The organism is Parvibaculum sp. MBR-TMA-1.3b-4.2 (assembly GCF_053628815.1).
On sequence record NZ_JBRJHC010000001.1, the window covers coordinates 2,078,837 to 2,134,834 of the forward strand.

Here is a 55,998-nt window from a genome sequence, read left to right on the forward strand (position 1 = left end):
ACAAAGAGATCAAGGCCGGGGACAAGGTCGTGATGTGGTACTGCTCCGCCAATCGCGACGAGACGAAGTGGAAGGATCCCTACACGTTCGACGTCGCGCGCTATGCGAGGGGCGATGCGCCAACCCAGCTCGGCTTCGGGGCGGGGCAGCATTTCTGCCTCGGCTCGCGGCTTGCGGAATTGCAGCTCAAGGTGCTGTTCGAGGAGCTGCTGACGCGTTTCCCCGATATCGAGGTCGACGGGCCGGTACGGCGGCTGCGGTCCAACTTCATTTCCGGGATCAAGGAAATGCCGGTGCGCTTCACGCCTGCCGCCTGACCGCCGGGAGGCCATCCAGGTACAAAGAAAAGGGCGCGGAAAGATTTCTCTCCGCGCCCTTTTTGATTGCCGTATCCCTTGCCTTAGTGGCCAAGCCTCGCGGCGGCGCGTTCCTTGGCAGAGGCGCATTCGCTCGCGCTCAACCCCACTTCCTTGGCAAGCGTCTCGATCATCACGGTTTCCATCCGGTGCAGCGTGCCGTCGGACAATGCGACTTCCCAGAGCATCTCGACGACCTGGCCGCGCTCTTCCGGATTGAAGCCTTCCTGAACCGCCTTGGTGAAGATGTATTCGCCCATACCGACCTTGGCGCGCTCCTCGGCGACCTTCAGGAGATCGGCGGCCTCATCGGCATTGAGCGTGAAATGTTCGGTAATGGCCCGCTTGACCGCCTCGCGTTCGCCGTCCGTGAACTCGCGGTCCCGGTTCCCGGCCTCGACGAGCAGGGCTGCCGCCGCCAGTTGCTTGGCTTCCGGGCTCATGGGCACGTTCCCGGTTGTCGTCAGACCCTTTTGAAGAGCATTGCGGATTTTCTCGAACATCTATGTCTTCCCCTGCTGGCGTGACCGCCTTGAGGCGCGGCCTTCCTAGATTTTGCGGGGCAATCTAGCGCGGCTCGCGCCGTTTCACAAAAGAAAAGGCCGCCACCGAAAATCCGGCAGCGGCCCAAATTGACGCATGGTCGTGGTTAGTGAGCCATAATGTTCTTCTTTTTTTGAACGGCCCGGCCACGCGGCAATATCAGATCCAGCACCACAGCCAGCGAAGGCAGGAGTGCAATCGCCATCACCATGTTGATCATGAACATGAAGGCGAGAAGCAGGCCCATATCCGCCTGGAACTTGAGGTCCGAGAACGCCCAGGTGGACACACCGATCGCCAGGGTAAGCGCGGTGAAGAAGACGGCCATGCCGGTCTCCTCCAGCGCACGCTGGAAGCTATCGGTCATGTTCAGCCCCTCGGCCAGATGGAACTGGATGCGGTTGTAGATGTAGAAGGCGTAGTCCACGCCGATACCCACCGCCAGCACCATCACCGGCAGGGTCGCCACGGTCAGGCCGATCTCCAGGACCTGCATGAACCAGTAGCCGAAGAACGTCGCAAAGGTGAGCGGCACGCAGCATGCGATGACGGCTCGCCAATCACGATAGGTCAGCGTGACGAGTGCGATAATGGCGGCATAGACCCACATCATCATCGGAAGCTCGGTCTCCTCCACTTCCTCGTTCACAGCCGCCTGGACGCCCATATTGCCGGAAGCCAGACGCAGTTCGACGCCGTCCATATGATGTTTGGCGCGCCAGTCCTTCACAGCGGCCACGACCCTGTGAATGGTCGTCGCCTTGCTATCCTTCAGATAGATCATGTGGGGCATAACCGTGCACTCCTGATTGAAGAGCGCACTGGCATTCGGAACGGTGTTGGCCGCCTGGGCAAGGGCCGCGCGGTCACGCGGAATGTCCTTCCATTTCAGGTTGCCTTCGTTCCAGCCCGCGGCCGACCCCTTGATCGCGAAGGGGAGCGAGCCGACCGCCGTTACGCCCGGCACGTTCTGCATGGCCCAGGAGAAACGGTTCAGGAACTCCATCACCGGGTAACTCACACACCCGTCGGGGGGCGTTTCGACCACCACGGTAAGCACGTTGAGCCCCAGCGCGTACTGATCTGCGATAGCCCGGCTGTCCACATTATAACGCGCATCCGCCCGAAGTTCGGGGGCGCCGGCATGCAGCGCGCCGATATGGCGCTGACTGCCCTTGTAAACCGCATAGCCCAGAAGCACCGACGAGGAACACAGAATAATGATCGAGACTTTGGGCTGCGCCACCTTGCCGATCACACGCATGAGTTTGAGCCTGGTTTCACGCGCCTTCTGAATGCGGTGCGTGAAATTGTCAGGGAAGCGGAAATAGCTGACCAAGAGGGGCAGCATGACAAGGTTGGTGATGATCTTGAGCGCCACACCGATAGAGGCGGTGATGGCGAGTTCGCGGATCATCGGAACGGGGATCAGATAGAGCGTCCCGAAGCCCACAAGGTCGGTGATCAGCGCCATGGATCCCGGGATCAAAAGACCCGAAAAGCTCGACCGCGCAGCTTCTTCCGCCGTTGCGCCTCCTGCGAGTTCCGCCGTGATCAGATTGATCTGCTGAATGCCGTGACTGACGCCGATGGCAAAAACCAGGAATGGAACCAGCACAGCCAATGGGTCGAGCCCGTATCCGAGCACTTCCAGCAAGCCGAATTGCCATACCACCGATGTGAGCGAGGCAAAGAGCGTGACTGTCGTGAGCTGGATCGACTGCGAATAGAGATAGACCGACAGGGCGGTGAGAAGGAACGCGATGACGAAGAACTTAACGACCGATTCCGCGCCGTCGGCGATATCGCCGATCATCTTCGCAAAGCCGATGATCCTGACTTTGAAGTCGTCGTTCTCGTATTTCTGCCGGATTTGCTTTTCGAGCTTCGCAGCCAGATCGAAATAGTCGAGCTTCTTGCCGGTCGAAGGGTCGTAGTCCTGCAGCTCTGCGACCACCATACCCGACCTGAAATCGTCGGAGACGAGCTTGCCGACGAAGCCGCCGCGAATGACGTTGCTCCGCACCTTTTTGAGGGCATCCTGCGTCATCGTATCCGCCGTCACCTTGCCGGAGATGACGTCGTCCGCGCTGATGCCGTATTCGGTGATTTCGATGTAGCGGGTGTTGGGCGTCCAGAGCGAGGTCACTGTCTGACGCGCGACGCCGGGCAGGAAGAAGATATCGTCGGTCAGGTCCTTGTAGACCTTGAAAAACTTCTTCGTCCAGATGGTGCCTTCAGTCGGCTCGAGCGTCACGATGATGCGGTTCGACCCGAAGAGCTGATCGCGATATTGCTCAAAGGTCTGGATGTATTCGTGACCGAGCGGCAATTGCTTGTCGAAGCCCGCGGTCATGCGCAGGTTCATCGCGTAATACCCCGCGACTGCCGTGGCGACGAGCAACGCAAGCAAGATTACGGCACGAAGGCGAAAGACAAGATTCTCAAGAAACTTAATCATTAGACTCTACCCGTTCCCCAAGCCCGGCCCTCATTCTTCGGGGCGCGGCGCTTCATCTGCGTACTGCCGGTCGCCGCGGAATGGATCCGGTTTCCTCAATCAGAGAAAACCGTCATCCCTGGTACGGCTCGACGGCCACTTCAACTTGTCGGGGATATGCCGTCTCGCGGACGGATCATGAAAGCCCCCCTCCCGAACGGTCACACACGTCCCCGGACCGGATCGGTGCCGGTGCGGCAACGTCATAACCGTCGATCTCAGGGGATTTCCCCTCCCTTGGATGCCCGCTCTCTTTTCCTCCATGACCGCCTCCCGGTCATTTTGCGGAGCGTTTGCACGCATTCTTATTAGCACAGCTAAAGCATTTTTGTAAAAGCCAAGCTTTCGACTCCAGAATTTCATCCCGTCGGCCCGAATAAACATGACGGGTGCGTCATTTTGACCTTGACCCGGCCGCTTTCGCACTTATTCTTACTAGCAACAAAGTTGTAAGTCCGGCGCCGGAAAGGCGGCGGATTCGTTTTTATGCGGATGCGGCCTCCCTGGTGCCGCGCCGACCATTGGAGGGATCCATGACCGAAATCCGGCAGATTACGAAAGACGACGCCTACGATGCCGTAGCGCCCGAAGATTTCCCCGCGATGATGGAAGTCGATCGCTATGGCGCCCGTTCCACGGCGTTCGACAAGATCATTTCCGCCACGCACGACCATTTCTGGGATCCCCTCGACGTGAAGTACATCGACTTCACGGAAGGCTTCGACCTCGACACGCAGATGGTGATGCCGGAAGAGCTTATGCCGGAACTCAAGCTGCCCTGCTTCGAAGCCCTCTCCGAGGCGCAGCGCGTGAAGTTCGCCAATCAGAGCGCGCGCTGGATGCTCTCCTCCATCCTGCATGGCGAAGCCGGCGCGCTCGCGCTGTCCGCCAGCCTCTGCCACATCCTGAAGGATCCGGGCGCGCAGGAATATGCCGCCAACCAGACGCGCGAAGAAGCGCGCCATGTGACGGCCTTCGCGAAATACATCCAGGCCCGCTGGGGCAAGCCGCTTCCGGTCGGCTCCACGCTGGGCGGCCTGCTGACCGACATCGTGAATGCGCCGGAGGTCTACAAGAAGATTGTCGGCATGCAGATGCTGGTCGAAGGCCTCGCCATGGGCGCCTTCGCGACGCTCTATGCCAATTCCAACGATCCGCTTCTGGTGAAGCTCACCCAGCTCGTCATGACCGACGAAGCGTTCCACCACAAGTTCGGCAAGATCTGGGCCGACCGCACCATTCCGAACCTCAGCGAAGATGAGCAGAACATCATCGAAGACTGGGCGGCGGAATGCTTCCAGACCCTGCTGTTCAACCTGGTGAACCCGGAACAGAAGCAGGTGATCTATGCCGAGTTCGGCCTCGACTGGCAGCAGGTCCAGGCGGAGATGCTGGAAGCCTTCACCGATGACGACCGCCGCGAGCACATGAAGGAAGGCACGAATATTTTCCGCGTGCTGATCAAGACGCTACTCAAGGCCGGAATTATCACCGACCGCACCAAGGCCTTCTATGCCACCTATGTGGACATGGACGAGCTCAAGGACGAAGGCGAGCGCATGGTCGGCGACGACATCGCCGAAGAAGGCATTCGCTTCCTGCAGACGATCAATTTCGGCGCCAATTCCGATGCGCTGAAAGACGTGACGATTTCCGCAGCCGAGTAAGATTCGTCTGCTTGTTGCGTAGGCGGGACGGCTACTCCCTCCAGCCGACCGTCAGTTCGATCCTTAAACGGCCCGCTTCGGCGGGCCGTTTTTTGTTTGCTCGAGAAAGAGCCGCCCGCTCCGGCGCGTGCTGTTTTGTCAGTCGAGAAAACGCTGCCGTGCCGCCAGTGCGAGACCGGTGGCAACCGAGGTAAGTTCGCCGCTGCTTGCCAGCTTCCCCCCTCCGAAGCGGTCCGCAAAGAGCTGGCGGACGGCCGGGATGAAGGAGGAGCCGCCGGTCAGGAAGACACGGTCCACGCGGGAAGGCGCCGTCCCCGTTTCCTCGAGCAGCCCGTCGACGCATTCGGCAATGGCGCCGAGCTCCGGCGCAATCCATGCCTCGAAATCGGATCGCGTCACTTCCGCATCGATGCGGATCGGGGCAGCATCGAAGTGGAAATTCGCCCGGTCTCCCGCCGAAAGGTCGATCTTGGTCGCCTCCACGGCCCGGCTCAATGCAAAGCCCTGCTCTTCCTCGATGAGGTTGGCGAGGGCCGCCACCTGGTCGGCGGCCTCCGCCGTACGGCCGATTTCCGCGAGCATGCGACGTGTCTTGCCGGTGTTGATGAGGCTCAGCTCGTGCCAGCGCTTCATCGTGTCATAGGGCCATGACGGGACCGGCAGCGTCTTGCCGCCGCTTTCATAAGAAGTGCCTTTGCCAAGACGCGGGGCGACGCAATGCTCGATCAAGCGTGCATCGAAAGCGTCGCCGGCAAGCCCGACGCCGGAAACACCGATAATCGTCTCGCCGCGCTGCCTGAGCCCGCGCGTGCCGGGGCCGACATGCAGCAGGCAGAAATCGCTGGTGCCACCACCGAAATCGCCGATGAGGACCAGTTCGTCGCGATCCAGCGAGGCCTCATAGGCATGGGCAGCGGCCACCGGCTCGAATTCGAAATGCACGTCGGGAATCCCGATGCCCCGCAACGCCTCGCCCAGCCGCTTCACAGCGAGCCGGTCGTGACCCTCGTCGGGTACGCCAAGGCTGTTGCGGACGAAGCGCGCGGGCCGTCCGACCACGACCGGACCCGACCGCATGGCCTCGTTCAGCGTATCGGTTTCTGCGGTCGCCTCGATCAGCCGCGTGACAATGAAGCCAATGAGATTTTCAAGCGTGTAGCGCGTGCCGAAAATATTGGTCGCGGTGAAATTCGGATTGGCGAGATAGGATTTCACCGACTGAATGAGGCGGCCGTCGCCTCCCCGATCCAGATAGGCATCCATCGCGGCTGGCCCGGCAAAGGCGTGAAGCCGACCGCTCTCCTCGCGTTCTTCATTGTCGAAATAGAGGATCGAGCGAAAGGTATCGAACTCAGCCCCCTCATGTTGAACCGGGACGAGCCGCGCAGGGCCTTGCGGAGACGCAACCGCCAGCGCGCTGTTGGTCGTCCCGAAGTCGAGACCAATGAACATGAAATCACCTCGTATCCGTCTGACCGGACGGGGGCATCCCCTCGGTCACAGCAATACATTCCAAGGATTTCCGGGGGTTCCGGAGGCTAAAGGGCCGCGACAGATACAGAAGTTACCCCTTTTTGTCGAGGGGCACCTGCCCGCGGTCCGGTCCAGCGCCTCATCCTGCGCAAAATGACGCACCCGTCATTTTTGTGTTGTGTGTGCGGCGCACAAATACCCACACTCCGATTGTGAGATTTAGCCGGCGAGGGAATGCGGAACCGGCCGAACAACGCCTTACTACTTGGATGCACAGGAGTGACAACGCAATGACCGACGTCCGCCAGATCACCAAAGACAATGCCTATGACGCCGTCTCGCCCGACGACTTCCAGGCCATGATGGACACGGAGCGCTACAATCGTCGCTCCAGCGCTTTCGACAAGATCATCTCCGCGACCCACGACCATTTCTGGGATCCGGTGGATCCGCGCTATATCGACTTCACCGAGCCCTTCGATCAGGAAAACGAGATGATGATCGATCCGGAGCTGGTGCCGGAGCTGAAGCTCCCCTGCTTCGAAGCGCTGTCGGAAAAGGAGAAGGTGCGTTTCGTCAACGAGACGGCGCGCTGGATGATGTCCGCGATCCTGCATGGCGAGCAGGGGGCGATGAACCTCTCCGCCTCGCTCTGCCACATCCTGCTCGATCCCGGCGCACAGGAATATGCCGCCAATCAGGCCCGTGAAGAGGCCCGCCATGTGACGGCGTTCGCGAAATATGTGCAGGCGCGCTTCGGCAAGCCGCTTCCCTGCGGCGAGACGCTGGCGAACCTCCTCTCCGAGATGGTCAACGCCAAGGAAGTCTACAAAAAGATCGTCGGCATGCAGCTTCTCGTCGAAGGCCTTGCCATGGGCACCTTCGCGACGTTCTTCAACACGGCACGCGACCCGCTGCTGGTGAAGCTCTGCCAGCTCGCCATGACGGACGAAGCGTTCCACCACAAGTTCGGCAAGATCTGGGCAGACCGCACCATCCCGAAGCTTTCGCAGGACGAGCGCGACATCATCGAGGACTGGGCCGCGAACGTCTTCCAGACGCTGCTCTTCAATCTGGTGAACCCGGAACAGAAGAAGCTCATCTATGCCGATTTCGGTCTCGACTGGCAGCAGGTTCAGGCCGAGATGCTGGAAGCCGTTACGGACGAAGACCGCCGCGAAGGCATGAAGGACGCGGCCAACGTCTTCCGCGTTCTGGTGAAGACGCTGCTCAAGGCGGGCATCATCACCGACCGCACCAAGGCCTTCTATGCCACCTATGTGGACATGGACGAGCTGAAAGACGAGGACGACCGCATGGTCGGCGACGACATCGCCGAGGCGGGTATCTCTTTCCTCCGCACCGTGAATTTCGGGAAGAAGAACCCGACGGCGAGTGTCGCGGCCGAATAGGCCCCGGTTCTGCCGGCACCCGTCCGACCAAGAAGGCGGGGTCATCAGGGAACACTATGGGCGGCCGCCAGAGATGGCGTGCCGCCTCTTCTTTTGCCGTGGCGGGCGGGGCTCACTAGACTGACGCCCATGGACATCGATTCAAGACTGACAGGCCTTCCCGACATACCGGACCTCCCGCCGGGCGAGGCCCGGCTGCTGGCCGAGGGCTTGTGGAGCAGCGTCTACCGGCTCGGCGACGGGAGCCTTCTGAAACTTGTGCGCCGGACGGGCGGGGGTCTCGGATCGGGGGAAGCGATCTTCCGCCGCGAGGCGATCGCCTATGAAGCGCTTTCCGACCTGCAGGGAACGCATTTCTCATTGCCCCGCCTTCTTGGCCATTGCGATCTGGAAAGCGGCGGCAGTCTCCATGCCGGATGGCTTCACATAAGCGCGCATGAAGGCGCGCCGCTTGCCGCAGAGCGGCTCGTCTTTGCTCCCGTCCAGACGCGCGATGCAATCGGCGAGCGGATCGGGGCCGCCATCGCGGAGTTTCACGAGATGACGACCCGGCTGGCGAAGGAAGCCGGCCTCAAGCTCGGCGATACGGTCGCCCGTTCCATCGGCCTGGCCGCGCACCGGATGGGCCAGCCCGACGAGCGCCTCATGGCGGAACGGCTGGCCGAGGCATGGGCGGCAGAGCTTGAGACGGGTCCGCTTGTTTTCGCGCATGGTGACCTGAACCTGTCGAACATCCTTGGCGAGACGGGCACGCACAAGACATTCGGAACAGGGCGAGCGCGGCCGGGGGCGCTTGGCCTTGTCGACCTGGCGGAAAGCGGCTGGTCGCTGCCCGAAACGGATTTCCGGCATCTGGAAAACTTCGGACCGATGGGCGAGGCGGTGCTGCGTGGGTATGAAGCCCGGGCAGACCGGGACGTGTCGATGAAGCGCATCCGCATGGCGATGGCCGCCAATGCGCTTTGCACACTTGCCATCGAGGGACATTCCGGCCATCCGCGAGAGGGCATGCGCCGGCGCGCCGCGCTGGTTCATGCGATGGAAGCGGCCGGGATCGCATAAGATATCGCCATGGCGAAAGACGAAGACATTCCGGAAAACGAAGACGATCCCTTCATGCTGTTCGACGGGCGGCAATCGCCGACCGCGGCAGCGGTGCAGCGCGGGTGCAGCCGCCTCATTGCGCAGATGGGGTTCGTCGCGGCGACGGAAATCCCGCTCGCGACGGGACGGCGCGTCGACATCATGGCGCTCGGCCCAAAGAACGAGATTCATGTCTTCGAGATCAAGTCGAGCCTTGCCGACTTCCGGGCGGATTCGAAATGGGAAGACTATCTGGAATTCTGCGACCGCTTCTATTTCGCCGTCCCGCCGGAGTTTCCACAAGAGGTGCTACCGGAGGAAGTGGGCCTCGTCGTCGCCGACCGCTACGGCGCGGAGATATTGCGGGAGTCACCGCATGATCCGCTACCCGCAGCACGACGCAGGAAGCTGACCCTGCACTTCGCGCGCATCACTGCGCGGCGGGTGCACCGCTTTCTCGATCCGGAAGAATTGTAAAATCCAGCCCGTGAATTTACTTCGGCGCGCGCTTGGCGAGAATGCGCTGCAGCGTGCGGCGATGCATGTTGAGGCGGCGCGCCGTCTCCGAGACGTTTCGGTCGCAAAGCTCATACACACGCTGGATATGTTCCCAACGCACACGGTCGGCCGACATGGGATTTTCGGGCGGATCGGCATGATCGGCCCCTTTGGCGAGAAGGGCGGCTTCGATCATGTCGGCATCGGCCGGCTTGGACAGATAGTCCGCCGCGCCGAGCTTCACCGCGGTGACGGCGGTGGCGATATTCCCGTAGCCCGTCAGCACCACGATACGAGCTTCGGGACGGGCCTCTTCCAGCGCTTCCACGACATCGAGGCCATTGCCGTCTTCCAGGCGCATATCCACCACGGCATATCCGGGCTTCATCGTCCGGGCGAGGCCTTTGCCTTCTTTCACCGTATTAGCCGTACTGACCTGAAAACCGCGGGTTTCCATGGCACGGGCCAGACGGTTCAGAAACGGTACGTCGTCGTCGACAAGCAGAAGCGTCTTGTCTTCGGGCAGAAACGGCATCTCGCCGGGTGCATTGTCTTCAGTCTCTGGCACGTCTTCGGATCTCCAATTCAGATGGTCTGACTGTAGGCTTTCAGCTTCGCCAAGCCAAGTTGGGGCTTTCCCTTACTCACCGCCTGCTGCGCGCTCGGGAAAGGCGGGGTCCGCCTCGATGAGGTGGCGGGGCCAGACCACATGGACGCGCGCGCCTCTTGGGCCGTCCTCTCGATTGCCGATATCGACGGTGGCGCCCGTCCGCTCCAGCAGGGTCTTGCCGATGAAGAAACCGAGCCCCATCCCCTGATGCGAATGCTCCGGATCGGCAGGTGCGCCCTTGCGCCGGGGCCGTGTCGTGACATAGGGCTCGCCCAGCCGCTCCAGCACGTCCGGACCGAAACCGGGGCCGTCATCCACAATTTCCACCGCGATTTCTTCCCGCGAGTAGCGCGCGGTCACGGCAACCTCGTTCTCGGCGAAATCGGCTGCGTTCTCGACGAAATTGCCCAATCCGTACAGGACCTCCGGCCGTCGCCAGAGGTCGGGCTCCTCGCCATCGGCCTCGTCGCTTTCCACATCGAGCCGGAAGCCCACATCCATGTCGCTATGCGGCCGCACGACTTCCTCCAGCAGGGCATGAAGCGGCAGGCGCGAATAGATCATGTCGTCCGCACTGGGCTGGCGTGAAAGGCGCGACAGGATTTCCCGGCAGCGTTCGGCCTGGCTGGCTATGAGGCGAAGGTCTTCCTTCATTTCCGTGTCGCTCTGCCCGCCACGCTCCAGCTCGTGCGAGACGAGCGAGATGGTCCCGAGCGGCGTGCCGAGTTCATGCGCCGCCGCCGCGGCAAGTCCATCCAGCGCGGAAAGGCGCTGCGCGCGGGACAGCACCGCCTGCGTTGCCGCCAGCGCGGCGGACATATGCCGGGATTCCTGCGCGACCCGCCAGGCATAGGCCGCCATGAAGGCCAGCCCGATGGTGAGCGATGTCCATATGCCGATGATGTAGAGGCGGGGAAGCTCGAGTGTTTCGCCGTTTACCCAGGGCAGCGGCATATGCACCGTGGCCAGTGCCGTCACATAGACAAGCGCCAGCAGGAGGAGCGCTATCGTGGACCGTAGTGACAGCGTGGTCGCCGAAATGGTGACCGGTGCCATGAAAAGAAGCACGAAGGGGTTCTGCAATCCGCCGGTAAGGAAAAGCAGCACGGCAAGCTGCATCAGATCGATGGCGAAATAGACCGCCGCCTGCCAGTCCGGCAGACGCATCACGCTACGATAGCGCAGGGTGAGGAAGACGTTCAGCCATGCCGAAGCGGCGATCACCGCCAGACAAAGGCCGAGCGGCAGCGGGAAACCCAGCACCAGATTGACGGTCAGCACGGCGACAAGCTGCCCGGCAACCGCCATCCAGCGCAACACAACCAGCGTTTGCAGGCGGATCCGCGCGCTGTCGCCGGCATCGGGCAAGCCGCCGGAAAGAAAGGTCCGGCGAAGCCAGTTCATGCTGCTGCGGTCCGCCATAAAGTCCTCCATAGGGGCCCGGACAAGCTGTCATCCGGGCCTTCAAATCGTTCCGTTGACGATCTTTCTGCCGCAGGGAAGGCGGCAGGTCCAGAGGGTCGCTTGTCCAGGACGGGAGGATCAGCGGTTGGAGGGCCAGTCGCCGGCCAGAAGGCGTGTTTCCCCGATGCGCATGATCCAGAGATCGTCGCGCTCATAGCCGCCATTGGTGCCGGCCAGCATGAAGCGGGCCGGGGGCTCGAAGGGGGGCTCGATGGTGAGAAGCACCGTACCCCAATGCATGCCGACAAGGCGGGAGGCTTTCAGTTCCCGACCCATGCGTACGGCTTCTTCCGGCGTGGCGTGGGAGGCATGCATCATTTCCCGCGGGGCATAGGCGCCGATCCCGAGCAGCGCCGTGTCGAAGGGCCCGTATTTTTCGCCCAGCTCCTCGAAAATCGGGCCATAGGCGCTGTCGCCGCCGAAAAACAGGTGATGGCCTGCTGTCTTGAAAGCAAATCCCGCCCAGAGCGTGCGGTTGGTATCCCAGCCGCTGCGGCGCGACCAATGCACCACGGGCAGCGCGGTCACGGCCAGACCATCGAGTTCGTGACACTCATGCCAGTCCAGCTCCACGACATTGGCGAAACCGCGCTCGCGGAAGAAATCGCCGAGACGCAGCGGCACCAGCACGGTCATTCGGTCCTTGCCCGGCAGTTGGGCCAGTGCGCGTTCGTCCAGGTGGTCGTAGTGGTTGTGGCTGATGACCAGAAGATCGATGGGTGGCAGGGCGGAGACGGGAACACCCGCCTTCACGAACCGTCTTGGCCCCACGCCTTTCGGACCCGCATAGGTGGTGAGGTAGGGGTCGGTCAGAATAGTGTAGCCGCCCATGCGGATGAGGAAGCAGGCATGGCCGACCCAGGTCAGGAAGTCATGATCGCTCTCCGCATGCTCGGCCAGCGCGCGGACTGCTTCACCCCGCGGCACGACATGCCCTTCCGGTACGTCGACCTTCTTCGTGCCGAGCTTCATCATTTCGAGGAAATAGGGCCCGACATGCTTGAGCCGCTGCTTTCCGCCCCGATTCTCGCATCCCGGGGGATTGCGGAACGTGCCGTCCGGCAGGTGGTGCCAGGGCCGCTCAGGCGGGGAGCCTGCCGTTCCGGCACGCTCTTCCTCCTGCGCGCGCGCGGCGCGGCGGCGAGCAAAACCGGTGGGGCGGAAGGTTTTTCTGGTGGAACTCATAACAGTTCTAAAATAGGGAGCCCAAAGCTCTATTTCACCCCTAGCGCCGCCCCTTCCCATTCGGCACCGAGGTAGCGATCAGGATTCTGCCTCTTCCAGCAGGGCGACAATGTCGGAAAAATGGTTCTCGCGGGCGAGATCCAGCGCCGTGCGCCCGGTGACATCGGATTCTTCGAGGTAGGCACCATGCTGGATCAGCGCCACCACGACATCGGTATGATGGGCCCGCGTCGCAATCAGCAAAGGCGCATCGCGGTCCGGGCCGTAGCGGTCGGGATCGGCGCCCTTCTGCAGCAACATCTGCGCGATATCGGCCCGTCCGCTCCGCGCCACGGTGGACAGAGCCGTGTCCCCGTCAGGCGCGCGGCGATCGGGATCGGCCCCGGCATCCAGCAGCATCCGGATCGCCTTGGCCTGGCCGTATTGCGCGGCGACCACAATGGCGGGAATACGGTCGCGGCCGCTCTCATTGGGCGACGCGCCGATATTCAATTGACGCTGAAGCTCCTCCAGGTCGCCGCCTCGGGCGGCTTCGATCATATCGTTATCCTTGATGATCGCACTGGGGGCGCCGGGCGGAGCTGCATGGGCGGCAGGCGCTGCAGGAAGCAGAACGGCGACCGCCAGCCCAGCGCAGAGCGCGACGGAGGGTACGGCGGGGAGCGCGCGAAAAACGCGCATTGCGGCGGAAACGGAAATACGCTTGATGTTCGTCATGACTGTCAGCTGCTGCATCGGTGAGCGACCCGTCCCGGGCGCGGATTTAATCGCTGCCCAGAGACTGGTATGCGAAACTATTTTCGCATTATACCCAATTCACGCCGCTTGTCCGCAAGCGCGAGGGCACCGGTATCCGGCAGGGCCAGACTTCAAGCCGGTTTTCACAGGAGGATCGAGATGAGCCGTATGGGATGGATTTTGACGCTGGGCGCCCTCATCGTCATCGCAGGCATCGGCTACTGGCTCACGGGTCACCTCTCGGGCGGACAAGTATCCACCGGCGGCAACGGCCAGCCCGTGGTCTCCACCGGCACCCCGCAGATCGGCGGGCCTTTCACCCTCGTGAACCAGGACGGGCAAACCGTCACCCAGGAGAGCTTCGGCGGGAAATACCTGCTGATCTATTTCGGCTTCACCTATTGCCCCGATGTCTGCCCCACCGATCTTGCCAAGATGGCCGCTGCGATGGATGCGCTGGGCGATGACGCCAAGAAGGTGCAGCCGATATTCATCACCATCGACCCGGAACGCGACACGCCGGAGCAGATAAAACTCTACATCCAGCAATTCGATCCCCGGCTCGTCGGGCTGACCGGTACGCCCGAACAGATTGCAGCCGCCGCAAAGGCCTATCGCGCGCAATATGACAAGGTGAAGGACCCCAGTGCGGAAGGCGGCTATACGATGGAACACACGCCCTATATCTACTTCATGAGCCCAGACAACAAATTCCTCACCTTCTTCGTCGGCACCCGCGCCACGCCGGAAGAGATGGCCAAGGCAATGAAAGCGAAGATGGACTGAAGCGGGGCCCCGCCAAACAGGTCAGCCCTGCTACCCTATTTGCAGGATCATCCGCCAACGCATGATTTGATTCATCGTCTTGACCGGATGCTGCGCGCTGCCTATGTTCGCCTCATGAACGCACCGCGCCACATCGCTGTTCTCGGCCAGGATCTTCCGCTTCTGCGGACGGGCCTTCTTGCGCGTGCGCTGCTCTGCGCTTGAGCGCAGAAAACATCCCCCTCCGACATATCCAGTCCATCCGTTCGTTTATCGCCGCCAGCGCGGCGCAATCCTCTTGCAAGCTTTTCATTGCATGATGGATGCGCGGCGAAATGGCCGCTGAATCTCGAGAAGAACCATGTTGCAAGACCCCAGTCGAAAATACAGGCCGTTCAAGCCGGTCGAATTGTCCGATCGCCAATGGCCCAGCAAGACGATCACCACGCCGCCCATCTGGATGAGCACGGACCTCCGGGACGGCAATCAGGCGCTTTTCGAGCCGATGAATGCCGAGCGCAAACGCGCCATGTTCGACCTGCTGGTAAAGATCGGCTTCAAGGAGATCGAGGCGGGATTCCCGTCGGCCAGCGATACGGATTTCAACTTCATCCGTGAGCTGATCGAGCAGGGAAAGGTCCCGGACGATGTGCGCGTGGAGGTGCTGACGCAGGCGCGTCCCGAGCTCATCGCCCGCACCATGGAATCCCTGCGCGGCGCAAAGAATGCCATCGTGCATGTCTATAATGCGACCGCGCCGAATTTCCGCGATGTGGTGTTCAACCAGGGCAAGCAGGGCGTGAAAGCCATTGCGACGGAGGCGGCGTATCAGATCAAGGAACTTGCCGCCGGCCAACCCGAGACGAACTGGACGTTCCAGTACAGCCCGGAAGTCTTTTCGGGCACCGAACTCGACTTCGCCAAAGAGGTCGTCGATGCGGTGACGGAAATCTGGAACGCATCATCCGACAACAAGGTGATCGTGAACCTGCCGGCGACGGTGGAGATGGCCTCGCCCAATGTCTACGCCGACCAGATCGAATGGATGCACAGGAACCTGGAGCGGCGCGACGGCATCGTCCTCTCGGTCCATCCGCATAACGATCGCGGCACGGCGGTGGCCGCTGCCGAACTCGCCGTGATGGCGGGTGCGGACCGCGTGGAAGGCTGCCTCTTCGGCAATGGCGAGCGCACGGGCAATGTCGACCTCGTCACGCTGGCTCTCAATCTCTACAGCCAGGGCGTGCATCCCGGTCTCGACTTTTCGCAGATCAACGAGATCGCCCGCACGGCGGAATATTGCACGCAATTGCCGATCCATCCGCGCCACCCTTATGTGGGCGATTTGGTGTTCACCGCCTTTTCCGGATCCCATCAGGACGCGATCAAAAAGGGCCTCGGCGCGCGCAAGAAAGAGGAGCAGGTCTGGGATGTGCCCTATCTGCCGATCGATCCGCGCGATGTGGGCCGCACCTATGACTCGATCATTCGGGTGAACAGCCAGTCCGGCAAGGGCGGCATTTCATATCTGCTGGAGACCGAATACGGGCTTTCCATGCCGCGGCGGCTGCAGGTGGAATTCAGTTCCGCCGTGCAGAAATATACTGACCTCACCGGCCAGGAAGTCCGCGCCGCCGACATCTGGCGCATCTTCGAGGAAGAATATCTGAATGCGAAAGAGCCGTTCGAATATGTCGGCCATACGCTCTTCGACGAGGGCGGCAAACAAGGCGTGAAGATGCGCGTGAAGCGGCATGGCAAGGAAGAGGAACTGACCGGGCTCGGAAACGGTCCGATCGACGCCGCCCTGAATGCCCTCTCGGTGAACCTGCAGGTGCGCCAGTATGACGAGCATTCGCTCGGATCCGGCTCGGACGCGCAGGCCGCCGCCTTTATCGAGGTCGGCGACCCGGATCACCCGGGCGATCTGTTCGGCGTGGGGCTCGACCCCAACATCATCACCGCCTCGCTGAAGGCGCTGGTGAGCGCGGCCAACCGGGCCGCCGCCCGTTAACCATAGAGCCGGGCGGGAGCCCTTCCCGCCCGTGCCCGGTTTCGGGAATATTCCGGCACTTTGCCCCCAAAAGGCCTGCAAAATTGGTCTCTGGGCTCATGCCGTGGAAAAATTGCGCTTGGACATAGCGCCACAGACGCCTATTTTAGGGATATATTGCACTGCAGCATGAAGAACAGGGCCCGCCGAGGGCCGAAATGGCGGAAACGTCGGAGAGGTGAAAACTTGCTGTACCACATCTACGAATTGAACCACGCCACCATCGCGCCCTACCGGGCCGCGGCCGAAATGGGGCTCTGGGCGCTGAGGCATCCGCTGAACCCCTTCGCCGAAACGCAGATGAACAAGACGATGGCCGCCGCTATCGACGTCTTCGAAAGTACGACGCGGCGCTACGGCAAACCGCCTTTCGGGCTGCATGAAACCGTTATCGACGGCAAGAACGTGCCGGTACGAGAGCACGTGGTCTGGGAAAAGCCGTTCTGCAAGCTCGTTCATTTCGAGCGTGATCGAAAGGCGATGAAGAACACGATCCAGCCCAAGATGCTGATCGTCGCGCCGCTGTCGGGTCACTATGCGACGCTCCTGCGCGGAACCATCGAGACCATGCTGCCCCACTACGAGGTCTATGTGACCGACTGGGTGGATGCGCGCATGGTGCCCTTGTCCAAGGGCCGGTTCGACCTCGACGACTATATCGACTACCTGATCGACATCTTTCATGTGCTCGGCCCGGACGTTCATGCGCTGGCCGTTTGTCAGCCGGCGGTGCCGGTCTTCGCGGCAGTGGCTGTGATGCATGACGACGACGATCCGCATGTGCCCCTGTCCATGACGTTGATGGGCGGTCCCATCGACACGCGTGAAAGCCCGACGGAGGTGAACCGCCTTGCGACGGAGCGCGGCACAGAATGGTATGAGCGCAATGTCGTGATGTCGGTGCCTTTTCCGCACCCCGGCGCCATGCGCCTCGTCTATCCCGGCTTCGTGCAGCTCTCCGGCTTCATGGCCATGAATCTCGACCGCCATGTCAGCGCCCATTGGGATTTCTTCGAGCATATGGTCGATGGCGACGGCGAGAGCGCGGAAAAGCATCGCGAGTTCTACGACGAATATCTCTCGGTCATGGACATGACCGCGGAGTTCTATCTTCAGACCGTCGATGCCGTCTTCGTTCAGCATGCGCTGCCCAAGGGCGAGTTCATGCATCGCGGGCGCAAGGTCCGCCCCGAAGCCATCACCAAGACGGCGCTGATGACGGTGGAAGGCGAGAAGGACGATATTTCCGGTGTCGGCCAGACCAAGGCTGCGCACAAGCTGACCAAGAAACTTCCCGACGCCATGAAAGCGCATTGGGAACAACCCGGTGTCGGCCATTACGGCGTTTTCAACGGATCGCGCTGGCGCAATGAGATCGCGCCTCGTGTGCGCGCCTTCACCAGCCTCCACGCCGAACGGAAATAAGCGGCGCGCTTATGCGCGCCGAGCGATCATACGGTTGCGAAAATCTGCGCCTCGTCGCGGAATGCCTTGAATTCCAGTGCATTCCCGGCGGGGTCGTGGAAGAACATGGTGGCTTGCTCACCGGGCTTTCCTTCAAAGCGGATATGCGGCTCGATCACGAAGCCGATACCGGCCCGTTTCAACCGCTCCGCCAGAGCATGCCACTCCTCCCAAGACAGGATGAGACCGAAATGCGGCACGGGCACGTCGTCGCCATCGACGGCGTTGCAATGCGCGGCTTCGCGTCGTTCCGCCACGCTGCGCGGTGCGAGATGCGCCACGATCTGATGACCATGCAAATCGAAGTCGATCCATTGCGTATCGGAGCGCCCTTCCGGACATCCGAGAACGCCTCCGTAAAATGCACGTGCCGCGGCAAGATCATCGACTGGGAAAGCAAGATGAAAACGTGGCATTCTATTCATGATTCGCTCTGCTTGATTCGTGGCGCCGGACGCGTATAACGCCGCTTCCGCATCCTCATCAAATCGCAGAGTAAACCAGCGACACGCCGGGACGTAGTATCAGGTGAAATCGGCTCCGCTTCATATCGACTACATGCAGATCAACGGGCGCAATGTGCCTGTAGCGATCAGGCATAATCCGCGCGCGCGGCGCATCATCGTGCGGGTGGATCTTGCCGCCGGTTCCGTGCAGGTGACCGCACCGTCGAAAAGAAGTCTCGCGCAGGCGCTTTCTTTCGCGCGCGAACAGCGCGACTGGATTGCCGAACGTCTCGGTCAGGTTCCGCCTCCCGTCCCGTTCGTCGACGGGGCGGTCGTTCCCTTCAAGGGTGAGGATCATCTGATCCGCCATGTGTCCGATCCGGTCATGCGGCGGCGTTACGGACCGGTCTGGCGCGTCGATGCGGAAGAGACGGGCGGCCTGCCCGAAATCCGCGCAACGGGTGCCACGTCCTTCCTGCAGCGACGCGTGGGCGACTGGTTGAAGGCGCAGGCGCGCGCGGAACTGAACGAACGCGCGCTTTATCATGCGGAACAGTTCGACGTGCGGCCGTCGCGCATTACGGTGCGCGACACCACCACGCGCTGGGGCTCATGCGCACCCAGCCGGGCGCTTTCCTTTTCCTGGCGGCTCATCATGGCCCCGCCGCATGTCCTCGATTATGTCGCCGCGCATGAAGTGGCACATATACGGCATATGAATCACGGTGCGCGTTTCTGGGCGCTCGTCCGCCAGGCGATCCCCAATTACGAAACCTCCAAGCGCTGGCTTGAAACGAGCGGACCGGGCCTTCATCGCTATGGCGCCGAACCGCTCGGCGTGTTCGCCGGCGAATTCGGCGACGGCAACTGAGCCGATGCGTCTAAAGCCGGGCGCGCACAGCTTCACCGCCTATCTCGCCGCATTGATCGCCGTCGGCCCGCTTTCCACCGACATGTACCTTCCCTCGCTCCCCTCCATCGAGCGGGATTTCGGGGCGACGACCGGCGAAACGCAACTCACGCTTTCCGCCTTTCTGATCGGCATGGCCTGTTCGCAACTCGTCTATGGACCGCTTGCCGACCGGTTCGGGCGAAAACCCGTTCTGCTGGGCGGCTTTGCCCTCTATATCGTGGCGAGCCTCGGCGCCGCGTTCGCCGCCGACATCGATCAACTCATCGCGCTCCGGCTGGCTCAGGCGATGGGGGGCGGGGCATCGGTGGTGCTGGCGCGCGCGGTGGTGCGCGACCTCTATTCGAACGAAGATGCCGCGCAGATGCTGGCACGAATGAGCGCGGCGATGGGCGCGGCGCTCGCCCTTGCGCCCATGCTGGGGGGCGTCGTGCAGGCGGCGCTTGGCTGGCACTCCATCTTCATCTTTCTGGGCGCGGCGGGCGCTGTCCTTGCTCTCATCACGCTTGTCGGGCTTGCCGAAACGCTGCCGCCCGCTTTCCGGCAGAGCGTTGCACCCGTCGCGATCCTTGGCCATTACCGGCGTTTGCTCTCCAACCCGGTCTATCTGCGCTATCTCATCATCGCCTGTCTCGGCATGGCCGGCATGTTTTCCTACATTTCCGGCGCGTCCTTCGTGCTGCAGAAAGTCTATGGCTTTTCGCCTATCGGGTTCGGCGCGTCTTTCGCGCTGATCGTCGGCGGATATATCGGGGGCACGCTGCTGGCCGGGAAGCTGTCGAAAGAGGTCGGGCTCGAGCGAACGCTGAAACTTGGGGCGGCGGCCGCCGGTACAGGCGGCGCACTTGCCATCGCTGCGCTCGCAATCGACGGGACGGGGTATCTGCTTGTCGGCGCCATGATGGTTTACGGCGTATCGGTCGGGCTGACGATGCCGCAAGCCATTGCCGGCGCGCTGACGCCCTTTCCGGAGATCGCCGGCACGGCCTCGGCCTTGTTCGGCTTCCTGCAATCGACCGCGAGCGCGATTGCAGGCGTTATCGTCGGGCACACGCTTGGCGAAACGGGATGGCCCATGGCGGCCATGATCGCGCTGATGGGTCTGGGCGCGGCGTCGATCGCATGGATACCGCGACGCGGCCGGGCCTGATCCCTTATCGCCAGCTACCCGGATGGCCCGATTTCAGTCGGCTTTCGCGTTGCACGCCGCCATTGGCCGATTGGGAAAACCAGGGCTCTTCCTTCTCGTCGCTGCTGCCGAACAACCGTTCGAAGAAGCCGGGTTCTTCCCATTTGTGCGGCTTGTCTTCCGGCTGTGCCGGCGCAGACTCAGCAGCGGGCGGAGCCCATGTGCCGGGGAGCGGTCCCGCCTTCGAGATATTTTGTGTACGGACCATGAAGTCGTGCCAGATCTTCGCCGGGATGGTCCCGCCCGTGACATGCTTCATGGGAGAGCCATTGTCGTTGCCGACCCAGACGCCGACTACCAGATTGCTCGTATAGCCGACGAACCATGCGTCCCGGCTGTCCTGGCTGGTGCCGGTCTTGCCGCCTGCCGGAACACCGTCGATCGCCGCGTTTCGATGGCCCGTGCCATAGATCATGACGGCCTGCATCATGTTGTTCATCGAGCCGAGCGTTCTGTCATCCATGACGCGGCCCATGCCGGAGCCCTGGCGGCGGTAAAGCCGATCACCAGTATCGGTATCGACTTCCTCGATGCCGTGCGGAATGACACCGAAGCCGCCATTGGCGAAGCTGGCATAGGCGGAGGTGAGTTCCAGCAGATTGACGCTGCCCGAGCCCAGCGCAAGCGAGAGATTGGACGGCAAATCGCTCTGGATACCGAGACGGCGCGCCGTTGCGATCACATTACGAATGCCGCATTGCTGAGCGACCTGCACCGCAATGGTGTTGACGGATTTCGCGAGCGCCGTGCGCAGTGTCATGCGTCCGTCGAAACGGTTTTCATAGTTGGAGGGCGACCAGCCGCCATACGTCACCGGTTTGTCGGTAAACTCGCTGTCGGGCACGAAACCCTGCTGCATGGCGGTCAGATAGACAAAGGGTTTGAAGGCTGAACCGGGCTGGCGCTCGGCCTGCACGGCACGGTTGAACTGGCTCAACGCATAATTTCGCCCGCCCACCATGGCGCGGACGGCACCTTGCGGCGTCATGGCGACAAGCGCCACCTGAGACACGCTCGCGCCCGGCGCATCCGTTGCGAAGACCTTGGCGATAGCGGCATCCGCCGCGCGCTGCATGGCGGGATCGATGGTGGTGTGCACCGTCGCGTCGGTCTCGGGACGACCTGTATAGTCCGACAGGCTCTGCGCCGCCCAGTCGACGAAATAGTTGATGGAACTCGCCGTGGTGTATCCCTGCAATCTGGCAGGGTTGGTTTCGGCAAGCCGCGCTTCTTCCTGCGTGATGTAGCCCGCGCCCACCATGTTATGCAGGACAATTGCGGCGCGTTCGCGCGCAAGGCCGATATCGTTGGTCGGCGAATAGCGCGAGGGCGCTTTCAGCAGGCCCGCCAGCATGGCCGCTTCCGGCAGATTGAGTGCGCGCACCGGCTTCTGGAAATAGCGTTCGGACGCCGCGCCCACGCCATAGGCCCCGCCGCCGAGGTAAACTCGGTTGAGATACATCGTCAGTATCTCTTCCTTGGTGAAACGCATTTCCAGCCAGACGGAGAGGATCATTTCCTGCAACTTGCGGCTGATGGTGCGGTCGGGCGTGAGGAAGATGTTCTTGGCGAGCTGCTGGGTGATGGTCGAGCCGCCCTGCACAACATGGCCCGCACGCAGATTGATGACGAGAGCTCTGGCCAGTCCGATGGGGTCGATACCGAAATGCCAGTAGAAGCGCTGGTCCTCCGTGGCAATCACCGCTTCGGGCAGATAGGGCGGCATGTCGCTCAGCGCGATATAGGATCCGCCCAATCCGCCGCGATGGCTCAGCACGTCGCCGTTTTCGGCGACGATCTGCAGCGAGGGCGGACGGTCAACACCGTAAAGGCCCGACGTATCGGGCAGCGTCATCGCGAAATAGAGCAGCGCCCCGCCGAACAGAATGCCGACCCAGATGCCGGCGATGGCCATGTAATAGGCAAGCGCGCCGACGAAGCTCCTTCCGTTTCCGCCGCCTCGTCCACCGCCGCGCCCGCTGCCTCCGCGCCGGCCCGACGCGGAGCTACGTCCGGACGAGGCCGCGCGACCGCGGGCAACGCGGCCTTGCGTGGCGGCATGTGCGGAAGCGGCCTTGGTACGGCTGCGCGCCGGTTTCTTTTTCGCGGGAGAACGGGACGAAGACAATCGGGAAGCGGTCTTTCGGGCCGGCTTTTTACCCGCCGAACTTTTGCGCCCCGATTTCTCGGAGGATTTTTTCGTACCGGCGCTCTTTTTTGCGCCGCTCGCCTTCCGCTTGCGCGGCCTGGCCGCCCGGCCTTCCTCGCGCCAGAAGGCATCCCATGCGGCATCGTCATCGTCATCGAGAGCGGTGTCGTTATCGTTCACGCCGATTCCCATGCGGACAGGCTTCAGGCCGGGCAGCGCGAAGCGCGGGCCGTCATCGTCCCATTGCCCGCGCGGCGGACGCCGTTTGCCTTGCCGGCTCTTCCTGCGTGAAAACATCCGCCCTGCCGCCCGAACGCTTGTGAATCAAGAGGATAACGCGCGTTCTTAAACTAGGGAAGGATGGTTAACGACTTGTTAACGATTGGAGCCCGCGTGGCGCCACCCCAAAGACGGCTCACACATCGAGATTGGCAACCGAAAGCGCGTTTTCGCGGATGAAGTCGCGGCGCGGTTCCACCACATCGCCCATCAGCTTCACGAAGAGATCGTCGGCCTCGTCGAGTTCGCGGATTTTTACCTGCAAAAGCGAGCGCACTTCCTTGTCGAGCGTGGTTTCCCAGAGCTGTTCCGGGTTCATCTCGCCAAGACCCTTATAGCGCGACACCGTATTGCCCTTGGACCCGGCCTCCATAACCGCCTTGATGAGCTGCGAGGGAGACCGAATGTCACGGTCGCCATCCTTCATGCGCAGCGTGGCCGCCTTGCTGTAGACTTCCTGCAGGTGGTCCGTGAAACTTGCAAGTCGGCCCGCCTCACCGCTTGAGATAAGCGGACCGTCGATCATCACTTCCTCGCGCACGCCGCGTACTTCACGCGCAAACTTGAGGCCGCCATCGGGCGTCGGCTCGCCGGTCCAGCCGCGTTCAGTCTCCTCGGACAACATGTCGAGGCGGCGAGCGACATAGGCGGCAGCCTCCTGCGCCTGTTCCGGACTTTGCATCGCTTCCGGATTGAGCGCACCGGCAATCGCCGCCTGCTCCACGACATCGTGGCTGTATTTCGTCGGCAGGCCATCAAGAATGGTGCGTATGGAACGCGCCTTTTCCACGATTTCGCGCAAATCCGGTCCGGCGCGCTGGTCGCCATTGGCAAGCGTCAGCACCATGTCGGTCAGACCCTGCTGGACCAGGAAGTCGACCAGCGCCTTCTCGTTCTTGAGATAGGTTTCCGAGGTGCCGCGCCGGACCTTGTAGAGCGGCGGCTGCGCGATATAGAGGTGACCGCGCTCGATAACCTCGGGCATCTGACGGTAGAAGAAGGTGAGGAGCAGCGTGCGAATATGCGCGCCGTCCACATCGGCGTCCGTCATGATGATGATCTTGTGGTAGCGCAGCTTCTCGATATTGAAGTCGTCGCGCCCGATGCCCGTGCCCAGCGCGGTGATGAGCGTGCCGATTTCATTGGAGGACAGCATCTTGTCGAAGCGGGCCCGCTCCACATTCAGGATCTTGCCGCGCAAGGGAAGCACAGCCTGGTTGGCGCGGTCGCGTGCCTGCTTGGCGGAACCGCCGGCCGAGTCACCCTCGACGATGAAGAGTTCGGCCTTGGACGGATCACGCTCCTGACAATCGGCGAGCTTGCCGGGCAGGCTCGACACATCCAGCGCGCCCTTGCGCCGCGTCAGTTCGCGGGCCTTGCGGGCGGCCTCGCGCGCGGCCGCGGCTTCGGCAACCTTGGAGACGATCTGCTTGGCTTCGTTCGGGTGTTCTTCGAACCAGGTCGACAGCGCTTCATTCAGCGCGCTTTCCACCACGGGACGCACTTCCGAGGAGACGAGCTTGTCTTTCGTCTGGGACGAGAATTTCGGATCGGGCACCTTCACCGAGAGGACGCAGGTCAGCCCTTCACGCGCATCGTCGCCGCTGATCGTGACCTTTTCGCGCTTGGCGATACCGCTTTCGCTCGCATAGGCATTTACCACGCGGGTGAGCGCGCCACGGAAGCCCGCCAGATGCGTGCCGCCGTCGCGCTGCGGAATGTTGTTCGTGAAACACAGAACATTCTCGTGATAGCTGTCGTTCCACCAGAGCGCGGCTTCCACGGTGATGCCTTCGCGCTCGGTCAGCACGGTGATCGGCGCCGGCACGAGCGGCGATTTGGTACGGTCCAGAAATTCCACGAATGCCTTGAGGCCGCCCTCGTAATAGAGGTCGATCTTCTTTTCCTCGACATGGCGGTTGTCGGTCAGCTCGATGCGCACGCCGGAATTGAGGAAGGCGAGTTCGCGCAGGCGATGTTCCAGCGTCGGGAAATCGAACTCGGTCTTCGTGAAGGTTTCCGAAGAGGGATGGAAGGTGATCTCGGTGCCCGTGACCGGTTCGCCATCCGCTCCCTTCGGGGCGTCGCCCGTGACGGCGAGCGGCGCATCGGCCACGCCGTCCTTGAAGGTGATGAGATGTTCCTTGCCGTTGCGCCAGACACGCAGACGCAGCCAGTCGGAAAGCGCGTTCACCACCGACACACCCACGCCATGCAGACCGCCGGACACCTTGTAGGAATTCTGGTCGAACTTACCGCCCGCGTGGAGCTGGGTCATGATGACCTCGGCGGCGGACACGCCTTCGCCCTTGTGCATCTCCACGGGAATGCCGCGGCCATTATCCGAAACCGAGACGGATCCGTCGGCGTTGAGCTTCACCTTCACAGCGTCGCACCAGCCCGCCAGCGCTTCGTCAATCGAGTTGTCCACGACCTCATAGACCATATGATGCAGGCCCGAGCCATCATCCGTGTCGCCGATATACATGCCCGGGCGCTTGCGCACCGCATCGAGCCCCTTCAGGACCTTGATGGCATCGGCGCCATATTCTTCTTCGTTACGTTCGGGCCTTGTCGGTTCGACATCGCTCATGATTTCGTCTTTCTGTCTTTCGGTCCGTTGCGCTTTCAAGCGTGGATACGCCCGCCCGCGACACGCATATGCTGCGCGCGCGATCCAAACGCTTCGAACAGGGACGGGTCGGTGCCCGTCATGAAAGCCTGGAGACCCAGGCCAACAATTTCATCAAAAAGGGCTGCGCGCCGCACCTCGTCGAGATGGGCGGCAACCTCGTCAAGTAACAGCAACGGCTGGTGCCCCCGCGCCGCCAGAAGGCGCGCATTGGCGAGCACCATGCCGATAAGCAGCGCCTTCTGCTCGCCTGTGGAGCAAAGCCGCGCCTCGCGATCCTTGGCCGCGTGACGCACCAGAAGATCGGTGCGATGCGGCCCGTCCAGCGCGCGGCCCGCGCCGGCGTCTCGGCTCCGCATCTCTTTCAGCAGCGCCCGGAAACGGTCTTCGACATCGACCGCCGGATCGCGCGTCACCTGATCTTCCAGCGCCCCCTCCAGCGCGATTTCCGCGCGGGGGAAAGCGTCTTCGCTGGCCGCGTCGAGCGCGCCACGCAGGCGCGCCAGCATCTCGGCGCGGGCCGCGGCAATGGCCACGCCGTGTTCGGCCATCTGTTCTTCCAGGCCGGTCAGCCAGGCATCGTCGAACATCTCGTCGGCCAGCAGCCTGTTCCGTTCGCGCAGCGCGCGCTCATAGGCGTTGGCGCGCGTGCCGTGGGAGGGGTCGAAGCCCATGACCAGCCGGTCGAAAAACTTTCGCCGTTCGCTCGCGCCCTCGACGAAGAGCCTGTCCATGGCAGGCGTCAGCCAGACCATACGGACATATTCGGCCAGCGCGGACGGCCCGGCATTCACCCCGCCGATGCGCACGATGCGCGAGCGGTTGGACTTTTCCGCACCTGCCTCCTGGCCGGTACCGATGCGCAACTCGTCGCCATCGGGCAAACGCAGCGTCGCGGAGACCGCCCAGCCGCCTGCGCCGTCGGCGCGGGCGAGATCGGCATAGGCCGCACCGCGCAATCCCCGTCCGGGCGACAGCAGCGACACGGCTTCCAGCAGGTTCGTCTTGCCCGCTCCGTTTTCGCCGGTGAGCGCGACAGGGCTCGCATCGAGATCGAGTTCGGCGCGCGCATAGGAGCGAAAGTCGGTCACGATCAGACGCGCCAGGCTCAGCCTTTCCGGCGCAGGACGCACCGTCCCGTCAGGCCCGGCCGGGGCCGGGTCCGTCGAAGACATGGCAAGCATCCTGCCTGATCGGTGCAATCACTACTCCCGCAATCTGCCCCTGGACAGCGCCAGGCCCTGCGCGCAAATGGCCTTACACGCGCATGGGCATGAGCACATAGATCGCCATCGCATCCTCGGTGTCCTTCACCAGGGTGGGCGATCCGGAATCGGCGAAGGCGAAGACCGCCTGTTCGCCGTCGAGCTGGCCGGTAATGTCCAGCAGGTAACGCGCATTGAAACCGATCTCGATCGGGGAGGCGCTGTAGGAAACGGAAATCTCTTCCGTGGCGCTGCCGCTGTCGGGATTGGTGACGGAAAGGGTGAGACGGCCCTCTTCCAGATTGAGCTTCACCGCACGCGACTTTTCCGTGGAGATGGTGGAGACGCGGTCTACCGCTTCGGCGAAACTCTTGCCGTCCACTTCCATCATCTTGTCGTTGTCGGCCGGGATCACGCGGCCGTAATCGGGGAAGGTGCCGTCGATAAGCTTGGAGGTCAGCACCACGCCGCCGAACTCGAAGCGGATCTTGGTTTCCGACACGCCGATCGAGACATTGCCGGTATCGCCTTCCAGAAGCTTCTGCAGTTCCAGCACCGTCTTGCGCGGCACGATGACACCCGGCATGCCCGAGGCACCATCCGGCAGGTCGTGGTCGACCTGGGCGAGACGGTGACCATCCGTTGCGACGGCGCGCAGCGAGGGCGTCTTGCCGTCCTCGACCGCATGCAGATAGATGCCGTTCAGGTAATAGCGCGTCTCTTCGGTCGAGATCGCAAAGCGCGTCTTGTCGATCAGACGGCGCATATGCTCGGCAGGCAGCTCGAAACGATGCGGCAGGGAGCCCGCCGTCATGGTCGGGAAATCTTCCTGCGGCAGCGCCTGAAGTGCAAAGCGCGAGCGGCCCGCGGTGAGCTGCAACCGGCCTTCGTCCTGGGTGGCGAGTTCGACCTGCGCGCCTTCGGGCAATTTGCGCACGATGTCGTAAAGCGTATGAGCGGGCGCGGTCGTTGCGCCGGCCTGTGCGACATCGGTGTCGGTCGCCTCCACCACCTCGATATCGAGATCGGTCGCGGTCAGGGAAAGCTGGCCGTCTTCCGCCTTGATGAGGACGTTGGAAAGGATCGGAATGGTGTTGCGCCTCTCCACCACCGACTGCACGTGATTGAGAGATTTGAGGAGTGCGCCGCGTTCAATTGTGATCTTCATTCTGTCTCTTCGGACCCCTCTGTCGGCCCCTTGCCCGGGCCATGGCCTGGCGCGCTAAATGCGGTCGCGCCGGACGTTCCGTTTTCATTCGGCCCGTTGCGGGACGGGTTCGCCGCCCCCAGCCCTGGCCGTTCATCGACTCCAAGGGCCGCTGGCACAGCTGCGCCGCGGCCCCTGCCGAAACTCATGCGAACGGGAAACCGGAGGACCCTGCCGGACAAGGCTGGAAGGCGTGGAAATGCCTCCTACCGCGCCCCGAAACCGGCATTTCCGGCCAAGGCCGGAACTCCGCGGAAATTCGCAACGCAATTATATCAGATGATTGACGGGATGCACGCATTTCAGCGCCTTCGGAGGCTCCGAAGGCGCTTTATAACTGCCTGAAAGCGCTGGCCTTTTCGACGCCTGCGATCAGTTCGGGCTGTGACCGCCCTCCAGCATGCGCCGAAGCAGGTCCACATCCTCCTCAAGACCGGAATCGACCTGCCGGAGTTCCTCCACCTTGCGCACCGCGTGGATGACGGTGGTGTGGTCGCGGCCCCCGAATTTGCGCCCGATTTCAGGCAGGGAGCGGGTAGTGAGCTGCTTGGAGAGATACATGGCGATCTGGCGCGGCCGGGCGACGGCGCGGGCCCTGCGGGCGGAGAGAAGGTCCGACAGGCGGACATTGAAATACTCCGCCACGCGGCGCTGGATCTCCTCGATGGTCACCTTGCGGTCGTTGGAGCGCAACAGGTCGCGCAGCACGTCCTGCGCCATATCCAGCGTGATGGGACGACCCACCAGCGAGGCATAGGCGACCACGCGCTTCAGCGCACCTTCCAGCTCGCGCACATTGGACACGATCCGGTTGGCGAGAAACTCCAGCACGTTTTGCGGGATCTCGATCGGGCCGTTGCGCTGGATCATCTCCTCGGCCTTGGCCTGCAGGATGCCGAGGCGCAGCTCGTAATCGGTCGGGTGGATGTCCGCCGCCAGACCCCAGCCAAGCCGCGAGCGGATGCGCTCCTCGATCCCCTCCAGATCGGAAGGAGAGCGGTCGGCGGAAATGATCACCTGACGGTTGTGGTCGATCAGCGCATTGAAGGTATGGAAGAACTCTTCCTGCGTGGAATCCTTGCCAGAGATGAACTGCACGTCGTCGATCATCAGCACGTCCACCGAACGGAACTGCTGCTTGAAGGCCATGGTGTCCTTGAAACGCAGCGCGCGCACGAACTGGTACATGAATTTTTCGGCGGAGAGATACAGCACCTTGCGCTCGGGCTGCTTGTTGCGGATTTCCCAGGCGATCGCATGCATCAGATGCGTTTTGCCCAGTCCCACGCCGCCATAAAGGAAGAGCGGGTTGAAGCTCACATCGCTCGCCTCGGCCACGCGGCGCGCGGCGGCATGCGCCAGCTCGTTCGACTTGCCGACAACAAAGGCGTCAAAGGTGAAACGCGGGTCGAGCGGCGCACCGACGCCCGCATCCTCAAAGCCCGCCGGCACCTCGAATTGCAGTTTTCCGGGCGAGGCGGTCGGCGCCGCGGGAGCAGCCGGCGCCGGGGATGCCTGCGCGGCAGGCGCTTCTTCGTTGCGCACTGTTTCTGCATGATTGCCGGCTTCGGGTTCGGGCGCGCGCGCCACCGCTTCCGGAACGGCGCTGCCCGCCGTCAGAATTTCGACGCGGCCGAGTGCGACATTTTCCTGCGTCCAGAGCTTCGCCAGACGGTCGGCATGATTGGAAACGATCCAGTCGCGCTGAAAACGGCTCGGCACCGACAGCAGCACCCGACCATTATTCACGCCGACCAGTTCGAGCTGCTTGAACCAGCTATCGAATGTCGCGGATCCGACTTCGGCTTTCAGACGCGCGCGAATGCGATGCCATTGCTGGGCGAGCGCGGTGCTGTCCATATTCACCGCCGCGGCGGGCTCGCTTGCCTCCGTCACGTTGCGGACAACCGGACCGGACTCCATCGTTCCCATATTCGTATCCATTGGCCGCATCCCCTTTTCACCGCCTTCCGCCTTGCCACCGTCCCCACGAGGCCCGCCGGCTTCTTTGAACTGCCGGCTGTTTTCCGCTTCATTCGCCACGATGTCTGCCTCAACCGCCGGAGCCCCCGACCGGGTGCCCCATCTTGTAAAACCGGACCGAAAAGGCCCGACCCCCAAACACTCCGCAGATCCGATGCCGGGCGGCACCGACCCCACTTCCGCGGTGTGCTAGCTCTGCATCCAGGGAAGACCGGCGACCTTCCAGCCGTTCCGCCGTCCCCGGTGGCGATCGTCATCGAGATCGCCCTCAAAACCGCTGTCGACGTTGTAGCAAAGGCCAAAGCCCCGCTCCGTCATCGCGATGGCCGCCGCCTTGCTGCGCGCGCCCGAGCGGCACAGGAAGAAAACCGGCACATCGCCGCCCGCCTCCGAAATGGCTTCGGCGGCATGACTCTCGAATTCGGGGTTGCGTGTCATATCCGGCTGGGAGACCCATTCGATCAGAACCGGCTGTTTGCCGAGATGCGCAAGATCGGTCAGGCCGACAAAGGCCCATTCGGCCCTGGTCCGCACATCGATCAGCAGCGCCCGCGGATTTTCCGTCAATACCCGCCAGGCTTCCGCCGGCGTCACATCGCCGGCATATCCCGCATCTGTATCAGGCAAAATCTCAGGCTGGACCGCCTCTTTCCCGCCGCCCGCTTCCGACATCGAATCCCCTTCAGGCACGTCGCGCCATCACCCCGCTCCAGAACCGACAGGATCCCGGAAACCGGAAAGCCCGCGCCTCACCCTTCTGCGTATTCCTCAACCGCCGGTCCCCGCCGGAGGTTCAAGGAGACGTTCCGGATACAAGCTTCCCGACGGCGCTGTCCTGAAAACCGCGCCCCGCAGGGATCTGCTATCTGCCTGGATACTATAATTTATCTCGTGACCGAGTCCGCGAATACTGAAAACCAGGATTTTTTATTATAAAAACCACTCGAAATTCAGTATTCATGTGGGCCCTCCGAGGTCATTAAACATACCGAGAGGCCCCCGGAGAGGCAAGCCAAAGAATCCGATTCGTCAAAAAACTTTCGTCTGCCGCGACCGCTTCTTGACACCAACATGCAGTGGTTGCGGAGCGCAACAAACACATACCGTTGCGACAAACCCCTGTGGCACAATCATTTCTTGAATCGGGACCATTTCGGTCGTTTTCGCGTTGCCGCATCTGCGACACGAAGAGTGTGACAATACGCACACGAATCCATGACACAAAACGGCCTGCGAAACGATGTCTCGCAGGCCGCGGTCCGGCGTACCGGAAGTGCTTATTCAGTATTTGCGCGCAGACGCTGCCGGGCGTTCAGCCGGCAGGGCGCGACGACCGGTCTCAGCCGAGCGCCTTCACCCGATGCGCGAACCGCGACACCTTGCGGGAGGCCGTGTTCTTGTGGATCACGCCCTTCTGCGCAGCGCGCATGATCTCGGGCTGAGCCGCCTGCAGCGCGCTCTGCGCCGCCTGCCGGTCGCCACTCGCAATCGCTTCTTCAACCTTGCGGATGAAGCCGCGCACACGGCTGCGACGGGCCTTGTTAACGGCCGTACGCGCCTCGATCACGCGGATCGCCTTTTTGGCGGAAGCGGTATTCGCCATGTTTCCAGAACCTTCGGACATGCCGGGGATCAGCCGTTTCCGGCGCGCAACCCGGCGCATTTATACGATCAAGCGGACGCCGCCCGAAAAAGCGGAACCCGTCTCAGGAAGCCGGGGTTATACGCGCCTGCCCGGCCCTCGTCAACCGGGGAAAATGGGGCAAAAAAGCCCATTTTCCGCCGAAAAGTCGCATCGCCCGCTCAGCTGTTGCGGAAATGCGGCTCGCGTTTTTCCACAAAGGCCGCCATGCCTTCAGTCTGGTCGTCGGTGGCGAACATGGAGTGAAAGAGGCGGCGCTCGAAACGCACACCCTCAGAAAGCGTCGTCTCATAGGAGCGATTGACGGATTCCTTGGTCATCATCGCAATGGGGAGCGACATGGAGGCCACCGTATCGGCCACTTTCATCGCCTCGTCCAGCAGCTTGTCGAGCGGCACGACGCGGCTTACGAGCCCTGAGCGTTCCGCCTCCTCGGCATCCATCAGGCGGCCGGTGAGGCACATTTCCATCGCCTTGGACTTTCCCACGAAACGGGTGAGGCGCTGCGTGCCGCCGGCGCCGGGCATCACGCCGAGCTTGATCTCGGGCTGACCGAATTTCGCATTGTCGGCGCAGATGATGAAGTCGCACATCATGGCGAGTTCGCAGCCACCGCCCAGCGCATAGCCCGCCACCGCCGCGATGACCGGCTTGCGGCAGCGCGTGGGGCGTTCCCAGTTGGCGGTGATGAAATCTTCCTTGAAGACATCCATGTAGGATTTGGGCTGCATCTCCTTGATGTCGGCGCCCGCGGCGAAGGCCTTTTCGGATCCGGTGATCACGATGCAATGGATATGCTCGTCGGCCTCATAGGCATCGAGCGCGGCCGTCATCTCGTCCATCAGCTGCCGGTTGAGCGCGTTGAGCGCTTCGGGGCGGTTCAGCGTGACGACGCCGACAGCACCTTTCTTTTCGACCAGAATGGTCTGATAGGCCATGTGAGTTTCTCCTCAGCGTATGGGGTATTGCAAAGATCAATCGGGTTCGATGGAGAACCGGACTTCGGTGTGTGCGGCGCTTTCGGGCACGATCTGGATTTCCAGCCGCTCCCGTTCGCGGCGGAAGACCAAGAGATCGCCGATCAGTTCGAGCTTCTTTTCGCGCACCCAGCCAAGCTGCGGCAGCGTTCCGATGTAGAAGCTGCGTACATCCTTCTCCGACACATCTCCCGTTGCCACGGCGCGCACGATGCGGCCCGTGGGCTTGTCGAAGGCGATGCCGCCATCGCCCGTTTCCGCCAGGCCCGGCATAAGCGGCATATCGTCCACTGCACTCAGAAAGCCGTCGTCATCCGCCCGCGCACTCCCGGGCGCAGCCAGAAGCATCGAGACGAGCAGGGCAGCAAAGATATGTGTGAGGCGGCGGGTCATCCGGCGAAGTGTCATTATCTTGCGTGTCATTTCTGGCAGCGCGGACAGAAAAAAGTGGATCGCCCGGACTGGACGATGCGCTTCACCGTAGCCCCGCAACCCGGATTTGAACAGACTTCACCTTCCCGGTCATAGACCGAAAAACTGTGCTGGAAATAACCGAGTTCGCCATCGGTATGGGCATAGTCGCGAAGCGTGGATCCCCCTGCGGCAATCGCCTCGGTGAGGACATCGCGAATGGTGCGCACCAGCTTCTCGCTACGTTGGGGCCCCGCCACATTCATGGCGAGGCGGCGCGGCGAGATGCCAGCACGGAAGAGCGCCTCGCAGACATATATATTGCCCAGACCCGCCACGACGCGTTGATCGAGCAGCGCGGATTTGATGGGCGTGCGCTTGCCTTTCAGTTTTTCCGACAGGGTTTTTGCGGAAAATTCGTTGCCCAGCGGCTCCGGTCCCAGTGCGGCAAGATGCGGGCTTTCCTCCAATGCGTCTTCCGCGATCAGATCCATGTAGCCGAAACGGCGATGGTCGGAATAGACAATGCGGGTGCCGTCTTCCATATCGAAAACGATGTGGTCATGCGGGCCGAAGCCCGCCCCTTCCGTTCGCTCGGCGGGCGCAGGGTGGTGAAAGACGCCCGGCGAAGCGGCATCCGAACCGGGCGGGAGAATGGTGAAACGTCCCGACATACCCAGATGCATGAGCAGCACTTCGGCGGGATCGTCTTTGCGGGGGTCGAGATGAACGAGAATGTATTTCGCCCGGCGCGTCAGATGCGAGACATGGCGTCCCGTCAGCCGCGCGGCGAACCCCTCGGGCAAGGCAAAGCGCAGATCGGGCCGCCTCTGGGTGAGACGGGCAATGACGCGGCCTTCCATGGCAGGGGCGAGGCCCCGGCGGACGGTTTCGACTTCAGGCAGTTCCGGCATACGCGTTCCGTTAACATGAAGCGCAGGAAAGTAGCGGTTTCCGCCCGGCTCCGCTATGGTCCGCGGCCATAGCCATGGTGCGCGCAACCCATCGCCCGGGCGGGCAAGTGCAGATGCGAGTATGACCGACAGCAAGACCACACATTTCGGATTCAAGACCGTCGCAGAGGACGACAAGGCCGGGCTCGTTCACAATGTGTTCGAGCAGGTGGCGAGCCGCTACGACCTGATGAACGACCTCATGTCGGGCGGGCTTCATCGCGCCTGGAAGCAGGTCATGATCGACATGCTGAACCCGCCGCGCACCGCCCGGCCCTTCCACCTCATCGACGTGGCGGGTGGCACGGGCGACATCGCCTTCCGCTTTCTGGAACGCGGCGGCGAGGGATGCTCGGTCACGGTTTGCGACATCAACGAACACATGCTGATGGTGGGGCAGGACCGCGCAGAGGCGAAGGCGTTTGCCGACAAATGCGAATTCGCCTGCGGCGATGCCGAGAAACTGCCATTTCCCGACAACAGCTTCGATGCCTATACGATCGCTTTCGGCATTCGCAACGTCACCCATATCGACAAGGCGCTGGCCGATGCGCGCCGCGTGCTGAAGCCGGGCGGACGCTTTCTCTGCCTCGAGTTTTCGCAGGTACCGGTGCCGCTGCTCGACAAGGTCTATGACAGCTATTCCTTCGCAGCGATTCCCAGGATCGGCAAATGGGTGACCGGCGACGGCGACCCTTACCAGTATCTCGTCGAAAGCATTCGCCGCTTCCCCGATCAGGAGACCTTCAAGCGCATGATCGAAGAAGCCGGTTTCGCGCGCGCCAGCTACCGGAACCTGACCGGCGGGGTCGCCGCGATCCATTCCGGCTGGCGGCTCTAGAGAAAGGCGCGCGCCATGTTTCGCGCCATAAGCAACAGCATCCGGCTCGCCAGGGCCGCGCGCGAACTCGGGCGCCATGACGCGCTGTTTCCGCTCGAGCTGCGCCGCGAAATGCCGAAGCTTTTGCTGATGCTGCTGCCTCTGGCGAAAATCCGCCTGCCCTGGGAAGAAGAACCCGAACATATCGAAGGCAGCGTGGGCGAGCGGCTCGCCGTGGCGCTCGCCAATCTCGGCCCCTCCTATATCAAGCTCGGGCAGTTCCTTGCCACGCGCCCCGATGTAATCGGCGCGGATCTCGCCGCCGACCTCACCAGCCTGCAGGACAAGCTGCCGCCCTTCCCCGCCGAAGAGGCGCGCCGGATCATCGCGGAAGATCTCGGCAAGCCGGTTGACGAACTTTACGAGAGCTTCTCCGAGGCCATCGCCGCGGCCTCCATCGCACAGGTGCATCACGCGCATACCATGCCCGAGCCCGAAAACCCGCAAGGCGGCGCGGATGAGACACCGGCAGAAATCGCCGAGCCCATCGACGCCTCGCCTGCGGCCGGGGCGGAGGAGGTCGTCGAGGCGTTGGACGTGTCCGCCGAGGAAACGGCGCCCGATCAGGGGCTCGACGTAGCGGTGAAAGTGCTGCGTCCCAATGTGGAAGCGCGCTTTGTCGACGATCTCGACAGCTTCTTCTGGGCCGCCGAAACAATCGAACGTTTCTACAAGCCCGCGCGGCGGCTCCGCCCCGTCGAGGTGGTGCAGACGCTGGCCGACAGCGTGCGGCTGGAAATGGATTTCCGGCTCGAAGCGGCGGCGATTTCGGAGATGGCGCAGAACACGGCAAACGATGTCGGCTTCCGCGTCCCCGCCGTGGACTGGGAGCGCACCGCCCGGCGTGTGCTCACCATCGAATGGGTGGACGGCATTCCGGCCTCGGACCGCGACGCGCTGGTGGACGCGGGCCATGACATGAAGGCGCTGGGGCGCCAGGTCATTCAATCCTTCCTGACCCATGCGCTGCGCGACGGGTTCTTCCATGCCGACATGCATCAGGGAAACCTGTTCGTCGATGCGGACGGCGTATTGGTGGCGGTCGATTTCGGGATCATGGGCCGGATCGGACCGCATGAACGGCGTTACCTCGCCGACATCCTGATGGGCTTCCTGCTGCGCGATTATCCGCGTATCGCAGACGTGCATTTCGAGGCGGGCTATGTGCCGCGCACGAAGAGCCGCCACGCCTTTGCGCAGGCGCTGCGCTCCATCGGCGAGCCGATCTGGGGCAAGTCGCTCGGCGAACTCTCGATGAGCCGCCTGCTCTCCCAGCTCTTCCAGGTCACCGAACAATTCGACATGCGGACGCGGCCGGAACTCATCCTGCTGCAAAAGACCATGGTGGTGGTGGAAGGCGTCGCCCGGCATTTCGACCCCGATCACAATATCTGGGAGAGCGCCGAGCCTGTGGTGAAGGAATGGATCACCGATCAGGCGACGCCCGAACACCGGCTGGAGGAAGCCGCCGCCGGCGCGGTGCAGATGGGCCGCGTCCTCGCCAATCTGCCGGACATACTGGAACGCGCGGAGCGGGCCACGAGGCTGCTGGCCGACAATGTGGACGATCAGGGCGTGAAGGTTCACCCCGGCTCCCTCAAGAGCGAGTCCCGTACCCATCCCGCCCTCTGGCTCATCGCCGGGGCGCTGATCGCCCTTCTGGCGGTCGCGATTTTCTAGCGGCTGAAAAAACACGCCGCTTTCCAACAATAATTTCGATCTACAAATAGCGGCAGTGGAACCCTATATTACCATCAATGGAAGTGTGATATGTCCCTCTCTCGGGACGAAAGCACCCTCAGGCCATACGGGGTTTCACCGTGGACAAGAGTTCTCTCGAGGCCAAACGCATTCTGCTGATCATCGGCGGAGGCATCGCGGCCTATAAATGCCTGGAGCTGATCCGCCGCCTGCGCGAGCGCGGGGCGGGTGTGCGCGCCATCATGACCGGCGCGGCGCATGAATTCGTCACGCCGCTCTCCGTCTCCAGCCTGACGGGCGAAAAGGTGTTTACCGATCTCTTCGACCTCACCGACGAGGCGGAGATGGGGCATATCGAGCTTTCCCGCGACGCCGACCTGCTGGTCGTCGCGCCCGCCACCGCCGACCTCATGGCGCGCATGGCCGGGGGGCTGGCGAACGATCTTGCCACCACGGCGCTTCTGGCGACCGACAAGCCGGTGCTGATCGCCCCTGCCATGAATGTGCGCATGTGGGAGCATGCCGCCACCCAGCGCAATATCGCCACGCTGAAACGCGACGGCATTTCCTTCGTGGGGCCCAATGAAGGCGACATGGCCTGCGGCGAGTTCGGCCCGGGCCGCATGGCGGAGCCAATGGAAATCGTCGCGGCCGTGGAAGCGCATTTCGGCGAAGCCGCATTTACCGCCGGCCAGCCGCTCAAGGGGCTGAAGGCGCTTGTCACGTCCGGTCCGACGCATGAACCCATCGACCCGGTGCGCTATATCGCCAACCGTTCTTCGGGCAAGCAGGGGCACGCCATTGCCGCCGCGCTCGCGGCGCTGGGCGCGGAAACGGTTCTTGTTGCCGGTCCGTCGACAACGCCCGACCCGGCCGGGGTAAGCGTGCATCACGTGGAAACGGCCAATGAGATGCTGGCCGCCTGCGAAGCGGCGCTGCCTGCCGACATCGCCATCTGCGCCGCCGCCGTCGCCGACTGGCGCGTCGAAGCCAGCGCCGACCAGAAGATGAAGAAGAACGGCGAAGACGGGCTGCATCTGAAACTGAAACAGAACCCGGACATTCTGGCGACGCTCTCCGCGCTCAAGGGCAAGAAGCGGCCGCGTCTCGTCGTCGGCTTTGCGGCGGAGACCGAAAAGGTCATCGCGCACGCAACCGACAAGCTCAAGCGCAAGGGCTGCGACTGGATCGTTGCAAACGACGTGTCGCCCGCCACCGGCATCATGGGCGGAGACGACAATCTGGTTCACATCATCAGCGCACAGGGCGCGGAGGACTGGCCCCGCGCCAGCAAGCGCGAAGTCGCAGGACGCCTCGCGCACCGCATCGCCGATCATTTCAAAAAAGGGAAATCCGCCACATGAATCCCGAGATCGACGTGAAGGTATGCCAGCTCGACCATGCCGAAGGCCTGCCGCTGCCGCGCTATGAAACGACAGGTGCTGCGGGCATGGATCTTCTCGCCGCCCTGCCCGAAGCAGGTCATGCGGTGCTGGAGCCCGGCAAGCGGATGATGGTGCCGACAGGCCTTGCCATTGCGCTGCCCGAAGGGTTCGAGGCGCAGATACGCCCGCGCTCCGGCCTCGCCGCCAAGCAAGGCGTCACCGTTCTCAACACGCCCGGCACGGTCGATTGCGACTATCGGGGCGAAGTGAAGGTCATCCTCGTCAATCTCGGGGAAGAGCCGGTGACGATCGACCGCGGCATGCGTATCGCCCAGATGGTGATTGCGCCCGTGACGCGCGCGCGGCTCCGCCCGGTCGAGACGCTGGACGAAACGGAGCGCGGCGCCGGAGGCTTCGGCTCCACCGGCACGAAGTGAGCCGGGCACGACGTGAAGGATCATGAAATGAGGGAGGGCGAGTGACTATGCTGAGACTGTCGAAAAAGACATGGCTGGCGCTGGAAGCCGTGGTGGATGTCGCCATCAATGCGCGGCCCGACCCCGTTCAGTCGAAGGAAATCACCCAGAGACAGGGTATTCCCCAGCGCTATCTGGAGCAGGTCATGCAGCAGCTCGTGCATGCCAATATCCTGAAAGGCGTGCGGGGACCGCGCGGCGGATATACGCTGGCGCGGGAGAGGCGGCGCATCACGGCGGGCGAAGTCGTTCGCGTCGTCGGCGCGATGGAAGCGTCCGACGAACCGGCGACGGAAAGCCCGTCTGCCCTCAGCCAGCGCGTGATCGCGCCGCTTTGGGAGGAAGTGCAGGCGGAAGTCATGGAAAAGCTCGACGCCGTTACCATCGAGGATCTGTGCCGCAAGGCGGAGGCCACCGGCGTGGGCGCCGAGACGCCCAGCGCCGATTTCACCATCTAACCGGTTAGAAAATCTATTCAGCGCAATTCCGGACGGAAAACCGGTTCCCACTTTTCCTGGAATTGCTGTAGCCCGGGAGGCTCCAATGAGCGCAGAAAACAAGCCAGGACGCGGACGCATCTATAACGACATCACCGAAACGATCGGCAATACGCCGCTGGTGCGCCTGAACAAGATGGCGAAGGAGGCCGGCGCGCAGGCCGACATCCTGCTGAAGCTGGAGTTCTTCAATCCGCTGGCCAGCGTGAAGGACCGTATCGGCGTCGCCATGATCGAGGCGCTGGAGAAGGCGGGCAAGATCAACGACAAGACCGTCATCATCGAGCCGACCTCCGGCAATACGGGCATCGCGCTTGCCTTTGTCTGCGCGGCGAAAGGCTACCAGCTCATTCTCTGCATGCCGGAAAGCATGTCGATCGAACGGCGCAAGATGCTGGCGCTGCTGGGCGCGCAGCTTGAGCTGACGCCCCCGGAAAAAGGCATGAAGGGCGCCATTGCGCGCGCCGAGGAGCTGATGGCGCAGAACCCCAATTCGGTGATGCCGCAGCAGTTCGACAATCCGGCCAATCCGGAAATCCATCGCAAGACGACGGCGGAGGAAATCTGGAACGACACCGACGGCGAGGTGGATGCGGTGATCTCCGGCGTCGGCACAGGCGGCACCTTCACCGGCGTCGGGTCGGTGCTGAAGGCACGCAAGCCCGAGCTGAAGATGATCGCCGTGGAGCCGGAAGACAGCCCCGTGCTGTCCGGCGGCCAGCCCGGCCCGCACAAGATCCAGGGCATCGGCGCGGGCTTTGCGCCGGGCAATCTGGACAGCGCCCTGATCGACGAGGTCATCACCATCGGCAATGAGAACGCCTTCGACCATGCACGTCGCGTGGCGAAGGAAGAGGGCATTCCCTGCGGGATTTCCTCGGGCGCGGCCATTGCCGCGGCGCTTGAAGTGGCCATCCGCCCGGAGATGAAGGGCAAGACCATCGTGGTCATCATCCCCTCCTTCGCGGAACGCTATCTCTCCACGCCGCTGTTCGACGGGCTCTGAGCCGACATTCCTTGAAAGTCGAAAGCCCCCGGCACTCGCCGGGGGCTTTTTCGTGTCAGCAGGTTTTCCCCGATCGTTCCGGCAGGGGCAAGTCGTCCGGCGCGCCGGGGCCGGGCTCGACGCTCATCTCGCGCGGGTCGAGCGGTTCGCCGCATTCCGAACAGACCGTGACGCCATGGGTGACATGGCCGCATGTGCGGTGGCGGCGCTGCACGGGCGGGCCTTCCGGACCGGCCATGTAACGGTCGCCCCAATCCAAGAGCGCGATCAGCGCCGGATGGAGGGCGAGACCCTTTTCCGTCAGGCGGTACTCCTCGCGCCGGGGCCGGTCCTGATAAGGCACCTTTGCAAGCACACCCGCTTCCGTCAGCTTTTTCAGCCGGTCGGCCAGCACATGACGCGCAATGCCCAACCGCGCCTCGAATTGTTCGAAGCGGCGCACGCCCATGAAGCAGTCGCGGATCACGAGCAATGTCCAGCGGTCGCCCAGCACCGACAGGGTGCGGGCAAGCGAACAGGGCTGCCGGTCGAGTTCTTCCCATCTCATGGATTGCAGCTTGACAGGTTCCTTTTCGGAACTCAATCTAAGTATTAGTTCGAAAAGAGAACTGATACCTCGGAAGGGAGCCGGGCGATGAGCGAAAGAAAAGCCGCGCTGGTCATCGGCGCGGGCAATGCCACAGGCGGTGCCATCGCCAAACGGTTTGCGCGCGAAGGCTATGCCACCTGCATCACGCGCCGTTCCATCGACAAGCTGCAGCCGCTGGTGCAGGAAATCGAACAGGCGGGCGGCGAGGTGCACCCTTACGCCTGCGATGCGCGGTCGGAAGAAGAAACCATCGACCTCTTCGCCCATGTGGAACGCGAGGTCGCACCCCTCGAGGTCGTGGTCTTCAATATCGGCGCCAATGTGTTTTTCCCGATCACCGAAACGACGGCGCGGGTCTATCGCAAGGTATGGGAGATGGCCGCCTTTGCGGGCTTCCTTGCCGGCCGCGAGGCGGCAAAGGCGATGCTCCCGCGCGGACACGGCACCATCATCTTCACCGGCGCCACGGCGAGCCTTCGCGGCGGGGCGGGCTTCTCCGCCTTTTCGGGCGCCAAGTTCGCGCTGCGCGCGCTCGCCCAGAGCATGGCGCGCGAACTGGGACCGAAAGGCATTCATGTAGCGCATTCGATCATCGACGGCGCCATCGACACGCAATGGATCGCCGAGAACTTTCCGGCGCGCTACGCGCTGAAGGAGGAAGACGGCATCCTCAATCCCGATCATATCGCCGAGGCCTATTGGTATCTCCACAACCAGCCGCGCGATGCCTGGACGCATGAGCTTGATCTCAGGCCGTGGATGGAAAAATTCTGACCTCCGAAGGACACATCATGACGAAGAATGTCGAGTTTCATTTCGACTTCGGCAGCCCGAACGCCTATCTCGCGCACAAGGTCGTGCCGGAAATCGAAGCGCGCACCGGTGTCGCATTCACCTATGTGCCGGTGCTGCTGGGCGGCATCTTCAAGGCCACCAACAATGTGTCGCCGATGATCGCCAATCAGGGCATCCAGAACAAAGGCGAGTATCAGGCGCTGGAAATGCGCCGCTTCATCGAGAAGCACGGGATCGACAAATTCCGTATGAACGAACATTTCCCCGTCAACACGCTGCAGATCATGCGCGGCGCCATTGCCGCGGAGATGGACGATATGCTCGCGCCCTATTTCGAGGCGGTGATGGCCGCGATGTGGGAGCAATCGAAGAAGATGGACGACCCGGACATCATCTGCGCGGTGCTGAACGACGCCGGGATCGACGGCGCACATATCCTGGAGCGCATTCAGGACCCGGCGGTAAAGGCAAAGCTCGTTGCGAATACGGAGGATAGCGTGGCGCGCGGCGCTTTCGGTATTCCTACCTTCTTCGTCGACGGCGATATCTATTTCGGCAAGGACAGCTTGCGCGATGTCGAAGACGCCATCGCCGCCGGTTAAGACAAAGGGTCAGTTCCATGAGTGTGTCGACGACGGATCTCGCGCCGGTTTTCTCCCGTGACGGCAATCTCTGGCACCCCCGCCAGGAAGCACAAGGCCCGTTTGGCGGCATGCATGGCGGCGCCGCGAGCGCGCTGGCCGTCGGCGAGATGGAGATGATGGCTGAGGAACGCAGCCTGGGCGCGCTTGTCTCGGCGCATGTCTATCTATTGCGTCCCTTGCCGCTCACTGAAATCGAAAGCCGGATGACGCCGGTGCGCGAAGGCGGCCGCATTGCGGTTCTGGAAAACGAGCTTCACGCCAACGGCAAGCTGCAAACCAAGGCTGTCGCCTGTTTCCAGCAGCCCGTAGAGATCGACGGCCTGCCCGGCGCGCCCGATAAAACGGCATTCGAGCCGGAGAGCTATCCCGCCTGGGAGATGCCGGAAATCTTCGCCAAGAACACGCAGCAGGGTTTCCTCGACCTGGTGGACATTCGCGACACGCTGCATAAGGACGGGACGCGGGCGAAATGGTTCCGCCTCCATCGGCCTTTCCACACTTCGCCCACGCCCTTTTCCGATGCCATGGCCGTGGCGGATGTTTCCACCCTCTTCACCGTGACCGACAGCGGTACGCGGCCCAATGCGGCGGGCTGGCCCAATGCCGACCTCTCCTTCCATCTGTCGCGCGCGCCGCGAGGCGAATGGATCGGCGTCGCCCAGCGCGGCGACTGGTGGGGCGACGGGCGCGGTTTCACGGAATCGGAAATCTTCGACGTTTATGGGCGGATCGGGCGTTCCTGCCAAAGCGCCGTGCTGTTGCCCTTGCCTGAGTAAGCCCCCGCCTCCATTTGACAGAAACCCCGGAGCATGGCCCTTAAGGGGTGGAGGCGCATGAATGGCACTGACGGACGAACAGCTGGACCGCTATGCAAGGCACATCGTGCTGAAGGAAATCGGCGGGCCGGGACAGCAAAAACTTCTGAACGCGAAAGTGCTGGTGATCGGCGCGGGCGGCCTCGGCTCACCCTGCCTGATGTATCTCGCCGCGGCGGGTGTCGGCACGCTGGGCGTGATCGACAATGACGAGGTGTCGCTGTCCAACCTCCAGCGCCAGATCATCCATGGCACGGAAGATGTGAACCGTCCCAAAACCGAAAGCGCGGCGGCGGCCGTCGCCCGCCTCAACCCCGATGTGACGGTCCATCAGCATACGGACAGGCTCACGGTGGCGAATGCGCGCGACATCATCTCGCAATACGACATCGTCGCCGATGGCTGCGACAATTTCGAAACGCGCTTCGTCGTGAACGATGCCTGCTACTACGCGAAAGTGCCGCTCGTGTCCGCCGCGGTCGGCCAGTTCGAAGGACAGATCGCGACCTTCAAGGCGTATGAGAACGACGCCGACGGCAAACCGATGCCGAACTACCGCGACTTTATCGGCGAGACGCCCGAACCCGGCTCGGTCCCGACCTGCGAGGAGGCAGGCGTGATGGGCGCACTCACCGGCGTCATGGGGTCACTCCAGGCGCTTGAAGTCATCAAGGAGATTACGGGCGCGGGGACAAGCCTTGCCGGCAAGCTGCTCATCTATGATGCGCTGGATACGCGCTTCCGCACGGTGAAGCTGAAATGGGACCCGGCAAACCCGCTGACGGGCGAGAATCCGACGATCACATAATCGCCGGGATCACGCGGTCTCTTTTGCGTCTGGACCGGTTCATCCGCCGCCATTCTACATAATGGCGGGAATCACCCGGTCGGGCGGCCTGTGACCGTCCATGAAGGTCTTGATGTTGACGATGACCTTGCCACCCATCTCCATCCGGCCCTCGATGGTGGACGAACTCATATGCGGCAGCAGCACCACATTGCCGAGGCCGAGAAGGCGGGGGTTCACGGCGGGCTCATGCTCGAAAACATCCAGCCCCGCGCCCGCGATCTCGCCGCCTTCCAGCGCGCGCACCAGCGCGTTCTCGTCGATGATCTCACCGCGCGCCGTATTCACGATATAGGCCTCGGACTTCATCAGCTTGAGGCGGCGCGTGTCGATCATGTGGAAGGTCTGCGGCGTATGCGGGCAATGCAGCGTCACGATGTCGACCTTGGCGAGCATCGCGTCGAGGTCTTCCCAATAGGTGGCGCCGAGTTCCTTCTCGATGACCTGATTGGCAGGCTTGCGATTGTGATAGTGGATTTCAAGGCCAAAAGCCTTGGCCCGCTGCGCAACCGCCTGTCCGATCCGGCCCATGCCGATAATACCCAGCCGCTTGCCGGTGATACGCCGGCCCAGCATCCATGACGGCGACCAGCCCGGCCATTTGCCGTCATTGTCCCTCAGATAGCGCGCGCCCTCCGACAGGCGACGCGGCACGGCGAGAATGAGCGCCATGGCCATGTCGGCAGTATCGTCGGTCAATACGCCGGGTGTGTTCGTTACCGTAATCCCTCGACGGCGGGCGCTTTCCACATCGACATTGTCGACGCCCGTCCCGAACTGCGCGATGAGGCGGAGCTTTTCGCCCGCATGCGCGAGCAGGCGTCCGTCGATCCGGTCCGTCACGGTGGGCACCAGAACCTCCGCTTCGGCGATCGCGTCGGCCAGTTCCTGCTGGGACATGGGGTGATCGTCTTCATTCAACCTGACATCGAACAATTCCGACATGCGCTGCTCGATCTGGTCGGGCAGTTTGCGGGTAACGATGACGAGGGGTTTCTTGACGGTCATTCGAGCGGTGCTCCGGCGGAAGGCACCATGACGCGGTGCCTGCGATCACAAGGGAAGCGGGAATTTCTGTTTACCAGAGGGGCCGGTCCCGTACCAAGCGCGTTCTCCCCTTAACTCAACGTCATCCGGGCCGACGCCGCTTGACCTGAGGCAGGCCAGCTTGCCAAATACCGGTTCGGGCCTCCGAAACCAGATGCGGAACAGTAAAATTACCGGACCCCTTTCTCGCCTGCCCGCCTCGCGCCTTGCCGCGGCGGGCGCCATCAGCCTTGCGATGCTCTTCGCCGCCATGACCGCCGCCTCAGCGAATGAGGGCGGCGCAAAGGAGACCTTTATCCCGGCGCAGGAGCCGGTGCCGGTGACGCATGAGCCCGGCTCGGCCACGGGACTGCCGGTGCCGCGTTTCGTCAGCCTGAAATCGGATCGCGCCAATCTGCGGCGCGGCCCCGGAACCGACTATCCGGTGGACTGGGTGTTCGTGCGCCGGCGCATGCCGCTGGAAATCATCGCCGAGACCAGCCGCTGGCGCAAAGTCCGCGATGTGGACGGCGATGTGGGCTGGATCTGGCATTCCATGCTGGACGGGCGGCGAACCGCGCTTTTCCTTGCAGAAAAGGACGGCGCGCCGGTGCCGATCCTTGACGAGCCGATCCCGGGTGCCGCCATTGTGGCCTATGCCGACACAGATGTGCTGGCGAGCCTCAAAAGCTGCGCCGGCGCATGGTGCCGCGTCGAGACCCAGGGCTATGAGGGCTATGTGCCGAGGACGCGCCTGTGGGGTGTCTATCCCGACGAGGATTTCGACTGAGGCCCTTTCGGGGAGATCGCGTCAGGCGAGATCGCCCGCCAACGCCTCACGAACATCCTTCGGCATCATCGCGATGTGACCGTAATTCTCGTGCGAAATCACGAGCGAGACGTCCACGGACGGATCCTTGAATTTTTCGGCCTGCTCGTCGGTAAGTGGGAAGTGCACGAAATGCACCGAGGAGGTCTTGCCGTCCGCCGTTGTGCGTTCGACATCCTGCTCCGGTACGGCCTTGGCGCGCTCGCCGCCAATATCGATGAAAATGAAATCCTCGACATGGGCCAGACGCCGCAATTCCTTGTCGCGCTGCACGGCATCGTTGATCTCGAACATGATCGTCGCGACGAATTCGCGGCCATTGGGGATCAGCGGATTATAGGCCGCCAGCTCGTCGGCGATCTGCTCCTCGCCGCCCTTTTCGATGTAAAGCATCTCGTGGATCTGCTGAAACATCGTGTCGTAATTTTCGAAATAGAAAGTGCAGAAGGGGCCGACACCCAGACGACGCGTCCGCTTCATCTCGGCACTTTTGGCGCGGCGCTCCTTGCGCTGGGCGGCATATGTCTCCAGCGGCAGAATATCGTCGCGCGTGATTTCCCGTTTCTGTGCGGTCATTTTCCTGTCCTGCTCTTTTGCCTTGCGCGCGGCCACCCGGACTTCAGAGAAGTCCCCAGGCCCGTGCCATGATCTCGATCGGATGCTGCGCGGAGGGCGGCGTCGCATCGTCCATCTCGCCGATTTCCTGAACGAGATGCTTGCCCGCCAGCGGGCAGTCCGAGGTCACATATTTGTTGCCGGTCTTGTTGACGTTGCGCGCCGCCGTCTTGCCGACCTTCATCGCGGTTTCGAAGGTTTCCTTCATGACGCCGAAGGTTCCTCCGTGGCCGGAGCAACGCTCCACCACATCCACCTTGATTTCAGGAATGAGCTTCAGCATTTCAACCGATTTCGCGCCCATGTTCTGGGCACGCGCATGACAGGCAAGATGCGCGCTGACGCCGCCATCGACGGGATTGAGCCCCGCTGCGAGGCCTTCGTTTTTCGCGATGTCGACAACATATTCGTCGATGTCGCGGGTGGCGGCGGCGAGCCTCTTCACATCCGGGTCGTCGGGCAGGATAAGCGGCCATTCCAGCTTGAACATCAGGCCGCATGAGGCGGTCAGCGTGATGATGTCATAGCCCTTGTCGATCCACTCGCCCATGTCCTTTGCGACCTTGCGGGCCTGCTCGGCGACCTTGGCGATATCGCCCTGCTCAAGGAAGGGCATACCGCAGCATCCGGGGTAGGCCACTTCGGTTTCCACGCCGTTATGCGCGAGTACCTTGCGGGCGGCCTCGCCGACTTGCGGGTTGTTGTAGTTCACGAAACAGGTCGCGAAGATCGCGGCCTTACGGCCCTTGGCGGGCGCATCCTTCGGCATGGCCTCGCCCGATGCGTCCTGCGCCTTCGCGCGCATCGTGAAGGTCTTGCCGTAGAATTTCGGCAGCTCGGCGCGGCGGTCGATACCGGCGACCGCTTCAAGCGCCGGGCGCGTCAGCTTGTTCGATGTCGAGGAGCCCCAATTGGCGAGCCCGGATACGGGCGCGGCCAGCTTGCCGTTGCGGTCGGTCTGGGCGAGCTGTTTCTGCGTGAAGGGAAAGCCTTCGCGCTTTGCCTCCGCCGCGCGGTACCGCAGCATCAGATGGGGGAAATCGAGATTGAATTCATGCGGAGGCACATAAGGGCACTTCGTCATGAAGCACATGTCGCAAAGCGTGCAGGCTTCGACCACGGGACCGAAATCCTCCGACTTCACCTCGTCGAGTTCGCCGGTGGGCGATTCATCGATCAGGTCGAAAAGACGGGGAAAACTGTCGCAGAGATTGAAGCAGCGCCGGCAGCCGTGACAGATGTCGAAAACCCGGCGCAGCTCTTCGTCAAGTTTGTCGAGATCGTAGAAATCGGGATTGTGCCAATCCAGCGGATGGCGGGTCGGCGCGGCGGTGCTGCCTTCGGTCATGTCCTGCCCCTATTTTTGCGACATGCGATCGCCGCCGCTACTGGTCTCCTGTGCGGCGGACAGACAAAAAGAGGGGAGGCGACATTGCCGCCGCCTCACCCCCTGCATCCTGTCAGTCGTCCAGACCGTCGAGCGCCTTCTGGAAACGGCCGGCATGGCTCTTTTCAGCCTTGGCCAGCGTTTCGAACCAGTCGGCGATCTCGTCGAAGCCCTCGTCGCGGGCCGTGCGAGCCATACCCGGATACATGTCGGTGTATTCGTGGGTTTCGCCGGCGATGGCGGCCTTGAGGTTGGCGTCGGTGTTGCCGATCGGCTCGCCCGTGGCCGGGTCGCCGACTTCCTCGAGGAATTCGAGATGGCCATGCGCGTGGCCCGTCTCGCCTTCCGCCGTGGAGCGGAACACAGCGGCCACATCGTTGTAGCCTTCGACGTCGGCCTTCTGGGCGAAATAGAGATAGCGGCGGTTGGCCTGGCTTTCACCCGAGAAAGCCTCCTTCAGATTGTCCATTGTCTTGGAACCAGCAAGCGATGCCATGGTCTTTCCTCACCTGTTTGACGGCCGGAGGGGCAAAGAAGCAGGCTCCGGCGCCCTGAACCAGTTGTGCCGAATAACGGCCCCATCCCCTTCGGTTGCCGATTGTCTCGCGGCCCGGCGGCGGGCCAGGCTTGCGGCGTTCGGGGGGATGCGCAGGCGAATCTAGAACGCTCCCGAGACCCCGTCAATAATTTAGACAGTATCTAAAGAGCGTTATAAGCGGCTGTTTTTGCGATTAGTTCTTAATTGACAAGATCGCCTAGCGATCGCCGGATGAGCCTTGCGAAGAGCCCTGAAGGCGCACGATCACATCGACCCGGGAGATATCGGTGCCTTCCGGCGCGGACGGCAGGCGCTCGATCCCGATCTCCTCGCCGGAGATGTCCATCAGGCGACCATCATCCTCGAAGAAGAAGTGATGATGGTCGTCGACATTGGTATCGAAATAGGTACGCGAGGAGTCGACCACAACCTCTCGTAGCAGGCCGGCTTCGGTGAACTGGTGCAATGTGTTGTAGACCGTGGCCAAAGAGACGCTCACGCCGGCTTTCTGGGATTCCTCATGGAGTGCTTCGGCCGTGACGTGACGATCGCCGCCATCGAAGAGCAGGCGGCCGAGAGCGAGCCGCTGGCGTGTGGGGCGCAATCCGGACGCCCGCAGCCTCGACAGGGTCTGCGCGTAGGGCCTCTCCTGGGTGTCAGGGGTCAAATGCGCCATATTCTCTCTCGCACTCACATGCAGTTTGTAATCGTTACAAGAAAATGTGGTCGCGTCATGCTTTTGTCAAGTGCGCCGCCGAATCGCGGCGCCCCCGGTGCAAGCATGTCTTTGCGCTGGTGGCGGGGTATGTTACGAAGCAAAAAAGACAGGGAGCGGGGCCGTTTAGCAAGCGGTGCCCAGTCAGCAATCCGGTCCGGCCTGACGGTACTCCAGCCCATGCGGCAGGCACGTCACGATCAGGCAAGCGGCCAGTTTCGAGCAGATGGGAATGGCGGAGCAGAAGTCGGCTTACAGTTACGAAGACCTCCTGGAATGCAGTCACGGTCGCATGTTCGGCCCGGGCAATCCGCAATTGCCGCTGCCGCCCATGCTGATGGTCGACCGCATCTCTCACATCAGCGATGACGGCGGCGAACACGGCAAAGGGCAGATCGTTGCCGAGTTCGACATCAAGCCGGATCTCTGGTTCTTCGATTGCCATTTCGAAGGCGACCCGGTGATGCCGGGCTGCCTCGGGCTCGACGGCATGTGGCAGCTCCTCGGCTTCTTTCTCGGCTGGGTCGGCGGCAAGGGCAAGGGCCGTGCGCTGGGCGTGGGCGAGGTGAAGTTCTCCGCCATGGTGACGCCTGCCATCAAAAAGATCGAATACACGATCAACCTGAAGCGCGTCATCAACCGCAAGCTGGTGCTTGGCGTGGCCGACGGCATCATCAAGGCCGATGGCGAGGTCGCCTTCACGATCAGCGACATGAAAGTGGGATTGTTCGGCGCGGACGAGCAGCCTGCCTGACGGGCGGCGGTCGCTGAACAGAATGTGATCCTCAAGAAAGAGAGGCTGCCATGAGACGGGTCGTCGTCACGGGCATGGGTATCGTCAGCAGTATCGGGAACAACTCGCAGGAAGTCCTGTCGAGCCTCAGGGATGCGCGCTCCGGCATCGTGAAAGCGGAGGACTATGAGCGCCTCGGCTTCAAGAGCCAGGTGCATGGCAGCCTGAAGGTGAATCCCGACGAGATCGTGGACCGGCGCGCGCGCCGCTTCATGGGCGACGGCGCGGCCTATGCCTGCGCGGCCATGGAGCAGGCGATCCAGGATGCCGGCCTCGAAGAGAGCGATGTCAGCAATCCCCGCACCGGCCTCATCGTCGGGTCGGGCGGCCCATCGACCAGGGCCATCGTGCAGGCCGCCGACACGACCCGCGCGGAAGGCAAGGGGCCCAAGCGCGTCGGCCCGTTTGCCGTGCCCAAGGCGATGTCCTCCACCTGCTCGGCCAATCTTTCCACCTGGTACAAGACCAAGGGCGTGAACTATTCGATCAGCTCCGCCTGTTCCACCAGCGCCAATTGCATCGGCAATGCAGCGGAAATGATCCAGTGGGGCAAGCAGGACGTGATGTTCGCCGGCGGCGGCGAAGAACTCGACTGGACGCTGTCGGTGCTGTTCGACGCGATGGGCGCCATGTCGTCGAAATATAATGCGACACCGGAAAAGGCGAGCCGCGCCTATGACAAGAACCGGGACGGTTTCGTCATTACCGGCGGCGGCGGCATTCTGGTTCTGGAAGAGCTGGAACATGCCAAGGCGCGCGGTGCCAAGATTTACGCCGAAATCGTCGGCTATGGCGCAACAGCCGATGGCGCCGACATGGTGGCACCCTCGGGCGAAGGAGCCGTGCGCTGCATGAATCTCGCGCTCCAGAACGTCAACGAGAAGGTCGACTACATCAATCCGCACGCGACCTCGACGCCGGTGGGCGATATTCCGGAAGTGAAAGCGATCCAGGAAGTCTTCGGCAAGGACATGCCGCCCATCAGTGCCACCAAGTCTCTAACCGGTCACGCACAGGGTGCGGCGGGTGTGCATGAGGCGATCTACACGCTGCTCATGATGAAGAACGGCTTCATCGCGGAGAGCGCGAATATCGAGGAAATCGATCCCGAGCTGGCGGATGCGAATATCGTCCGCTCCCGGATCGACAACGCAGACATCAATGTCGCCATGTCGAACAGCTTCGGCTTCGGCGGCACCAATGCCGTGCTCGTCTTCCAGCGCTATGACGCTTGAGACGCGGCAGCAGAAAGTTTGAGTAGGGGGATGGACCGCGCCTTTCGGTCGGGCCAGTAATCATCGGGTCGGGGAACCATGCCAAACAAGGGACACAAGACGGACGAGACGTTGCAGCTCTCCGGCGAACTCATGAAGGGCCGTCGCGGCCTCATCATGGGCGTCGCAAACGATCATTCGATCGCCTGGGGCATTGCCCGCACGCTTGCCATGCATGGGGCGGAACTGGCCTTCACCTATCAGGGCGACAGTTTCGGCCGGCGTGTGAAGCCGCTGGCGGAGTCCGTGGGCTCCAATATCGTACTGTCCTGCGACGTGACGGACGATGCGTCGATGGATGAGGTGTTCGCCACGCTGAAGAAGGAATGGGGCTCGCTCGACTTCGTCGTCCATGCCGTCGCCCATTCCGACAAGAACGAACTCAAGGGCCGTTACGTGAACACGACGCGGGAGAACTTCCTGCGGACGATGGACATTTCCTGCTACTCCTTCACCGCCGTCGCACATCGCGCAAGCGAGCTGATGACGGATGGCGGTGCGATGGTCACGCTCACCTATGACGGCGCACAGCGTGTCATGCCCAATTACAACGTCATGGGCGTCGCCAAGGCCGCGCTTGAAGCGAGCGTGCGCTACCTCGCCGCCGATCTCGGCCGCGACGGCATCCGCATCAATGCGATTTCCGCAGGCCCCATGCGCACGCTGGCCGGCTCCGCGGTCGGCGATGCGCGCTTCGTGTTCAAGTGGAACAAGCAGCATGCCGCGCTCAAGGAGTCCATCGAGCTCGATCATGTGGGCGGCGCCGGTCTTTACCTGCTGAGCGACCTTGCCGCTCGCGTTACGGGCGAAATCCACTATGTGGATGCCGGCTACAATGTGATCGGCATGCCGCGCACCGACGATCTGCGCGAGGCCGCCGAGCAGGAAAACGGCGGCGCGCCGACCAAGGGTGAAAAGGACGCGGCCAAGCTCACGAGCAAGTGAGCCCCGGCCGCGCGCCTTACTCGCCCATCGAACAGGCGCATTCCATCTCGACGATGTCGAAGGTGGATTCCAGAACCGGATAAGGAAACACAATCCGGTAGCGCCCGTTCTGCAGCCATTCCACCACGCCGACCCGGTCCTGCATCTGCGGATCGGTAATACCGCCTTTGGGGCCGGAATAGTCCCGGGCCGGGCCCGAATGATCCTTGTTCGGGGCAGCGAGCAGCACCCATTTCGTATCGCTCATCGGATAGAGATAGCCGGTCATGCGCTGCGACCCGGTGGTCTTTTCGAAGAAGAGCCGCCCATCGGGCATCTTCGCGATGTTGCACTTGAACCAGCCATAGATAATCGCCGAACCGATGGGCCCGCCGACCTTGATGGTGCGGCAGCGATATGCCTTGACCAGCGTATCGGGCGTCAGGGTCAGCGTGTCCGCGCCGAGGATCGCCTTCACATGAGCGAGGTCCTTCGGATCGGCATTGGCCTTCGCCTCGTCGAGCCCCTGGCCGATGGCTTCGGCCATACGCGACAGCCGGTCCTTGTCGAAGGTGGTAACGTGTTTCTTCCAGAGGCCGAAATCCGCCGGTTGGCGCTGCGCCTCGCGGGCCTGCAGCTCCTCCACCGCGAAGGGCGGTGGCGGACCGTCCTTGGTTTTTGCAAGCTTTTCGGCAGCGGCCGGAAAGGCGACAGCCAGAAACAAAAGACCAAGACCGAGGATGCGCAGCATGGAAAGCTCCGGACAGGAAAAGGGGCCCCGCGCGGTTGGCGCGGAGCCCCTTATCATGCTGCAAGGTGACGCTGGCGTGAACCAGCGAAACGAGACTTAATCGTCCCGGTTGCGGCGCTTACGCGGGCCCTTGTCGCGGGGCTGCTCGTCCTCGAAGCCTTCGACCGGCTCGCCGGTCTCCTGGTCCACCGCCTTCATGGAAAGGCGAACCTTGCCGCGATCGTCGAAGCCCAGAAGCTTCACCTTCACCTTGTCGCCTTCCTTGACGATGTCGGCAACGGATTCGACGCGGTTCGGCGCGAGCTGCGAGATGTGCACGAGACCGTCGCGGGGGCCGAAGAAGTTCACGAAGGCGCCGAAATCGACGACCTTCACAACCGTACCCTCATAGATCTCGCCGACTTCCGGTTCGGCCACAATGCCCTTGATCCAGTCCAGCGCGGCCTTGATCGAGGCGGCGTCGGAGGACGCGACCTTGATGGTGCCGTCGTCGGAGATGTCGACCTTGGCGCCGGTCTTTTCCACGATTTCGCGGACGACCTTGCCGCCCGTGCCGATCACGTCGCGGATCTTGTCGGTCGGCACCGTGATCATCTCGATGCGCGGCGCATATTCGCCCATTTCGGGGCGCGCCGTGTCGAGGGCCTTGCCCATCTCATCGAGGATGTGCAGACGTCCGCCCTTGGCCTGGCCAAGCGCGATCTGCATGATTTCCTCGGTGATGCCGGTGATCTTGATGTCCATCTGGAGCGAGGTCACACCCTGCTCCGTGCCGGCCACCTTGAAGTCCATATCGCCGAGGTGATCCTCGTCGCCGAGAATATCGGAGAGCACCGCGAAGCGGTCGCCTTCCTTGATGAGGCCCATGGCGATACCCGCAACGGCGCGCGTCAGCGGCACGCCCGCATCCATCATGGCCAGCGAGGACCCGCAAACGGTCGCCATGGAGGACGACCCGTTCGACTCGGTGATTTCCGAGACAAGGCGCAGCGTGTAGGGGAACTGATCCTTGGGCGGCAGCACGGCGCGCAGCGCACGCCAAGCAAGCTTGCCGTGACCAACTTCACGACGGCCGGTGAAACCGACGCGGCCGGTCTCGCCCACGGAGAAGGGCGGGAAGTTGTAATGAAGCAGGAAGTTTTCCTTGTAGGTCCCTTCCAGCGCATCCACGAACTGCTCGTCTTCGCCGGTACCCAGCGTGGCAACCACAAGGGCCTGCGTCTCACCACGGGTGAAGAGCGCCGAACCATGGGTGCGCGGCAGGATGCCCGCTTCCGACACGATGGGACGGACCGTTTCAAGGTCGCGGCCGTCGATGCGGTTCTTGGTGTCGAGGATCGAGTTGCGGACGATGTCCTTCTCGATGGTCTTGAAGACGCCGCTCAGCACAGTGTCCGCAATGGCGTCTTCTTTTTCAGGATTGCAGAACTCGGCCTTGGCCTTGTCCTTGGCCTGGGCGACGGCTTCCTGACGGGCGGCCTTTTCCTTGATCTGATAGGCGGCGCGCAGATCGGCTTCGACCAGGGCGCGAACCTTCGCTTCGATGTCGGAGGTATCGGCCTTCTCGACCGGGCGCGGCTCTTTCGCGCATTTCTCGGCCATGCGGATGATCCCATCGATCACCGGCTGGAACTCACGATGGCCGAACATGACGGCGCCGAGCATGACGTCTTCGGAAAGTTCCTTGGCTTCCGATTCCACCATCAGCACGGCATCGCCCGTGCCGGCCACGACGAGGTCGAGCTGGCTTTCCGGCATTTCGTCGATCAGCGGGTTCAGCTTGTACTCGCCGTCGATGTAGCCGACGCGCGCGCCGCCGATCGGGCCGAGGAAGGGCAGACCGGAAATAGTCAGCGCCGCGGACACGGCAATCATGGCCACGATATCGGGATCGTTTTCCATGTCATGGGAAAGAACGGTCGCGATAACCTGCGTCTCGTTCTTGAAGCCGGGGGCGAAGAGCGGACGGATCGGACGGTCGATTAGGCGGCAGACCAGCGTTTCCTTTTCGGAAGGGCGGCCTTCGCGCTTGAAGAAGCCGCCGGGGATCTTGCCGGCGGCGTAGGTCTTTTCCTGGTAGTTCACGGTCAGCGGGAAGAAATCCAGTCCCGGCTTCGGAGAGCGTTCGCCGACAACGGTGGCCAGCACCGAGGTCTCGCCGTAAGTCGCAAGCACGGCACCGTCAGCCTGACGGGCAATCTTGCCGGTTTCCAGGGTGAGCGTACGCCCGCCCCATTCGATTTCTTCGCGGGTAATATTAAACATTTCGGTTTCCTGTTCCGCGTCGCCGGTCCCGTCTTTCGTACCTACCACCAGACATCCCAATGACCGGGCGAACGCATATTTGCCGCTCTCAGGCGGCCGGACAAAATTGGATGGGTCCATCTGCGGAACGCGCGGCCTTTTCCGCGCCTTCACTTTTCGAGGAACCTCAGACCCAGAGACGGGGGTGAATGAGGTCCTTCCGCAAACATACCATCCGTAATCGGACGAATGTCTCTTCTGTCAATGGCCTTGCCGACACGCCACCGCCCGGCGCTTCGCGAGGAAGCGGCGGGCGGCAATGCATCTTCGCGGACCTTGCGGGACCGCCTTAACGGCGGATACCCAAACGGGCGATCAGATCTTCATAGCGCTTCTGGTCGTGCTTCTTGACGTAGTCGAGAAGCGAGCGGCGCTGGCTCACCATCTTCAGAAGACCGCGGCGCGAATGGTTGTCCTTCGCATGGGTCTTGAAGTGGTCGGTGAGATTGACGATCCGTTCGGTGAGAATGGCCACCTGGACTTCGGGCGAACCGGTGTCGCCGTCCTTGGAGCCAAATTCCTTGATCAGCTGAGCCTTGCGCTCTTGCGTAATCGACATCGGGGTACCTCATTCAAAATTGAAAACGCGCACGGGGCGAAGACTTCCCCTGTCAAATTCGGTCAGCGCCACCGGGTTGCCCCGATGGGTTGCCAGAACCGAACCCGATAGGATGGGTGCGTCGCGTCCGCGCAACAAAACTTCCTGCCCGTGTCTCAGGCGGCTTGCATCGTCGTCGCTCAGGGCCACCGCCGGGATGTCGTCCAGCGCGGTCTCAAGCGGGAGCAGATGCGTCCGCAAGGCTTCGGAAGCGGCGGGATAATGGCTCAAAGCCAGCAATTTATCCAGAGGAATTCCGTCTTCCTCCGAAAAGGGCCCGTGACGGGTCCGCCGGAGCGCCGCCACATGCCCCACCGTGCCCAGATGACGGGCTAGGTCGCGGGCGAGCGATCGGGCATAAGTGCCTTTGCTGCAAAGGATTTCGACCACCGCATGGTCGGGATCGGGGCGCGAAACAAGGCGGATTTCATGGATCGTCACCCGGCGCGATTTAAGCTCGACCTCCTCGCCCGCGCGGGCCAGGTCATAGGCGCGCTCGCCGTTCACCTTGATGGCCGAAAAAATCGGCGGCACCTGCTCGATTTCGCCCCGGAAGGCCTCGAGCGCGTCGCGAATTTCCTCGTCGGAGGGCCGCTCATCGCTTTGCGCCACCACATCGCCTTCCGCATCGGCGCTGTTCGTTTCGATTCCGAAACGGATAGTGATGAGGTAGCCCTTGTCGGCATCCATGATGAAGGGAATGGTTTTGGTCGCCTCGCCCATCGCGACAGGCAGCAACCCGGTTGCCAAGGGGTCGAGCGTGCCGGCATGGCCTGCCTTGCGCGCGTTGAAATGACGGCGGACCCTGTTCACCA

Annotated in this window: 52 protein-coding genes (2 of these 52 only partly in view); 24 read left to right on the forward strand and 28 right to left on the reverse strand. The window is 62.5% G+C overall.

Annotated elements, in window-relative coordinates:
- Positions 1–317 carry the 3' end of a cytochrome P450 gene (locus tag ACSSVQ_RS09970; RefSeq protein ID WP_454182733.1) on the forward strand. 937 nt of this gene lie to the left of the window's left edge, so only the last 317 of its 1,254 coding nucleotides appear in the window; its start codon lies off the left edge, out of view; its stop codon occupies positions 315–317.
- A gap of 83 nt (positions 318–400) precedes the next feature.
- On the opposite strand, the gene ACSSVQ_RS09975 is transcribed toward ACSSVQ_RS09970, so the two are convergent.
- On the reverse strand, positions 401–859 hold the full coding sequence (locus ACSSVQ_RS09975) for a tellurite resistance TerB family protein (RefSeq protein WP_454182735.1): 459 nt from the start codon (positions 857–859) through the stop codon (positions 401–403).
- A 146-nt stretch (positions 860–1,005) separates the two neighbouring features.
- On the reverse strand, positions 1,006–3,360 hold the full coding sequence (locus ACSSVQ_RS09980) for an efflux RND transporter permease subunit (RefSeq protein ID WP_454182737.1): 2,355 nt from the start codon (positions 3,358–3,360) through the stop codon (positions 1,006–1,008).
- Between the two features lie 572 nt (positions 3,361–3,932).
- Between ACSSVQ_RS09980 and ACSSVQ_RS09985 the strand changes: the two genes are divergently transcribed.
- Complete coding sequence (locus ACSSVQ_RS09985; protein ID WP_454182739.1) at positions 3,933–5,066, forward strand: ferritin-like domain-containing protein; 1,134 nt, start codon at positions 3,933–3,935, stop codon at positions 5,064–5,066.
- Between the two features lie 138 nt (positions 5,067–5,204).
- Here the strand turns inward: ACSSVQ_RS09985 and ACSSVQ_RS09990 are convergent, their stop codons facing one another.
- Positions 5,205–6,518 carry an Hsp70 family protein gene (locus ACSSVQ_RS09990; RefSeq protein ID WP_454182741.1) on the reverse strand — a complete coding sequence of 438 codons (1,314 nt, stop codon included), beginning with the start codon at positions 6,516–6,518 and terminating at the stop codon, positions 5,205–5,207.
- Between the two features lie 311 nt (positions 6,519–6,829).
- Between ACSSVQ_RS09990 and ACSSVQ_RS09995 the strand changes: the two genes are divergently transcribed.
- From ACSSVQ_RS09995 to ACSSVQ_RS10005, 3 genes are all read left to right on the forward strand, one after another.
- Positions 6,830–7,951, forward strand: coding sequence for a ferritin-like domain-containing protein (locus ACSSVQ_RS09995; protein WP_293328405.1), 1,122 nt, complete (start codon positions 6,830–6,832; stop codon positions 7,949–7,951).
- 129 nt (positions 7,952–8,080) lie between these two features.
- Complete coding sequence (locus ACSSVQ_RS10000) at positions 8,081–9,013, forward strand: phosphotransferase family protein (RefSeq protein WP_454182743.1); 933 nt, start codon at positions 8,081–8,083, stop codon at positions 9,011–9,013.
- Positions 9,014–9,022: 9 nt separating this feature from the next.
- Positions 9,023–9,511 (forward strand): MmcB family DNA repair protein, encoded by a 489-nt coding sequence (locus ACSSVQ_RS10005; protein WP_293328407.1) that lies wholly within the window; start codon positions 9,023–9,025, stop codon positions 9,509–9,511.
- Between the two features lie 16 nt (positions 9,512–9,527).
- Here the strand turns inward: ACSSVQ_RS10005 and ACSSVQ_RS10010 are convergent, their stop codons facing one another.
- The 4 genes from ACSSVQ_RS10010 to ACSSVQ_RS10025 all read right to left on the reverse strand — a co-directional run bounded on the left by ACSSVQ_RS10010 (position 9,528) and on the right by ACSSVQ_RS10025 (position 13,526).
- Positions 9,528–10,067: an ActR/PrrA/RegA family redox response regulator transcription factor gene (locus ACSSVQ_RS10010; RefSeq protein ID WP_167094749.1), complete on the reverse strand. Its 540-nt coding sequence runs from the start codon at positions 10,065–10,067 to the stop codon at positions 9,528–9,530.
- 105 nt (positions 10,068–10,172) lie between these two features.
- Positions 10,173–11,564, reverse strand: a complete 1,392-nt coding sequence (locus ACSSVQ_RS10015) for an ActS/PrrB/RegB family redox-sensitive histidine kinase (protein WP_454182745.1) — start codon at positions 11,562–11,564, stop codon at positions 10,173–10,175.
- 120 nt (positions 11,565–11,684) lie between these two features.
- A complete protein-coding gene (locus ACSSVQ_RS10020; RefSeq protein ID WP_293328599.1) occupies positions 11,685–12,791 on the reverse strand; it encodes an MBL fold metallo-hydrolase in 1,107 nt (368 codons plus the stop codon).
- Positions 12,792–12,869: 78 nt separating this feature from the next.
- Positions 12,870–13,526 (reverse strand): ankyrin repeat domain-containing protein, encoded by a 657-nt coding sequence (locus ACSSVQ_RS10025; protein WP_454182747.1) that lies wholly within the window; start codon positions 13,524–13,526, stop codon positions 12,870–12,872.
- A gap of 162 nt (positions 13,527–13,688) precedes the next feature.
- Between ACSSVQ_RS10025 and ACSSVQ_RS10030 the strand changes: the two genes are divergently transcribed.
- The 3 genes from ACSSVQ_RS10030 to ACSSVQ_RS10040 all read left to right on the forward strand — a co-directional run bounded on the left by ACSSVQ_RS10030 (position 13,689) and on the right by ACSSVQ_RS10040 (position 17,772).
- A complete protein-coding gene (locus tag ACSSVQ_RS10030; protein WP_454182749.1) occupies positions 13,689–14,315 on the forward strand; it encodes an SCO family protein in 627 nt (208 codons plus the stop codon).
- 340 nt (positions 14,316–14,655) lie between these two features.
- On the forward strand, positions 14,656–16,308 hold the full coding sequence (gene leuA, locus ACSSVQ_RS10035) for a 2-isopropylmalate synthase (protein WP_454182751.1): 1,653 nt from the start codon (positions 14,656–14,658) through the stop codon (positions 16,306–16,308).
- 225 nt (positions 16,309–16,533) lie between these two features.
- Complete coding sequence (locus ACSSVQ_RS10040) at positions 16,534–17,772, forward strand: polyhydroxyalkanoate depolymerase (RefSeq protein WP_293328595.1); 1,239 nt, start codon at positions 16,534–16,536, stop codon at positions 17,770–17,772.
- Between the two features lie 26 nt (positions 17,773–17,798).
- Here the strand turns inward: ACSSVQ_RS10040 and ACSSVQ_RS10045 are convergent, their stop codons facing one another.
- Positions 17,799–18,236, reverse strand: coding sequence for a VOC family protein (locus tag ACSSVQ_RS10045; RefSeq protein ID WP_454182753.1), 438 nt, complete (start codon positions 18,234–18,236; stop codon positions 17,799–17,801).
- Positions 18,237–18,339: 103 nt separating this feature from the next.
- Between ACSSVQ_RS10045 and ACSSVQ_RS10050 the strand changes: the two genes are divergently transcribed.
- Together ACSSVQ_RS10050 and ACSSVQ_RS10055 are read left to right on the forward strand one after the other, a co-directional pair.
- Complete coding sequence (locus ACSSVQ_RS10050) at positions 18,340–19,128, forward strand: M48 family metallopeptidase (RefSeq protein ID WP_293328594.1); 789 nt, start codon at positions 18,340–18,342, stop codon at positions 19,126–19,128.
- A 4-nt stretch (positions 19,129–19,132) separates the two neighbouring features.
- A complete protein-coding gene (locus ACSSVQ_RS10055; protein ID WP_454182755.1) occupies positions 19,133–20,317 on the forward strand; it encodes a multidrug effflux MFS transporter in 1,185 nt (394 codons plus the stop codon).
- A 4-nt stretch (positions 20,318–20,321) separates the two neighbouring features.
- Here the strand turns inward: ACSSVQ_RS10055 and ACSSVQ_RS10060 are convergent, their stop codons facing one another.
- From ACSSVQ_RS10060 to mutM, 10 genes are all read right to left on the reverse strand, one after another.
- A complete protein-coding gene (locus ACSSVQ_RS10060) occupies positions 20,322–22,802 on the reverse strand; it encodes a PBP1A family penicillin-binding protein (protein ID WP_454182757.1) in 2,481 nt (826 codons plus the stop codon).
- Between the two features lie 118 nt (positions 22,803–22,920).
- Positions 22,921–25,377, reverse strand: a complete 2,457-nt coding sequence (gene gyrB, locus ACSSVQ_RS10065) for a DNA topoisomerase (ATP-hydrolyzing) subunit B (protein WP_454182759.1) — start codon at positions 25,375–25,377, stop codon at positions 22,921–22,923.
- A 35-nt stretch (positions 25,378–25,412) separates the two neighbouring features.
- Positions 25,413–26,591 carry a DNA replication/repair protein RecF gene (recF, locus tag ACSSVQ_RS10070; RefSeq protein ID WP_293328590.1) on the reverse strand — a complete coding sequence of 393 codons (1,179 nt, stop codon included), beginning with the start codon at positions 26,589–26,591 and terminating at the stop codon, positions 25,413–25,415.
- A gap of 82 nt (positions 26,592–26,673) precedes the next feature.
- A complete protein-coding gene (gene dnaN, locus ACSSVQ_RS10075) occupies positions 26,674–27,789 on the reverse strand; it encodes a DNA polymerase III subunit beta (protein WP_454182761.1) in 1,116 nt (371 codons plus the stop codon).
- A 411-nt stretch (positions 27,790–28,200) separates the two neighbouring features.
- On the reverse strand, positions 28,201–29,772 hold the full coding sequence (gene dnaA, locus ACSSVQ_RS10080; RefSeq protein WP_454182763.1) for a chromosomal replication initiator protein DnaA: 1,572 nt from the start codon (positions 29,770–29,772) through the stop codon (positions 28,201–28,203).
- Positions 29,773–30,000: 228 nt separating this feature from the next.
- A complete protein-coding gene (locus ACSSVQ_RS10085; RefSeq protein ID WP_454182764.1) occupies positions 30,001–30,483 on the reverse strand; it encodes a rhodanese-like domain-containing protein in 483 nt (160 codons plus the stop codon).
- 667 nt (positions 30,484–31,150) lie between these two features.
- Positions 31,151–31,414, reverse strand: coding sequence for a 30S ribosomal protein S20 (gene rpsT / locus ACSSVQ_RS10090; protein WP_293328586.1), 264 nt, complete (start codon positions 31,412–31,414; stop codon positions 31,151–31,153).
- Between the two features lie 200 nt (positions 31,415–31,614).
- Positions 31,615–32,391 (reverse strand): enoyl-CoA hydratase, encoded by a 777-nt coding sequence (locus tag ACSSVQ_RS10095; RefSeq protein ID WP_293328585.1) that lies wholly within the window; start codon positions 32,389–32,391, stop codon positions 31,615–31,617.
- Positions 32,392–32,427: 36 nt separating this feature from the next.
- Positions 32,428–32,838 (reverse strand): hypothetical protein, encoded by a 411-nt coding sequence (locus tag ACSSVQ_RS10100; protein WP_454182766.1) that lies wholly within the window; start codon positions 32,836–32,838, stop codon positions 32,428–32,430.
- A gap of 11 nt (positions 32,839–32,849) precedes the next feature.
- Positions 32,850–33,755 carry a bifunctional DNA-formamidopyrimidine glycosylase/DNA-(apurinic or apyrimidinic site) lyase gene (mutM, locus tag ACSSVQ_RS10105; RefSeq protein WP_454182768.1) on the reverse strand — a complete coding sequence of 302 codons (906 nt, stop codon included), beginning with the start codon at positions 33,753–33,755 and terminating at the stop codon, positions 32,850–32,852.
- Positions 33,756–33,810: 55 nt separating this feature from the next.
- Here mutM and ubiE point away from each other — a divergent pair, with 55 nt between their 5' ends.
- The 6 genes from ubiE to cysK all read left to right on the forward strand — a co-directional run bounded on the left by ubiE (position 33,811) and on the right by cysK (position 39,739).
- A complete protein-coding gene (gene ubiE, locus ACSSVQ_RS10110; protein WP_454182770.1) occupies positions 33,811–34,635 on the forward strand; it encodes a bifunctional demethylmenaquinone methyltransferase/2-methoxy-6-polyprenyl-1,4-benzoquinol methylase UbiE in 825 nt (274 codons plus the stop codon).
- A gap of 15 nt (positions 34,636–34,650) precedes the next feature.
- Entirely contained in the window at positions 34,651–36,354 is a 1,704-nt protein-coding gene (locus ACSSVQ_RS10115) for an AarF/UbiB family protein (RefSeq protein ID WP_454182772.1), read from the forward strand.
- Between the two features lie 140 nt (positions 36,355–36,494).
- Complete coding sequence (coaBC, locus tag ACSSVQ_RS10120) at positions 36,495–37,739, forward strand: bifunctional phosphopantothenoylcysteine decarboxylase/phosphopantothenate--cysteine ligase CoaBC (RefSeq protein WP_454182774.1); 1,245 nt, start codon at positions 36,495–36,497, stop codon at positions 37,737–37,739.
- The gene (dut, locus tag ACSSVQ_RS10125) at positions 37,736–38,197 is read left to right on the forward strand and encodes a dUTP diphosphatase (protein WP_293328579.1); all 462 of its coding nucleotides are present in this window, start codon (positions 37,736–37,738) and stop codon (positions 38,195–38,197) included. Before coaBC ends, dut begins: the two co-directional genes overlap by 4 nt.
- 47 nt (positions 38,198–38,244) lie before the next feature.
- Positions 38,245–38,694 carry an RrF2 family transcriptional regulator gene (locus tag ACSSVQ_RS10130; protein WP_293328601.1) on the forward strand — a complete coding sequence of 150 codons (450 nt, stop codon included), beginning with the start codon at positions 38,245–38,247 and terminating at the stop codon, positions 38,692–38,694.
- Between the two features lie 85 nt (positions 38,695–38,779).
- Entirely contained in the window at positions 38,780–39,739 is a 960-nt protein-coding gene (cysK, locus tag ACSSVQ_RS10135) for a cysteine synthase A (protein ID WP_454182776.1), read from the forward strand.
- Positions 39,740–39,794: 55 nt separating this feature from the next.
- Here the strand turns inward: cysK and ACSSVQ_RS10140 are convergent, their stop codons facing one another.
- Positions 39,795–40,286, reverse strand: coding sequence for a winged helix-turn-helix transcriptional regulator (locus ACSSVQ_RS10140; protein ID WP_454182778.1), 492 nt, complete (start codon positions 40,284–40,286; stop codon positions 39,795–39,797).
- Between the two features lie 87 nt (positions 40,287–40,373).
- On the opposite strand from ACSSVQ_RS10140, the gene ACSSVQ_RS10145 reads away from it, so the two are divergent.
- From ACSSVQ_RS10145 to ACSSVQ_RS10160, 4 genes are all read left to right on the forward strand, one after another.
- A complete protein-coding gene (locus ACSSVQ_RS10145) occupies positions 40,374–41,102 on the forward strand; it encodes an SDR family oxidoreductase (protein ID WP_454182780.1) in 729 nt (242 codons plus the stop codon).
- A gap of 17 nt (positions 41,103–41,119) precedes the next feature.
- Positions 41,120–41,725 carry a DsbA family protein gene (locus tag ACSSVQ_RS10150; RefSeq protein WP_454182782.1) on the forward strand — a complete coding sequence of 202 codons (606 nt, stop codon included), beginning with the start codon at positions 41,120–41,122 and terminating at the stop codon, positions 41,723–41,725.
- Positions 41,726–41,742: 17 nt separating this feature from the next.
- Complete coding sequence (locus tag ACSSVQ_RS10155) at positions 41,743–42,543, forward strand: thioesterase family protein (RefSeq protein WP_454182784.1); 801 nt, start codon at positions 41,743–41,745, stop codon at positions 42,541–42,543.
- A 61-nt stretch (positions 42,544–42,604) separates the two neighbouring features.
- Positions 42,605–43,390 carry a HesA/MoeB/ThiF family protein gene (locus tag ACSSVQ_RS10160; protein ID WP_454182786.1) on the forward strand — a complete coding sequence of 262 codons (786 nt, stop codon included), beginning with the start codon at positions 42,605–42,607 and terminating at the stop codon, positions 43,388–43,390.
- Between the two features lie 54 nt (positions 43,391–43,444).
- On the opposite strand, the gene ACSSVQ_RS10165 is transcribed toward ACSSVQ_RS10160, so the two are convergent.
- Entirely contained in the window at positions 43,445–44,437 is a 993-nt protein-coding gene (locus ACSSVQ_RS10165) for a 2-hydroxyacid dehydrogenase (protein ID WP_454182788.1), read from the reverse strand.
- Between the two features lie 193 nt (positions 44,438–44,630).
- On the opposite strand from ACSSVQ_RS10165, the gene ACSSVQ_RS10170 reads away from it, so the two are divergent.
- On the forward strand, positions 44,631–45,245 hold the full coding sequence (locus ACSSVQ_RS10170) for an SH3 domain-containing protein (protein ID WP_293328571.1): 615 nt from the start codon (positions 44,631–44,633) through the stop codon (positions 45,243–45,245).
- Between the two features lie 21 nt (positions 45,246–45,266).
- On the opposite strand, the gene ACSSVQ_RS10175 is transcribed toward ACSSVQ_RS10170, so the two are convergent.
- The 4 genes from ACSSVQ_RS10175 to irrA all read right to left on the reverse strand — a co-directional run bounded on the left by ACSSVQ_RS10175 (position 45,267) and on the right by irrA (position 48,500).
- Complete coding sequence (locus tag ACSSVQ_RS10175; RefSeq protein WP_454182790.1) at positions 45,267–45,860, reverse strand: DUF3501 family protein; 594 nt, start codon at positions 45,858–45,860, stop codon at positions 45,267–45,269.
- 43 nt (positions 45,861–45,903) lie between these two features.
- Positions 45,904–47,247, reverse strand: coding sequence for a heterodisulfide reductase-related iron-sulfur binding cluster (locus ACSSVQ_RS10180; protein WP_454182792.1), 1,344 nt, complete (start codon positions 47,245–47,247; stop codon positions 45,904–45,906).
- 112 nt (positions 47,248–47,359) lie between these two features.
- Positions 47,360–47,782, reverse strand: a complete 423-nt coding sequence (locus tag ACSSVQ_RS10185; protein ID WP_293328568.1) for a rubrerythrin family protein — start codon at positions 47,780–47,782, stop codon at positions 47,360–47,362.
- A gap of 259 nt (positions 47,783–48,041) precedes the next feature.
- Positions 48,042–48,500: an iron response transcriptional regulator IrrA gene (gene irrA, locus ACSSVQ_RS10190; RefSeq protein ID WP_293328567.1), complete on the reverse strand. Its 459-nt coding sequence runs from the start codon at positions 48,498–48,500 to the stop codon at positions 48,042–48,044.
- Positions 48,501–48,771: 271 nt separating this feature from the next.
- Between irrA and fabA the strand changes: the two genes are divergently transcribed.
- The 3 genes from fabA (at position 48,772) to fabI (ending at position 51,551) form a co-directional block, all read left to right on the forward strand.
- Positions 48,772–49,293, forward strand: coding sequence for a 3-hydroxyacyl-[acyl-carrier-protein] dehydratase FabA (gene fabA, locus ACSSVQ_RS10195; protein WP_454182795.1), 522 nt, complete (start codon positions 48,772–48,774; stop codon positions 49,291–49,293).
- A 50-nt stretch (positions 49,294–49,343) separates the two neighbouring features.
- Positions 49,344–50,567, forward strand: coding sequence for a beta-ketoacyl-ACP synthase I (gene fabB, locus ACSSVQ_RS10200; protein WP_454182797.1), 1,224 nt, complete (start codon positions 49,344–49,346; stop codon positions 50,565–50,567).
- A gap of 78 nt (positions 50,568–50,645) precedes the next feature.
- Positions 50,646–51,551 carry an enoyl-ACP reductase FabI gene (fabI, locus tag ACSSVQ_RS10205; RefSeq protein WP_293328564.1) on the forward strand — a complete coding sequence of 302 codons (906 nt, stop codon included), beginning with the start codon at positions 50,646–50,648 and terminating at the stop codon, positions 51,549–51,551.
- 16 nt (positions 51,552–51,567) lie between these two features.
- Here fabI and ACSSVQ_RS10210 read toward each other — a convergent pair whose 3' ends face one another.
- The 4 genes from ACSSVQ_RS10210 to truB form a co-directional block, all read right to left on the reverse strand.
- Entirely contained in the window at positions 51,568–52,281 is a 714-nt protein-coding gene (locus ACSSVQ_RS10210; protein ID WP_454182799.1) for a DUF4893 domain-containing protein, read from the reverse strand.
- Positions 52,282–52,377: 96 nt separating this feature from the next.
- Entirely contained in the window at positions 52,378–54,546 is a 2,169-nt protein-coding gene (gene pnp, locus ACSSVQ_RS10215; RefSeq protein WP_293328562.1) for a polyribonucleotide nucleotidyltransferase, read from the reverse strand.
- A 328-nt stretch (positions 54,547–54,874) separates the two neighbouring features.
- A complete protein-coding gene (gene rpsO / locus ACSSVQ_RS10220; RefSeq protein ID WP_167094658.1) occupies positions 54,875–55,144 on the reverse strand; it encodes a 30S ribosomal protein S15 in 270 nt (89 codons plus the stop codon).
- Between the two features lie 9 nt (positions 55,145–55,153).
- Positions 55,154–55,998: the 3' portion of a tRNA pseudouridine(55) synthase TruB gene (gene truB / locus ACSSVQ_RS10225; protein ID WP_293328561.1), read on the reverse strand. It continues 79 nt past the right edge of the window; 845 of the gene's 924 nt are visible here — the last part of the coding sequence; its start codon lies beyond the right edge, outside the window; it ends in the stop codon at positions 55,154–55,156.

Bases quoted from the DNA above. Each gene is read 5' to 3' on its own strand.
- ACSSVQ_RS10150 (WP_454182782.1), top strand. From the start codon at position 41,120: ATGACGAAGAATGTCGAGTTTCATTTCGACTTCGGCAGCCCGAACGCC.
- dnaA (WP_454182763.1), bottom strand. From the start codon at position 29,772: ATGGATACGAATATGGGAACGATGGAGTCCGGTCCGGTTGTCCGCAAC.
- ACSSVQ_RS10000 (WP_454182743.1), top strand. From the start codon at position 8,081: ATGGACATCGATTCAAGACTGACAGGCCTTCCCGACATACCGGACCTC.
- ACSSVQ_RS10175 (WP_454182790.1), bottom strand. From the start codon at position 45,860: ATGACCGCACAGAAACGGGAAATCACGCGCGACGATATTCTGCCGCTG.
- irrA (WP_293328567.1), bottom strand. From the start codon at position 48,500: ATGGCGCATTTGACCCCTGACACCCAGGAGAGGCCCTACGCGCAGACC.
- ACSSVQ_RS10145 (WP_454182780.1), top strand. From the start codon at position 40,374: ATGAGCGAAAGAAAAGCCGCGCTGGTCATCGGCGCGGGCAATGCCACA.
- ACSSVQ_RS10055 (WP_454182755.1), top strand. From the start codon at position 19,133: ATGCGTCTAAAGCCGGGCGCGCACAGCTTCACCGCCTATCTCGCCGCA.
- recF (WP_293328590.1), bottom strand. From the start codon at position 26,591: ATGTCTTCGACGGACCCGGCCCCGGCCGGGCCTGACGGGACGGTGCGT.
- ACSSVQ_RS10165 (WP_454182788.1), bottom strand. From the start codon at position 44,437: ATGACCGTCAAGAAACCCCTCGTCATCGTTACCCGCAAACTGCCCGAC.
- ACSSVQ_RS09975 (WP_454182735.1), bottom strand. From the start codon at position 859: ATGTTCGAGAAAATCCGCAATGCTCTTCAAAAGGGTCTGACGACAACC.
- ACSSVQ_RS10185 (WP_293328568.1), bottom strand. From the start codon at position 47,782: ATGGCATCGCTTGCTGGTTCCAAGACAATGGACAATCTGAAGGAGGCT.
- gyrB (WP_454182759.1), bottom strand. From the start codon at position 25,377: ATGAGCGATGTCGAACCGACAAGGCCCGAACGTAACGAAGAAGAATAT.
- ACSSVQ_RS10025 (WP_454182747.1), bottom strand. From the start codon at position 13,526: ATGCAGCAGCTGACAGTCATGACGAACATCAAGCGTATTTCCGTTTCC.
- fabA (WP_454182795.1), top strand. From the start codon at position 48,772: ATGGCGGAGCAGAAGTCGGCTTACAGTTACGAAGACCTCCTGGAATGC.
- ACSSVQ_RS10005 (WP_293328407.1), top strand. From the start codon at position 9,023: ATGGCGAAAGACGAAGACATTCCGGAAAACGAAGACGATCCCTTCATG.
- ACSSVQ_RS10020 (WP_293328599.1), bottom strand. From the start codon at position 12,791: ATGAGTTCCACCAGAAAAACCTTCCGCCCCACCGGTTTTGCTCGCCGC.
- ACSSVQ_RS09990 (WP_454182741.1), bottom strand. From the start codon at position 6,518: ATGTTCATTGGTCTCGACTTCGGGACGACCAACAGCGCGCTGGCGGTT.
- ACSSVQ_RS10045 (WP_454182753.1), bottom strand. From the start codon at position 18,236: ATGAATAGAATGCCACGTTTTCATCTTGCTTTCCCAGTCGATGATCTT.
- pnp (WP_293328562.1), bottom strand. From the start codon at position 54,546: ATGTTTAATATTACCCGCGAAGAAATCGAATGGGGCGGGCGTACGCTC.
- rpsT (WP_293328586.1), bottom strand. From the start codon at position 31,414: ATGGCGAATACCGCTTCCGCCAAAAAGGCGATCCGCGTGATCGAGGCG.
- dnaN (WP_454182761.1), bottom strand. From the start codon at position 27,789: ATGAAGATCACAATTGAACGCGGCGCACTCCTCAAATCTCTCAATCAC.
- ACSSVQ_RS10170 (WP_293328571.1), top strand. From the start codon at position 44,631: ATGCGGAACAGTAAAATTACCGGACCCCTTTCTCGCCTGCCCGCCTCG.
- ACSSVQ_RS10085 (WP_454182764.1), bottom strand. From the start codon at position 30,483: ATGTCGGAAGCGGGCGGCGGGAAAGAGGCGGTCCAGCCTGAGATTTTG.
- ACSSVQ_RS09985 (WP_454182739.1), top strand. From the start codon at position 3,933: ATGACCGAAATCCGGCAGATTACGAAAGACGACGCCTACGATGCCGTA.
- ACSSVQ_RS09980 (WP_454182737.1), bottom strand. From the start codon at position 3,360: ATGATTAAGTTTCTTGAGAATCTTGTCTTTCGCCTTCGTGCCGTAATC.
- ACSSVQ_RS10010 (WP_167094749.1), bottom strand. From the start codon at position 10,067: ATGCCGTTTCTGCCCGAAGACAAGACGCTTCTGCTTGTCGACGACGAC.
- ACSSVQ_RS10100 (WP_454182766.1), bottom strand. From the start codon at position 32,838: ATGACACTTCGCCGGATGACCCGCCGCCTCACACATATCTTTGCTGCC.
- fabI (WP_293328564.1), top strand. From the start codon at position 50,646: ATGCCAAACAAGGGACACAAGACGGACGAGACGTTGCAGCTCTCCGGC.
- ACSSVQ_RS10030 (WP_454182749.1), top strand. From the start codon at position 13,689: ATGAGCCGTATGGGATGGATTTTGACGCTGGGCGCCCTCATCGTCATC.
- ACSSVQ_RS10130 (WP_293328601.1), top strand. From the start codon at position 38,245: ATGCTGAGACTGTCGAAAAAGACATGGCTGGCGCTGGAAGCCGTGGTG.
- ACSSVQ_RS10160 (WP_454182786.1), top strand. From the start codon at position 42,605: ATGGCACTGACGGACGAACAGCTGGACCGCTATGCAAGGCACATCGTG.
- ACSSVQ_RS10155 (WP_454182784.1), top strand. From the start codon at position 41,743: ATGAGTGTGTCGACGACGGATCTCGCGCCGGTTTTCTCCCGTGACGGC.
- rpsO (WP_167094658.1), bottom strand. From the start codon at position 55,144: ATGTCGATTACGCAAGAGCGCAAGGCTCAGCTGATCAAGGAATTTGGC.
- cysK (WP_454182776.1), top strand. From the start codon at position 38,780: ATGAGCGCAGAAAACAAGCCAGGACGCGGACGCATCTATAACGACATC.
- ACSSVQ_RS09995 (WP_293328405.1), top strand. From the start codon at position 6,830: ATGACCGACGTCCGCCAGATCACCAAAGACAATGCCTATGACGCCGTC.
- ACSSVQ_RS10140 (WP_454182778.1), bottom strand. From the start codon at position 40,286: ATGAGATGGGAAGAACTCGACCGGCAGCCCTGTTCGCTTGCCCGCACC.
- mutM (WP_454182768.1), bottom strand. From the start codon at position 33,755: ATGCCGGAACTGCCTGAAGTCGAAACCGTCCGCCGGGGCCTCGCCCCT.
- ACSSVQ_RS10015 (WP_454182745.1), bottom strand. From the start codon at position 11,564: ATGGCGGACCGCAGCAGCATGAACTGGCTTCGCCGGACCTTTCTTTCC.
- ubiE (WP_454182770.1), top strand. From the start codon at position 33,811: ATGGTCCGCGGCCATAGCCATGGTGCGCGCAACCCATCGCCCGGGCGG.
- ACSSVQ_RS10210 (WP_454182799.1), bottom strand. From the start codon at position 52,281: ATGCTGCGCATCCTCGGTCTTGGTCTTTTGTTTCTGGCTGTCGCCTTT.
- ACSSVQ_RS10060 (WP_454182757.1), bottom strand. From the start codon at position 22,802: ATGTTTTCACGCAGGAAGAGCCGGCAAGGCAAACGGCGTCCGCCGCGC.
- dut (WP_293328579.1), top strand. From the start codon at position 37,736: ATGAATCCCGAGATCGACGTGAAGGTATGCCAGCTCGACCATGCCGAA.
- ACSSVQ_RS10115 (WP_454182772.1), top strand. From the start codon at position 34,651: ATGTTTCGCGCCATAAGCAACAGCATCCGGCTCGCCAGGGCCGCGCGC.
- ACSSVQ_RS10095 (WP_293328585.1), bottom strand. From the start codon at position 32,391: ATGGCCTATCAGACCATTCTGGTCGAAAAGAAAGGTGCTGTCGGCGTC.
- fabB (WP_454182797.1), top strand. From the start codon at position 49,344: ATGAGACGGGTCGTCGTCACGGGCATGGGTATCGTCAGCAGTATCGGG.
- ACSSVQ_RS10180 (WP_454182792.1), bottom strand. From the start codon at position 47,247: ATGACCGAAGGCAGCACCGCCGCGCCGACCCGCCATCCGCTGGATTGG.
- leuA (WP_454182751.1), top strand. From the start codon at position 14,656: ATGTTGCAAGACCCCAGTCGAAAATACAGGCCGTTCAAGCCGGTCGAA.